Here is a 43,953-nt window from a genome sequence, read left to right on the forward strand (position 1 = left end):
TGCTGCTCGTTCCGGGCTTCGCGGCGCAGCGGGAGCTGATCGATCTATTTACAGGAGGAATCGGCGGCAAAAGCTGGACCGAGATGCTCGCGTTGGCCTGGCAACCTGTCGTCGTGATCGCGGCCGTCGCGATGCTCCGCTCGTCGTTATCCGCCCTGGACCAGATGACGGATTCCGGGTTGAAGGACCGGGCGTCGATGCTTCTGCAGGCCGAGGTGCATGCCAAGGCGGTCGGCGTTCCGCTCGAGCGGATGGAGCAGGCCGGCTACTATGACCGGTTGGACCGAGCCAATCAGGCGGCCAGGTCGGAGCTGTTCGACATTTTGCAAAACGGGATTGCGCTGCTCCGCCTGTTATTCGAGTTCGCGGGGCTGCTGGTCGTATGCTGGCTGGCCGATCCGGTCGTCGGCGTTATTCTTGCCTTCGTGTTTACGGTGTCATTCGCGATCCGTCTGGAAGCGGATATGGTGAAGCGCAGGTTGAACCGGGAGCTGACGTTCTCCGGCAGATACTCCGACTATTTGCGCAGCGCTGCGGTCCAGCCGGCGACGGTGAAGGAGCTTCGTTTATTCGGATCGATGAGCTACCTGATCGGAAAATGGCATGCGGTCACGGAGCAGGCGGTTACACTTCGCGGCGATGCGAACCGGAGAGAGATCCGTCACGGCATCGTCGTATCGGCCGTTCAGATCGCCGGCCTGTTCGCTTCGATCGTATGGCTCGTTTTGCAGATGAAGGCGGGAACGTTTACGGCGGGAACGCTGGTCGTCGTCTTCCAGGCGATGAGGCAAGCTTACGGAATATCCGGAAGAATGGCGTGGCCGGTAGGGAAGCTGTATTTGCAAAGTGCGAAAATCACCGACCTGGTCCGGTATTTGCATGAACCGCCGGAGACGGAGGCGGGAGCAGGAGAGAGGACTGGGGCAGCGGAGCGCCGGGAGCGTTATGGTCCGGACGGAGCGTCCGCCGCAGAGAGCCGGTCTTCCCAAGTGCCGGGCGAAGAGGGGTGCATCGTGTTCGATCAGGTGGAGTTTCGTTATCCCGGCGCTTCGCAGCCGGTGCTGCGTAATATCCGGCTGGAGCTGAAGCCCGGCGAGACCGTAGCGCTTGTAGGGGGAAACGGTGCGGGCAAATCGACGCTCGTCCGGCTGCTGCTCGGTCTGTACGAGCCGACATCGGGCCAAGTGACGTGGGACGGTACCGACTACCGGGAATTGGACCGGGAGCTGTTCCGAGAATCGGTATCCGCCGCGTTCCAGGACTACGTCCGCTATGAAACGACGGTTCGCGACAACGTCGGTTTTGGCCGGCCGGACCTGCTGAACGACGACGATTCGGTCCGGCTCGCGATGCGGGCGGGCGGGGCCGAGCGGATCGGGGGCGGTGATCTCGATTCGCGGGTCGGGCTTGTGACGGAAGGCGCCCGCGAGCTGAGCGGCGGACAATGGCAGCGTCTCGCGATCTCCCGCGCCGCGATCCGCCCGGCCCGCCTGCTGGTGCTCGATGAGCCGACCGCCGCGCTGGACCCGCAGCACGAACAGGAACTGTACCGTTCGTTCCGCGAATTGTCCCGAGGTCGGACCGTGCTGTTCGTCTCGCACCGGCTCGGCTGGGCGCGGTACGCCGACCGGATCGTCGTGCTTCGGGACGGTGCGATCGCCGAAGAAGGAACCCATGAAGCGCTGATGGCTGCGGATTCCTGCTATGCAGCGATGTTTCGGGCGCAAGCCTGGTGGTATTGCGACGAGAGAGGGGGGAAAGGTCAGCCTTGAACCTCGGAGGCGTCGATGAAACCGGCGACGATTCGCTCCAGTGCGGTCATAAAATCGTCCGAATCGTTCGGATATTGAACCGATACGAATTCCATGCCGAGTTCTCTGGCTTTCACGCTGCAATCGTGGCCGCAATCATAGACGACCTCGACATTTTCCGTCACGGTGAGCAGGTCGCATGCGACGACGGCGGCCGCTCCGTCTGCGGCGGCTTCTCCGATAAACGGCGGCGTATGCTTGAACGCGGTATACACCGCAATCTTCTCGCCGTAACGAAGCTCCAGCCTTCGTTCAAGCGCCCGGGCTGCCGGGCTGTGACCGCGCCGAGCGGATCGACGGTTCCCAGGCGCCGGTAACGCTTGGCCGCATCCGACATAACCGATTCCACCGGCAGGCGGCCGTGGAACAGGTGCGAGTAAAAGGCAGGCAGCTCGTCTATCGAAGCAATCGAACAGTAACCCATCAGAAAAACGGCTTTTTTCATAGTCGAATCTCCTTATTTCCTGAAAGGCCCGGGATGAAACCATTCGGCCAGTTCCCTAACCGTATCGTCGTTATAGCGGTTCGGGAAACTGTCAACGCTCCCCATCGGCAGCACAATACCGGGAATTCCCCTACTACCGTAACTTTGTTTGACGGCACTCGCCGCCTGAAACGGTATGCGATTACCTTCTCCGTGATGACCGCCGCTATAATTGCCGCCGTAATAGCCGCTTGCTCGCTGGGACCGGTATGCATACCGTTCAGCAGAACGACCGCGATTTTGGCGCATAAGCTCGGTCTGCCTGCCTGGACCGCTTTCTCCGATCGGGAGCTGCTGGTCGTTGCTCAGGTCCGTCTGCCCCGCGTACTGGCGGGCGCTATGGTCCCACGTTTGTCCTCCTGTGATGGTTTCTTCCTGCCGATCCGCTGCGCCACAGCGTTCACTGAACATTTCTTTCCCTTGGGCATATAATTTTACTTTGGTTTAAAATTTTTCCTTTAGGTAAACAAAATGCCCGAAAAAAAGACGGGCGCCGATCGGGCTTCCGGATGATTTTTATCGTACAATATGAAAGTTTTCCTTGCGACAAATATTTTCCTGAATGCAAGAATGATTCGGTATATCGAGTTAAATACAGGAATCATGAGTTACTTTGAATTATTAATCGAAATATGGGGGCTATCTGTGGCAGCCGCTCAAAAAAAAGCTTGAAATGTTTTTTAAATGCGGTATGATTATGATAATGATTATCATTCTAGTAGGTCATTACGATTTGACGAGGAGTGCCGATGATGACTTTCATGGTCCCGATCTTATTTGTCATATTGCTTGCGGTTGGCGGGATGGCCATATTTACCGGATGGGAGAACATTCGCCAGACGAAAGCTTGGAAAGCGCAGCCGGCCCGTACCGGCAGAGCGGTCCGATTGGACTGGAGCGGTTCGGAAGCCCGGGGGATGAAGTAACAGTTAATCAAGGCGTGACTCCGTTCGTCGTAATAACTTAATCGTGGCCTGAGAAAAGCGGCGTTATAATCGGCGCTTTTTTTATGTTGACGTTATTCGGTTATTTATTTATAATAAGTATAAATAAGAACCGATGCTAAATAAAAAACGAGCTTTCTTATCATGCTGTTCCCAATCGGGAGCAGCATGAGTCATTTTTAAGGTACTAACAATGGTTCTCAATCTCAAATAGAATGGAGCGATCGAACATGAACTCATCCCTTAATAACGTGGACCGCAACGTCCATTCCCCCATCGTGAAGCCGTCCATCCACAGCGTCAAATCGTGGATCGCTCAATACGGCGAAGGAGCGGCTGCGCTTCTAAGCGGCTTGCTGATTGCCGTCGCTTGGTTGCTCGGGAACGTCTCGGACACGGCTTCCGTACTCGTCTACTTGCTTGCCTTCATTGTCGGCGGCTTCGCCAAAGCGAAGGAAGGGCTGGAGACGTTAATCCAGGAGCGCGATCTCGACGTAAACCTGCTCATGATCGTCGCCGCCATCGGTGCGGCTTGTATCGGGTACTGGGCGGAAGGCGCCGTTCTCATCTTCATCTTCTCTCTGAGCGGTGCGCTCGAGAGCTACACGATGGCGCGCAGCCACCGCGATATTTCGTCGCTGATGGAGCTGAAGCCGGAGACGGCCGTTTTGTATACGGATGGCCAGGAAACTGTAGTGCCGATTGAGCAGCTTTCCGTAGGCGATACGGTGATCGTGAAGCCGGGCGAGCGCATTCCGTCCGACGGCGTGGTGAAAGGCGGCGCTTCGGCGGTGAACCAGGCTTCGATCACAGGCGAATCCGTTCCGGTGGACAAAGTGGCAGGCGACGGAGTGTACGCAGGAACATTGAACGGCCAAGGCATCTTGTTCGTCGAAGTCACGCAGACGAGCGAGTCGTCGCTGTTCGCCAAAATTATCCGTCTCGTTCAGGAAGCGCAAAGCGAGAAGCCGGCGTCGCAGCGGTTTATCGAACGGTTTGAACGAATTTACGCCCGAGTGATTATCGCCGGTACGCTGCTGCTTGTCCTAGTGCCGCCGGTATTGTCGGCGGTAAGCTGGAGCGATGCGTTTTATAAAGCGATGGTATTTCTCGTCGTCGCTTCTCCTTGCGCCCTCGTCGCTTCGATTATGCCGGCCGTGCTGTCGGCCGTCTCGAACGGTGCCCGCCAAGGACTGCTCGTCAAAGGCGGCGCCCATCTGGAGCATTTGGCGAATACCGCGGTTGTGGCGTTTGACAAAACTGGCACCTTAACCGAGGGCAAACCCGCGGTGACGGATGTAGTCGCATTCCGGTCTTACACGGAGGAGCAGGTGCTGGAGATCGCCGCTTCGATCGAAAGCTTCTCGGAGCATCCTCTGGCCAAAGCCGTCGTTCAGCACGCGGCTGAGCGCAAGCTGGAAGTAGGCCGTCCGGACCGGTTCACGTCGCTGACCGGTTTCGGAGTAGAAGCGGACTACAAGGGCGGGACATGGACGATAGGCAAGCCGGAATGGACGGATGCGGAGACGCGGGAGGCCGAGGTAACCGCTGCCGTTCATGAACTGGAGCAGCAGGGCAAGACGGTTGTCGTCCTGCGTGGCAGCGAAGGTCCGGCCGGCTTGATCGCGATGCAGGACCGCATCCGGCCGCAGGCGGCTGCCGTCGTCGCCCGTCTGAAACAGATGGGCATAAAGGTAGCGATGCTGACCGGCGACCAGGAGCGGACGGCTCAGGCGGTAGCTCGCGAAGCCGGCATCGATCTCGTCTACGCCCGGCTGCTGCCGGAGGAGAAGGTAGCGCGAATTAAAGAGCTGAGACAGACGTACGGCAAAGTCGCGATGGTCGGGGACGGCGTCAATGACGCGCCCGCGCTTGCGGCGGCTACGACGGGCATCGCCATGGGAGGAGCGGGCAGCGACTCCGCGCTCGAGACGGCGGATATCGTTCTGATGAACGACGATACAAGAAACATCGCCACCGCGATCGCGCTCGGGCAAAAAACGAAAAAGATCATTAAACAAAATCTCGTCTTCTCGATTTCGGTCATCGTTCTGCTGATCGCGGCCAACTTCCTGCAAGGGATCGCGCTTCCGCTCGGCGTAGTGGGGCATGAGGGAAGCACGATTCTCGTCATCTTAAACGGACTGCGCCTGCTCCGCGGCGTTCCGGACCGGTTCGCTTCCGGCGAATAATCGAAGAAGGCAATCGTCGCTCTTGGGAGCCGGAGACGGTTCACTGGATGGAATGTATACTTGGTTCACTGTACTAAGCGGGAAATGCGCCTGTTATGAAGTTTGAATGTAGAAGACAGCTCGTACAGCTCCTCGTAAGAGAGTACAGGAATGGGCAATGGGGCAGAAGGTTTGCATGAATTGGCAAGGGTCATGCTATAAGGATGTTGTTTGTCCCAAAAGTGTTTGCCTGATGGAGAACTAGCCCCATTTCCAAACGAAAGGACCTCGATTTCCACGGTAACAGTGGAGGTTGAGGTTCTTTTCTCAAGGAAAAACCGGGTCAAAGGGTGCCTCGCAACTCGAAAAATGAACTTGACAAGTAGTAGCCGGTTTTGGGAACAGTCCCTTTTACCAAGCCAGAAAGTGCCGCAGGCCGTTCATCGTGGCAAGTGTAACAGGGAGACGCCTCATACGTTGATCAATGTCCCGTTTATGGGGGTGAGAGACCCGAATAAGGGTGGTTTGTACCCTTTAATTTGCCCGAAAACCAGCTTGGACACGAAATAAGAGCGGTTTGAAGCTGCTAAAATCGGCGAAAAGAGCGCACACCCCATCCGGCGGCTGAAATAAGAGATGCAAACCGCTTCTATTCGTCGCTGTCACCCTAATATGGAGAAAATAGCGGGTGCCAGAGACTCTTATTTTGTGGATTGGGGCTGTCTGTCTCAACGTCTCAACCGTCCTGTTGCGATGTTCGAGCCCCGCTTACAACCGATTTTCCCCTTGCAAATAAGACCTCAATCTCCACTTTACCGTGGAAGTCGAGGTCCTTACGTTTGGAAAGTGGCCTATTTCCCTCTCATGCGAACGCCGTTGGCACAGTTCCTCTTTTATAGGCTGCCAAGCCAATTGAAACTTCACAGGAAATGGAGTCGATCCGCGCACCGTTTATCGTTTGAACGAATGACGCTCCATCCGGTTCGGCTTCCATAGCCGGGCCGCTTTTATTTTGCGGGACAGCAGGGCGATAACGTAGATCGCGGCAAGTACGCAGGGCAGCCATACCCATTTGAGCCCGGTGGTGGAGATGTAGCTCCACAAATCCTGGACCTGATCACCCGCTTGAAATCCGATGGTGAAATAAATGGAAGTCCAGACCAAGGCCGGTGCATAGGCAAAAAGGGCAAATCGCTTGAACCTCATCCGGTTCGTTCCCGCGAGGATGGGCATCAGATGGCGCACGACAGGGAAAAAACTGCTGATGCACAATGCGAAGCTGCCGTACTTCCCCATCAGCCTCTCGGTGAAACGGATATATCGGCTATATTTCTTATTCCGCAGACGGGCAAGCAGCTTGACACCGATCCACCGGCCGATCGAATAACCGACAGTTAGTGCGACGGCAAGACCCATATATATCGTGGCAAAGGCAGCGATCGGATAAAACAGCCCGCTGGAAGCGGCGGCGCCACCGGTCATCACGACAATCTCGTGCGGCAGCGGAAGCCCGAACAGACCGAGAGCGAGCTGAATGAACAACGCCCAGTACCCTGCGTCGTCGATAAGACGGTAGATGAGATCGACGTTCATCCCGGTTGCCTCCTTTATCGAATGATTCTACACGTTTAGTATAGTCCCGGACTATTTAAATTTTCTTAAAACGGTCTAATCTGCTACAATCAATTCGAACGAAATTATACGGTATCCGGATGAAAAGGATGGGGGCTTAATGAGAGTTCTGGTTGTTGAGGACGAGCCGTCTCTGCAAAAAGTGATACAGGACGTATTCGAAAGCGAGTCGTTCCAGACCGATTGCGCAGCTACCGGAGACGACGGATATTTTTTGGCGGAGCAGGCAATTTACGATTTGATCGTGCTTGACATTATGCTGCCCGGGATGAGCGGGATCGATATCGTCAAAAAGCTTCGCGAGAGGTCGATCATGACGCCGATCATACTGCTGACGGCCAAAGACAGTCTGGAGGACCGGGTAGCCGGACTGGATGCCGGGGCGGACGACTATCTCGTCAAACCTTTTGCCGTATCGGAGCTGCTGGCCCGGACGAGAGCGGTGCTTCGCAGGCAGGGAACGATTCATGCCGACGGCTTGCTCGTATGCGGTCCGATCCGGCTCGTGCCGGCGCTCCGGGACGCTTTTACGGGGGAGCAGGCATTAAAGCTGACGACCAAGGAATACGATCTGCTTGAATTTTTTATGTGCAACAAAGAGCAGATTTTGACCCGTGAGCAAATTCTGCACCGGATCTGGGGCTTCGACTCCGATACCGCTTCCAGCGCCGTCGATGTGTACGTCCACCTGCTGCGCAAAAAGCTGGCTGCCTGCGGCGTCGAATCGTTACTGCAGACGATCCGGGGCGCGGGGTATATGTTCAAGGGGGAGCAGCATGTTCCATAAAACCAGGATACGCCTGGTCCTGTTATACTCGATCGTGATCCTTCTGATTTTGACCAGCTTCAGCGCGTTATTGTATGCGTATGTCCGTTACAAGCTGTTTGAGCAGGTCGACACAGGGCTTCAGCAGACGGAACGGAAGATCGTCCGGCTCGGCTTTCAGGATATCCATCCGGAGCTGGACATCGGCACGTTTTATTTGTTCTGGAACACCCAGGGGGAGCTGCTGAATCCGCTTCCGAAACGCTTCATCCCGGTCGAGCACCAGTACGGGTTCCGCCAGGAGCTGACCGAGCGCACGATGAAAAACATGACGTATAACGGGCAAAGCTACAGGCTGCTGCAGTTCCCAAATGAAGGAAAAATCAAGCGGCCGTCCGACGATCCGTCCGTTCCCGTCATAGCGGCGGTGACGCTGCTGAAAGATTTGGGCGACGAGAAACGGATGCTGAAAGCGCTCCGGTTCGTCATTTTTATCGGAATCGCGGCAGGTATCGTGTTATCCGTCATTGCCGGCTTTTTTTTGGCGGGACGATCGCTTATTCCGATCCGGCGTTCATGGGACAAGCAGCAGCAGTTCGTGGCAGACGCTTCGCACGAGCTCAGGACGCCGACTACGGTCATTCAGGCGCAGACGGAGCTGCTGTTCCGTCATCCCGGCCATACGATCGAGCAGGAAAGCGAAAACATCGCCAATGTGCTGAAGGAGAGCAAGCGGATGGGCAAGCTGATCGACGATCTGCTGACGCTCGCGCGCTCCGATTCGGACCAGTTGCAGATTCAATCGAACACGTTTCCGCTCGGTCCGCTCCTGGAGGATATTGCCCAGCAGTTCCGGTACTTGGCCGAAACGAAAAGCATTACGATCAACACCGATATACAGGAAGGAACGGTATTCCGCGGGGACGAGGGCCGAATCCGCCAACTGATCGTCATTTTACTGGACAACTCCTTGAAGTATACGCCTGCGGACGGAACGATCGAGCTGCACTGCCGCAAAAGCTCCAGCGCCGTTCATCTGGTCGTCAAGGACAGCGGCTGCGGCATCGGCCAGGAGCACATCTCCCGGATATTCGAACGGTTCTACCGGGTCAATATTTCGCGTTCGCGGACGGAGGGCGGGACCGGGCTCGGCTTGTCGATCGCCAAGTGGATCGTAGAGGCGCATGACGGCGACATCCGCGTCCAGTCCGAGCTGACCAAGGGGACGACGTTCCATATTACCTTTCCGCAAAAAAAACAAAGAGAGTAACACAAGAAGGGCTTCCCGGGCGCATGTTACCATGACGCATTGCCGGAGAAGCCCTTTGTTTTAAAGGCCGGAATGTGTAAGTTTCCTAAGGTGTTCAAAATGGTGAAATAAAATATTTTTAACAAGGAAATCCTTCACCTACGCAAGGTCATTCATCGTGGCTAAGGCTTCGTTAAGAAGCTTTTCTTTTTATTTCTGTCCCGTTATGGCGACGGGGGACCTTTGCTGACCCAGAACGTAACTTTGCTGCCTTTCTCCACTTTCTTGCTCGGAACCGGGTCCTGCCGGATCACAGTGCCCGCTGCCTGAGTGCCGAATTCGATAAAATATTCGTATTTGAGACCGTAGGCCAGCGCCAGCTTCTCGGCGTCTTCCCTAGCCAGGCCGGTTAAGGTCGGGATGTCCACCACATCGCCGGAACCGGACCCGGGAGCGGGAGTGACCGGCGGTTTTACCGGGTCAGGCGCAGGCTGATCTTTTTTGGGCACCTCCGTAGGCCCCTGCTTCTGCTGGGCCGGCTGATCGGGCGTAGCGACGGACGGCGCTTCCTCCCCTTTATTGCCAGTAATTCCCAGCAGCAGCGTAAATACTCCGACGAAAACGGCGACCCCTACAAGCGCGAACGCCCCGCCGATCCAAAGCGACTTGCTGATCCGGAATAAGCGCCCCTTCCGGCCGTCCGAAACAGCCTCATCCGCCTCCGCTTCATCGGCTTCCGCCTGCAAGTCGTCGTTCGGATCTTCATCAGGCACCGCTTCATAACGGCGTTCATGATCGTCGGACGGGGAGCGCGGTTCTTTACGCGAAGGCAGCGGGGGAGCGAGCGGATCGCCCGACCGGTTGTCTCCGTGAACGATTTCCGGGCGCATATCCGAGACGATACGGACGAGATCGGCAGCCGTAATGTTTTCCTGCCAGCCTTCCGTTAGAGCCGTAATCGCCGTTTCCTTCACCGAGGAAGGAACGTGGCGCATCGCCTGCCGGAGCTGGGCGGAGAACGTGCCCGCTTCCGCAGGCACGACAAGCGAGCCGACAACGAGCTGGTACAAGAGCCCGCTTAAATGTTTGACGAGTCGATCCTTGAAGGAAGGCGCGTTCCACGTATCGATGACGTTGATCCGCATCTCCTCGGTAACCCATAGATTGCCGGCTTCGAGCGAGAAGTCGAGCGGTCTCTGCTCCGCTGCGTCCAGCAGGGCCGCACCGAAATCGCCCACCATCGAGGCGGCTTCCTTAAAGGACAACGGATGCTCCTGAATGAAATCGCGCAGCGGGCGGCCTTCCTTGTAATTCAGGACGGCGCGCAGTTGCTCCTCTCCGACCTCGACATCCAGAACGTGCATAAATTCCGGCTGGTGAAGGCCGTGAGAAGCTTTGCTCAGCCCGGCGATCGCTCCGGACTTGCCGGTTTCTCCCTGATACGGAATTTCGTATATGAATACGAGCCGTTTTAAGGCCGTGTCTTTGCCGATATATAAGGTGCCTTGCTGGAGCGGTGTTACGAGCCTCTCCAGAATATAACGGTTTGAAAATGGCTTCATCTGGAATCCCCCCTATATGTCTATACCCATATTGTTCGCGTACGCCGCTGCTTTTTGGGGTAAGAGAAAGCTCTGAATGCGAAGCTTTCCAATAAAATACATAGGAATGATTGCGGAGCCTTGATCGCAGCTTGGCAGAGCCGTATAGACAATTCCTATAACTTTAATACGATTTATAAATTTCCTGATGGAAATCCGGTTTTATATACTGAAATTGACAAGCACATCGTTCAACAAATACAAAATACAGGGAGGTGTCCGGATGTCCGACATTGTGAAAAACCAATTTGATAGTGCGGCGGACCGTTACGACAGCCAGAGAAAACGGTTGATTCCTTGCTTCGACGACTTTTACAGCGCGGCCGCCTCCTGGATCGAGACCAGCGAGCCGGCTCCGCGCATATTGGATCTTGGCGCAGGCACGGGCCTGTTCGCCAGATTCGCCAGACGGAAGTTTCCGGAAGCATGGCTGACCCTGGTCGATCTGAGCGATAATATGATCGGGCCGGCGCGCACCCGATTTGCAGGAGACACCCGGGTCGAATGCATTGTAGCTGATTATACTAGTTATTCGTACCGGGGACAATACGACGCTGTCATCTCTTCGCTGTCAATCCATCATTTGTCCCATGAACAGAAGAGAGCGTTGTTTCGCACCGTCTACGAACTGCTGCATGAGGGAGGCGTCTTCGTAAATGCGGATCAGACTTCGGGTTCGACGCCGTATTTGCCGCACGAAAAGCCGGCCCGTCGAAAGGGCCGGCTTAGGCTTCATGCATCCACAGCGGCGGACAAGGTCAGGAGCGGGAAAACCCTTCCTCCTGCAAATATTCGACCGCTTCCTCATACGTTTCGAACACCGAATCCAGGTTCAGCCCGGCGAATATGTACCAGAAGTCGTCCTCGAACTTCAGCGTCAGCGACTGGTTGCCGGTGCCGGTCCATCGTTCGCTGCGCGGCTGGCCGCTGGCTTGGGCCGGTTCGGCCGCCGTCGACAGCGAACGGATCGAGTCCGCGATCAGGGAACGAAGCTCATGCTCGGGCAGATCCCGGATGTTGACGAACCCTTTGTCGTCCGCAGGGCAGTCGGGAAGCAGTCCGGCGTATACGAAGCCGTTGCCGTTCGGATGGAGATGATAGACGACGTTTTTCTTATCGTGCACGCTTCCGGGATACTGGAAGTTGACGCGCCCGAGCGAGACGTCTTTGCGCTCCAGCTCGGCGAACGATTCGATGATCGCCAGTTTCTGTTCAAAGCTTAACATGCTGATTCCCCTTCGTCATTCCGCTTCGTTTTTTAGAAATTAAAGTTGTCCGGGTCCGCACCGACGCGGGTATCGAGATTGAGACCGTCGATTAATGACATATCCTCCGCGGACAGCTGGAAATCGAAAATATCGGCGTTTTCGCGAATACGCGACGGCGTAACCGATTTTGGAATCGTAACGACGCCGTTTTGCAAGTCCCAGCGAAGAATGATCTGGGCGGGAGACTTCCCGTATTTTTGGCCGAGGCCGACAAGCAGCTCATGCGAGATCAGCTCTTTGCCCTGCATCAGCGGACTCCATGCTTCCATCTGAATTCCGTTCTTTTGGCAATAGGCAAGCAGCGGGCGCTGAGAGAGCCGGGGATGATACTCGACCTGATTGACCATCGGCTTGACCACCGCATCCTGCAGCAGATCGTCGAGATGATGAACGTGGAAGTTGCTGACGCCGATGGCGCGCACGCGGCCTTGCTCATACAGATGCTCCAGCGCTTTCCATGTGTCCTTATACTTGCCTTTAACCGGCCAATGAATCAGGTACAGGTCCACGTACTCCAGACCGAGCTTGCCGAGGCTTTGCTCATAAGCGGCCAGCGTCGAGTCGTAGCCTTGATCGGCGTTCCACACTTTCGTCGTAACGAACAATTCATCGCGGGAGACGCCGCTATCGCGAATAGCCCGGCCGACGCCTTCCTCGTTGCCGTATACGGCCGCCGTGTCGATGCTGCGGTAGCCGGTTTCGATCGCAGTCCGGACCGCATGCTCGACCTCCTGGCCTTCCGTCACTTTCCATACGCCGAGCCCGAGCCAGGGCATCCGAACGCCGTTGCCAAGTACAGTCGTGTCCGTCAAATGTGAAGCCAAGTGCAGCCTCCTCCTTCTCACCTGCAGAAATGAATATCATCCTAGGATTCGCGATCCTCTTCCAAAATACCATCCCGGGACATCCGATGCAAACAGGGAAGGGCCGCTCTGCGCCATCGCCTTCGGGAGTGCGGCAAACGGCTACGGACTCACCCTCGCGATCACGGCGGCGGCTTCCGCGCGCGTAATCGGCCGGTCCGGCCGGAACGTGCCGTCATCATAACCGTCGAACAGCTCAGCTCGAACGGCCGCATAGATGAGGCCTTCCGCCCAATGACCTTCGACATCGCCAAAGGCCGCAGCCGTCCCGCCGTCTTGTCCCGACGTGTCCAGCGCTTCGCTTCGGGTCAGGATCGCCGCAATCTCCGAGCGTGTAATTTCCTGGTCCGGCCGGAACGTGGAGTCCGGGTAGCCGTCGACAATGCCGTATTCGATTGACGTTGCGATGTAGGTTTTGTAGGGGGACTTGGCGATGTCGGTGATGTCCGGACCGCTGCCGTTCGAGAGGAACAGCTGTTTGGCTTTGACCAGATACGTTATCAATTCCGCTCTCGTAATGTTCTGCTCCGGCTTATACAGCAGCTTGCCGTCTTCGATATAACCGTCGACGGCCCGTTTGCGATGAAGCGCCAAGATCGAATCCCGGGCCCAATGTGCTTCGATATCGGATAATTCCGTCGGAATGCCGTTAAGCGACAATACATAGTTGACGATCGCTTCGTAGTCTTCGTTCCGGAGCGTGGCCGGCGCGTTTTGCGGCATCTCGGTGCTGATATAGCCGTACGCCTCTTCGAAGGTGCCGTATTTTTTCTTGAAGCGTTCTGTCGTCAGCGCCGGATTCGAGCCCCGTCCTGCGCCGTCTGCGGCATGGCACGACAAGCAGTGCTGCTTGTACAGCTCTTCGCCGGAAGACAGGGTCCCGGAGGCGGAGCCGGCGTTCGTCTGAGCGGATGTGGGGGGCTGCTGAAAGGGCAGGGCGGCAGCGGCCAACGCGACGGTGCCGATCGCTGCGGCAATCAGCCATTTGCGTTGACGGTCCGTGATAAGCGGCATGGTGAACGGCCTCCTTGTTGTGGGGTTAAAAGTGTCATCCACCAGCGTATCACAAGTTTATGACATTCTTATGACGGCCTGTACGCCACTAACACCATTTCGCGGGCAGTTCCTCGGTATGGTAGCCGGGGGAGGGGAGCTGCCGAAGAAGCTCCGAACAAACGTCCAAACCGGCCCAGGGCCGGTTTGGACGTTTGTTCGGTATGGCAGCGATTAGTAGATCATGGATTCATGACTTGGAATGCCGGAATGGGACTGTATCTCTTTCCCTTTTTTGTGGTGGCGTTCCTTGTCCTTTTTCCATTCCTTCCAGTCTTTTTTGTTGACCATCGCTTTCAGGTGCTCCGGCAGCTTTTGTTTGATGCGGTCCGCTTTGTCCTGCGGCCATTTGCCGGATTGGACGGCTTCGTCGATTTTCTGGTTCCGGATGGCGATCATCCGGTTGATCAGATCCTCTTCGCCGATGCCTTTCGCCTTGGCGATATCCGCTATGCTTTTGCCGGCTTCAAGCTGCTTTTTCAGCTCTTTTTTGTCCACGCCGATGACGGCGGCGGCATCTTCGAACAAGAAGAAGCCTTTGCGCCGCTTTTTCTCATCCTGGGCGGCGGAGGGCGAGTGAAGCTCGGTATCGGGAGCCGCTTCGTTCAAGACGGCGATCTCGGGCGACGGTGCCGCGGAAGCGGGGGTGCCTCCGGGAACGACCAGCAGAGCAGCCGACAAGCCAAGGGCGATGAGGCCCAGCGGGATTTTTTTGACAGTCGGAATAACGTTCATGGTACTTCATCACCTTTCTTCTCCAAAGTTCGGGTCGGTTTTAGTTTGTTCCAAACTTTGGAGAATGATACGGGATGAATGTCAGAACGCGATCCGGTACAGCGGCATGACGCGGTCGAACGTATCTTTGATGATGTCGGTCAGCAGAGCCGGATCGGTCAATACCGGATCTTTGCGGTCGATGCGGATGCCGCACAGCGCTTCGGTTTTTTTGACCCGCTGCAGCTTGTCGATCATCCGCTCAAAGTCTTGTTTGCTCATATCCTTATGTACGGAGGACTCAGGCTGCATATGATCGGTTGACCAGCGGAAATGTCCGGGGATCGATTTGCGGATGGCGGGCAGTTTCTTCTCCAGATTGCGGGCGAAAATTTCTTTGTTGCCGCTTTCGTAAATAACGGCGAACTGCACGAATACATGTGTCGACCACAGTCCGACCTGAAAATGCGGATGGGCTTTGTACCCTTTTTTGTTATTCGCCCACGCCACCCATGTGTCGTCCGGAGGATTGATCGTCCGTCTGGCATGTCTGGCCACATGGGGGTACATCGGCTCGCCGCACAGCGCGGACAAGTAAGGAGCGAGCTCCTCGCCAAGCTTCGTCAGCTTCGGCCGGACGCGTGAGATTAAAGCTTCCATACGCGGCTCCAGCCCGGGAATTCCAAATACTTCAAAATCGGCAACGTCAAACGCGGGAACATCGAGGACAGTCATAAGTACCTCCTGAATAAATAACTTATCGATCGTCGAACGGCTCCTCTTAACAGTACAACAACCGGCCGATTGTTCGCAAACGGTCAACTCCTTCTATGCGGGGGAACGAGCCTGAGCTATAATAGAAACTGGATAAAGAAGGAACTGATACGAGAACAGTTCGGGACAGGAGTGAGATTGATGAACCATATTCGTTTCAAACGGATAGCCGGATTAACATTGGCGATGGGGCTTATGTTTACGGCTGGCGTCTACGCTAAGGACACGCTGCAGAAGGTCGAGGCTTATCTGCGTCCGGATTTCAAAGTGGAGATCGACGGCAACAAAGTCGGCGGCATGACTCCGCTCATCTATGACGGCAGCAGCTACTTGCCTTTCAAAGCGATCGGAGAGCTGCTGGGCGCCCAGGTAAGCTGGGACGAGAGTACGACGACGATCAAATTGAAGCGGCCGGCCGCGCCCCAGACAGGTTCCGGTACGAATACGGGAAGCGGTACAGGAACCGGCACAGGAACCGGGACGGGGACAGGTACAGGTACGGAAACCCCGATCGTTACGCCGGTGGTCGAAGTACCCGAAGAGATTACGCTGGACACGCTGATCCGCTACAATTTCGAGTACGAAAAAGTCAACTACCCGGCCTTGATCAATTTGTATAAAGGGACGGAGTATATCCGCTGGAAAGATATCAAGAATATTCCGATCAACGTCGGCAATCCGGAGCTGACGAAGGAGAAGCATACCGGGGAGCTTTACGTTCATATGGATTTGATCAAGCCGTACTGGAAAGATAAAGTGAAAGGCGGCCTGAGCAAATACGCGATTGTCGAAGGCGGTTATGCGATCGCGGAGGACAAGCTGAAGGCGCTGGACGAATATTTCGGCCGGTTCGAGAAAGGGTTTACGATCAAACCGCTGGAAGGAGACAACGAATATACCGTTCTCGCCCAAGGCAGCAACAAATCGTACTACCAGTACAATATCCGCTTTTCTCCCAAATACAACGGAGGCTGGCTCGTATCGAGCTTCGGCTGGAAATCGTACCCGACCGAAAATCTCGATCCCGCGCTGTGGCCCCCGCGCTGACCGAAAAAGCCGCCCGGCGAGGGCGGCTTTACCGCTCCAAATAAAAAATCGCGATCTGGGTACGGTCGCGCAGCTCCAGCTTGCTCAAAATGTCCGTAATATAATTTTTGACCGTTCCTTCGCTCAGGTGCAGCTGCCGGGCGATTTCTTTGTTGCTCAGCCCGTCGGCAATCTTCTCCACGATCTGCTGCTCGGAGACGGTCAGTCCGTATTCCACCAACGATTTTTTGGCATTCGGCGTTTTGTCGGAAGGCTTCAGGAAGACGGTTTTGATGCCGTCGATGATCCGGTCCGGGGCGACGTTTTTGAGCAAGTAGCCGCCGGCTCCGTTGCGGAGCGCCTCGATAATATACTCGTCGTCGTCGAACGTCGTCAAAATGATCACGGCGATGCCGGGATCATAAGCTTTGATTCGCCTCGTGCCTTCGACGCCGTCGCAGACCGGCATGCAAATATCCATTAGCACTACGTTTATACCGCCGTGCTTTTGTACGAATTGCAGCGCTTCCTCCCCGTTCGTGCATACCCCTTCCACCGTATTTCCGGGTCCAGCTCTAAAATCATTTTCAAGCTTTCTCGAATAAACGGATCGTCGTCGACGATCAGCAGGCGAATGTCGCTCATCGGTTGTGTTAGAGACTGTCATCGCCACCTTCTGCCGCCCGTAGCAGATCGCGATGCGAAAACAATGATGTGCGGCCTGCTCGCGCCCGATCAGGGCGAGATCCGGATCGGAGGGGAGTCGGTCCGGCGCAGTCCGCTCGAGATCAAGAGGCGGATCGGTGTCGTTCCTCAGGAGTTGGCGATCTATGAAGATTTGAGCGCCCGGGAAAATGTAACATTTTTCGCCAAGCTGTACGGATTGAAGGGGAAGGTGCTGGAGGAGCGGGTCGAGGAGGCGTATGTGATCTCCGCCCTGGCCGATTCCGGGGAATATAGGCTAGTACCCGCGCCGTCTGCCGAGGCTGCCAGGCAATCCGTATCGGAAAATAAGGCGGCTGCCGCGATTTTGATCCCGGGTACGTTCGGAGTTCGGCTGCTGCAGGGAGCGGGAGCCGAAGTCGAGATGATTCAGATGCGGGTCGACGAGCAGACGTTCGGGCTGAAGCTGGCTGTCGAGCAGACGATCCGCGGCATGAACCAGGCGGTTGCATTTGCGATGGAAGCGGGATCGGCCGGCCCGGACCTGCTGCAGACAGTCGAGCGTATCTGGATTCAGCAGCAAACCAAGCAGGTCGGCGTAACGAAGACCGATCTCGGTCTGGAAGTGAATCCGGCAGTGGATATGGCTACGGGGATTTTGCTCGTATTTATGCTTAGTCTGGTGACCAGCTCGTGGCGTCGATCGTGGAAGATAAGAGAAACCGGACGATGACCCGGATGTACACCGCTCCGGTTCGTGCTTGGGAGATTGCAGCCGGCAACTTTATCGGCAGCTTCGCGATCGGTACGATCCAGACGGTGATCGTGCTTGTGTTTTCCCGGTACGCCCTCGGGTTCGATTACGGGGTCGGATTCTGGCTTCATTTCCTGGTGATCGAGTTTTTCCTGCTCGCCGCTATGGGACTCGGCTGTACGATCTCCGGCCTGGTCCGGAATCCGAATCATCTTGGCGCGATTAATTCGCTGATCATCACGCCGACGTGCATGCTGGGCGGTTGCTTCTGGCCGGTCGAGCTGACTCCGGAGTTTATGCAGAAGCTGTCCAATATCGTGCCGCAGCGGTGGGCGATCGATGCGCTGCGTCAGCTGGCGGCCGGAGAGTCTCTGGCAGGGGTTTCTTTGCAGCTTGGCATTCTTGTGCTGTTTGCGGTTATTTTGCTCGGATTCGGCTCCGTCGTGCTGCGGCCAAACGAGAGCTGATCCCGGGAACCCTCCTCCTTGCGGTACTCAGGGGAGGGGTTTTTTTGTATTTTGAACCGTCTGCCCTGTCCGGCGGCAAGTGCAAGCGCTCCGAATTTTTTACCCGTCTGCTTTAAAAATAATCAATAATCCAAGTTGCTAAATCATATGATCCATAATAAGATAAAAGTAAGCGGCAAAGTTGTCTGAACATTCTGTCAAAAAGTGCAGCGATTGATCAACGGGGTGCAAGCCTAAAGCAGACTTTCAGCGCGACAACGATTCAATCCACAGCCCGTACGTCCGGTTCGGACGCCGAAAGACGGTTTATAGTAATGACAAGGGTGTTCATTGTGTAGGAGGGATTGCCGTGAACAAAAGTTATGAAGTAGAGTACTGCAACCTGGAGTTGCGTTTTGACCGCCGGCAAATCCGCAACTTTATCAAGTCGCTCATTCAGGAAGGCTACTCCTTGTACTGGAACGAAAACGATCAGCAGTTCGTCATCTCGATCCGTACGGGCCGCAAGCTGATCAAGCTGAAATTCCAGCGGATCGGGGACCGCTACAAAATCGTCGGCGATTATTCGTTCAAGGACGAGAAGCTGTCCGAGCTGATGGAGAAGATGATCGGAGACACACGAGGCCACGCTATCGTCAAACGGTTCCGGGAGCGGCAAATTGTAATCGAGAACATCATGTTCGGGGAAATTATCCGCATGGTGGAAATATCGGGAGTCGAGCACAAAATTCTGTTCCAGAAAGAGCCTGTCGTTACGCTGGACGAAATGGTTCAGGCGTTTAAATCGAAACGGGCGGAAGAACGGGTGGCGGTGCTGCGACTGGAGCTCGATTACGAGCTGGCGATCCTTCACGAAGCGCTGCAAGACAACGATGAAGAAAAAGCCGCCGAAAGTAAAGAACGTCTGAAGGAGATGCGCAGCGAAATGCTGCAGCTGGAGATGTAAATGAACAGTAGAGCAATGACGTAACGACCGTCTCAGCCGTGCCAGAGCACCGGGGAGATGGTCGTTTTCGCTGTCCGGCTTCTTGCGTGCGAATGCAGGGGAACGAGGGGGCCCGATTGATCGTTAGACCGGAAAAGCGGCTGCGGATTCGCTCTTGTTAACGTGTGCATTGATGTGCTAAAATCAAGGCGACAAGAGGTGGTAGGATGTCCGTAACGATCAAAGATATTGCGCGTATGGCCGGCGTGTCGCACACGACCGTGTCGCGGGCGCTGAACGACAGCCCGCTCATTCACGAGGAAACGAAGCGGAGAATCAGGGCACTGGCGGAGCGGCTCGACTACTCGCCGAATTACAGCGCCAAAAGTCTGGTGCTCGCCCGTTCTTACCACATCGGCTTGTTTTTTTCCACGTTGTCGAAAGGAACGTCGTCCAACTTCTTTCACGAGACGGTTAAGGGCGTTCATGGCGCGGTTCAATCGAAGTATCATCTGATTGTGAACTCGATCGACGATTACGACGGCAACTTTGCCGGGGTCACCCGCAAGACGTTCGACGGGGTCATCGTCATGAGCCAGAGCGACCGGGACGAAGCGTTCATATCGTATGTGGCCGAGAAGAACATTCCGCTTGTCGTTCTGAACCGGAATGCCGAGCCTGTATCCGCCGTCAACGTTCTGGCCGACGACCGGGCCGGCGTGTTCCGCGTCGTGGAGCATATGATCTTGCAAGGCCACCGAAGTATTGCGGTTATTGAAGGCAAGGTCACGTTTAAATCTTCGCATGCCCGTAAGGAAGGTTATTTGCAAGCGCTTCGGCAATACGATCTGGAACCCGATCCCCGTTACGACGTTGTAGGCGGTTATACGCTTGAGGGGGGCTACCGGGCGATGCAGGAGCTGCTTACGCGCACGCCTTTGCCTACGGCGGTATTTTGCTCCAGCGACGAGATGGCGGTAGGGGCGATGAAGGCGATCGCCGAGCACGGACTTTCGGTGCCGGGCGATATTTCCGTCGCCGGATTCGACGACGATGTGTTTTCCGCGTTTTTATCCCCCGCGCTTACGACCGTGAAGCGTCCGGTCGAGACGATCAGCCGGATCGGAGCGGAGAAGCTGCTGCGGGTTATCGAGAAGGGGTATCCGTCGAAGGAGACGCTGTATGTCGAGACGGAACTGCTCGTGCGTGAATCGGTCAGGGGGATTTGACAGATAGTAGGATGAGAGGGAGGCAGCAGGGATGAGCATTTTACGGACATTGCTGGACGATATTCCGATACCCCAGATGGTACGGATTCGTCAGAAGTTTGATGCAACCAAAGTCGACGATATTGAAGGGGCTCTGCGCGAAGAATTGAAGAAGCCGGGAGCGATCGAGACGATCAAGCCCGGACAGCGGGTCGCCGTTGCCGTAGGCAGCCGGGGCGTGGCGCATATCGCCGAATTTACGCGGATTACGATCGATGCGATCAAGGAAGCCGGCGGCTTGCCGTTCATCGTGCCCTGCATGGGCAGTCACGGCGGCGCCACTGCCCAAGGCCAGATCGAGGTGCTGCATCATCTCGGCGTTACCGAGGAATCGGCCGGCGCTCCCATCTTATCCTCGATGGAAGTGGTCAAGATCGACGAGCTGCCGAACGGCCTGCCGGTGTATATCGATAAATACGCCTACGAAGCCGACGCGATCGTCGTCATTAACCGGGTGAAGCCGCATACCGCCTTCCGCGGACGGATCGAAAGCGGGATTATGAAGATGATCGCCATCGGTCTCGGCAAGCAGAAAGGCGCCGAGGCGTGTCATCAGCTCGGGTTTAAATATATGGCGGAGAACGTTCCGGCGATGGCGAAGATTATGCTCGACAAGCTGCCGATCTTGTTCGGCGTAGCGCTTGTGGAGAATGCTTACGACGAAACTTGCCGCGTCGAGGTGCTTCCGGCCGCGGATATCGAACACCGCGAGGAGCAGCTGCTCGAGGAAGCGAAATCGCGTCTTCCGAAAATCTTGTTCGACCAGATCGATGTGCTCGTGATCGACTATATCGGCAAAAACATTAGCGGCGACGGGATGGACCCGAACATTACGGGCCGGTACCCGACCCCTTACGCCCACGGCGGGCCTGACGTATCGAAGATGGTCGTGCTTGACCTGACGCCGGAGACCAAGGGCAACGCCAACGGGGTCGGAACGGCGGACTTTACGACCCAGCGGCTAGTGGACAAAACGGATTGGCCGGCCACCTACGCCAACGGGTTAACCTCGACGGTATGTGCGCCGACGAAGCAGGCGACGACGTTCGAAAGCGATTTGTACGCGATCAAAGCGGCCGTCAAAACGTGCAATATTCTCGACTACACGACATGCAAGATGGTCCGGATTCGCGATACGCTCCATCTCGGGGAGATTGAAATATCCGTCAACCTGCTCGAGGAAGCGAGAAAACATCCGGATATCGAAATATTGACGGAGCCTTACGATTTGCAGTTCGACGATGAGGGGTATTTGCCGAAATGACTGTTAACCGCAGCTCCAAACGATACGTGGTAGCCGCCGATATCGGCACGACGAGCACCAAAACGCTCGTCATCGACCGGGACGGCCGGGTGATTGCCGGCCATTCGATCGAATATCCGCTGTATACACCGACGCCGGACCGGGCGGAGCAAGATCCGCTTGAGATTTTCGCAGCGGTTGTCCGCGGCATCCGCGAGGTGATCGCCAAGGCTGGCATACCCGGCTCGGACGTCCTGTGCGTCTCGTTCAGCTCGGCTATGCACAGCCTGATCGCGGTCGACCGCGAGCTTCAACCGCTTACGCGCTGTATTACGTGGGCGGATAACCGCAGCGCCGATCTCGTAGCGCCGCTCAAAAACGAAATGAACGGCATGGGCATCTACCGGAATACGGGGACGCCGATTCATCCGATGTCGCCTTTGCTGAAGCTGATGTGGATGAACCGTTACGAGCCGGAGCTGGTCAACCGGACTTATAAGTTTATCGGGATCAAAGAATTCGTCTTTGCCAAGCTGTTCGGCAAATTCGTGATTGACTATTCGCTGGCCAGCTGCACCGGATTGTTCAATCTGCGCCAGCTCGAATGGGATGAGGAGGCGCTGCGTGTCGCCGGCGTGACGCGGGACCAGCTGTCCGAGCCGGTATCGACGACGCATATCGAGACGGGCTTGTCTTCGGCCTGCGCGGCGGAGATGGGACTTCCCGCCGATACGCCTTTCGTGGTCGGCGCGTCCGACGGCGTTCTCGCCAATCTCGGCGTAGGCGCCTTCGAGCCGGGCGTATACGCGGTCACGATCGGGACAAGCGGGGCCGTACGCGGCACGGTTAACGAGCCGCTCACCGATCCGCAGGGCCGTCTGTTCTGTTACGCGCTGAAGGAAGACTTCTGGGTCGTAGGCGGCGCGATTAATAACGGCGGCATCATGTTCCGCTGGGTGCGCGACCAGCTCGCTACGCTTGAAGCGGAAGAAGGCCGCCGCCGGGGGATGGACCCGTACGATTATTTGACTTCGATCGCCGAACAGGTCGCTCCGGGGTCGGACGGGCTTATTTTCCTGCCGCTGCTCGCCGGGGAGCGGGCTCCTTATTGGAACGCCAACGCGCGCGGCGTCTTTTTCGGACTGTCGCTCTTCCATGAGAAGAAGCATATGATCCGATCCGTGCTGGAAGGAGTCGTCTACCGGATTCATTCGGTCGCCATGGCGCTCGAGGAAGTCGGGGGACCGACCCAAGAAATTCGCGCTTCCGGCGGTTTCGCCCGTTCCGCTTTCTGGAGACAGATGATGGCGGACGTCCTCGATACGCCGGTGACGGTTCCCGACTCGATCGAAAGCTCCGGTCTCGGGGCCGCCCAGCTCGGACTGCTCGCGCTCGGGGAAATTCGCGATTTCTCGTCAATTCACGGCTGGGTGCGCTCCAGCATCCGCCACGAGCCGAATGCGGTCAACCATGCGGTTTACCGCGAGCTGACGTCGCTCTATGCCGACGTTTACCAGCAACTGAAAGGGTCGTTCGACGCGATCACCGCTTTTCAGAAAAAGCATGTGGGCGGCGACTTGCGCTCCTAAGTACGAGTTCAAAAAATTTGATTTTCAGCACCGATCAAAAGTGGGCTTTTTGAACATCCTCTATAAATCAATTGGATCTACATATCGGGAGGGAAACGGGATGAATTTATTCGATTTAACGGGGAAAACAGCAGTCATTATCGGCGGAAACAGCACGCTTGGCGGTTCTATGGCGATTGCGCTCGGAGGTCACGGAGCGGATGTGGCGATCGTCGGCCGGAATTTGGAGAAATGCGAGCAGGTGGTAGCGCAGGTTCAAGAAACCGGTGCCAAAGCGAAAAGCTTCAGCGCCGATACGACCGATGCGGAGCAGCTTCGCGGCGTACTGGCCGAAGTGCTGGCATGGACGGGCCGGGTGGACGTGCTTATGAACTGTCCGGGCAAAAACAGCGCCACTCCGTTTTTTGAGATTACCGAAGAAGAATGGGACTCCATCATGGACGTTAACCTGAAAGGCGTTATGCTGGCGTGCCAAGTATTCGGCAAACATATGGTGGAGAGCGGCGAAGGCGGCAGCATCATCAACATCTCGTCCGTCTCCTCGGAGCCTCCGCTGTCCCGCGTATTCACCTATTCGGCGTCCAAAGCGGCCGTCAACAACCTGACCAAAAACTTGGCGCGCGAATTCGCTCCGAGCCGCGTCCGCGTAAACGCCATCATTCCGGGCTTCTTCCCGGCCGAGCAAAACCGCAAAATTTTGTCGCCGGAACGGATCGCCTCGATCATGACCCATACGCCGATGAACCGGTTCGGCGAAGCGCACGAATTGCAAGGCGCCGCCGTATATTTGGCCTCCGAAAAAGCGTCCGGATTCGTTACGGGATCGCTGCTGCGGGTCGACGGCGGATTTGGGGCTATGACAATTTGATGAAAATGGGATAGAATAATGAAGTGCCGCATCGAAAGCGGGCTTCATACATACTCTCGGATAAGGGTGATTAACGATGTCAAAACAACAAATCGGAGTCGTCGGTTTGGCCGTAATGGGCAAAAACTTGGCGCTTAATATCGAAAGCCGCGGCTTTACGGTATCTGTCTATAATCGTTCCCGTGAGAAGACGGACGATCTGATCAGCAACGAAGCGAAAGGCAAAAATCTAGTTCCGACCTATTCCGTGGAAGAGTTCGTCCAATCGCTGGAGCGCCCCCGCAAAATTTTGCTGATGGTGATGGCGGGAAAACCGACGGACGATACGATCTCCCAGCTGGTTCCGCTGCTTGAGGAAGGCGATATTTTGATCGACGGCGGCAATGCTTACTTCCCGGACACGCAGCGCCGCAACAAAGATCTCGAAGCTCAAGGCATCCGGTTTATCGGTACAGGGGTATCGGGCGGCGAAGAAGGCGCACTGAAGGGACCTGCCATTATGCCGGGCGGCCAGGAAAGTGCATACCGGCTCGTGGAGCCGATTCTGACCGCGATTTCCGCCAAAGTGAACGGCGATCCTTGCTGCACGTATATCGGACCGGACGGAGCCGGCCATTACGTCAAGATGGTTCACAACGGCATCGAGTACGGCGACATGCAGCTGATCTGCGAAGCGTACCAGCTGCTTCGGGACGTGCTTGGACTGAGCACGCAGGAGCTTCACGAAATTTTCTCGGAATGGAACAAAGGCGAGCTGGACAGCTACCTGATCGAGATTACCGCCGATATTTTCACCAAGACTGACCCGGATACGGGCAAACCGATGGTCGACGTTATATTGGACAAAGCCGGACAAAAAGGGACGGGCAAATGGACAAGCCAAAGCGCCCTCGACCTTGGCGTTCCGCTCTCGATCATTACCGAATCGGTATTCGCACGGATGCTGTCGGCGATTAAAGACGAGCGCGTACAAGCAAGCAAGCTGCTCAAAGGACCTCAGCAACTGCCGGCTGCTCCCGAGAAGGGCGCCTTCATCGAAGCGGTTCGCAAAGCGTTGTACGCCAGCAAAATTTGCTCGTACGCGCAAGGTTTCGCTCAAATGCGCGCAGCCTCCGACGAGTACGGCTGGGATTTGAACTATGGCAATATCGCGATGATATTCCGCGGCGGCTGCATTATCCGTGCCCGCTTCCTGCAAAACATCAAAGAAGCGTATGATGCCGAGCCGGGCCTCAAAAACCTGCTTCTCGACCCGTATTTCAAAGATGTCGTGGAGTCTTACCAGGATGCGTGGAGACAAGTCGTTTCCGTTGCCGTATCGCGGGGAATTCCGGCGCCTTGCTTCGCGTCCGCGCTGGCTTATTACGACAGCTACCGTTCCGAGCGGCTTCCGGCCAACTTGCTGCAGGCGCAGCGGGATTACTTTGGAGCGCACACGTACCAAAGAGTGGACAAGGAAGGTTCGTTCCACTTCCAGTGGATGAATTAATCGGAATTTGAAGCTTTGCCGGGTGCCGGTTCCGGCGTCTGCCACAGCCCGTAGGTCGCTTCCATCAGCGAAGCCCGCAGCCGTTCGGCTTCATTGACGCAGCTCGGTCTTCGCTGGAGAAGCATCGTGGCGGCATCGGCATAGTTTTGAAAGTTTTTCAGCAAGCGTGGCTGGGGGAGATCCAATAACCGGGGATCTTGCTCGGCCACCTTTTTTTTCACATATTCGAGCACCCAGATGACATCATCCTTGCATAACGAATGGCTTGGACTTAAGATTTGCTCCAGCCGGTTGCCGGGCGGCCTAGGAAACGCAGCCGATTGCATCGGTACCGTTCAGCTCCTTTGAAATGAAAAAAAGTGTATTAATAATCATTACTATTCTCCTTGGGAATTATTCACAAATCTTTTGCGTTGCGGTGCGGTTTTCTAAAGAAAGAGCAGTTTTCCGTGTCACATCCGGCCGCTTTCGCTCGTCTTGTATAGATGGGAAAAACTCGGTGAATGGTGATCCATGAAAGGGAGCTGGCGATTTTGCGGATTGAAACGGAACAATGGTACACCTCCTACAAGCCTTTATTGTTCTCGCTGGCGTATCGGATGCTGGGCAGCGCTGCGGATGCCGAAGATATCGTCCAGGATACGTTTCTGGCGGTGGCGCGGCTCGATGTGTCGCAGGTGACGAATATCAAATCGTATTTATGCAAAATGGCGACGAACCGGTGCCTGGACCGGATAAAATCGGCGGCGGCCAAAAGGGAGACGTACGTCGGCCCGTGGCTGCCGGAGCCGATCGATACGAGCAGCCGGCCGGAAGATCCTTACGATATGTATATGCTGAAGGAATCGATATCGACCGCGTACCTGCTTATGCTCGAGCAGTTGTCCGCGACGGAACGTGCCGTCTTTTTGCTCCGCGAAGTGTACCGGTACGAGTATGAGGAAATAGCCGATATCGTCGGCAAATCGGCCGCGAATTGCCGGCAAATTTTCCGGCGTGCAAAAAACAAGCTCGGCGAAACCCCCGATATCGAAGCGAGGAGCGATCCGAGCGACCGGCAGGAGCTGGTCGCAAGTTTCGTCGAAGCGATGAGCACGGGCAACGTGGCCCGGATGCTGGAGCTGCTCGCGCCTGATGCAGTATTGCTCAGCGACGGCGGAGGCAAGGTGCGCGCTGCGGTCAATCCGCTCCTCGGTCCTGACCGGATCTGGCGTTTTTTCGAAGGGCTGCGTCAAAAATACGCCGTCGAATTCCGCGGCGAATGGCGGATGGTCAATGGCGCGCCGGGGTTCGTTCAGCACCGGCAGCATGCCGTATGGATCGTCACTTTCCACATACGGGAGGGCCGGATCGAATCGATCTATATCGTAGCGAACCCGGATAAAACCGCCCGGTTTATCGGAAACGCTATAAAACAGTGAAGCGGCGTTCCAAGCCGGGGGGCCGTTTTGCCTGTAAGGGTGCGGGGAACGGAAGGGCCGGGAGTCTTCCCTTTCCGGGGTTTACCCGTTATGATAGGATAGGAAATGACAAGAAGGGGGAGCGGGATATGAACGCCCGGAACATAGTGCTGGTTGGGTTTATGGGGACGGGCAAATCGACCGTGGCGTCCTTGATCGCGGAACGGCTCGGCTGGAGCAAGGTCGATCTGGATACGTCGATCGAAACGGCGGAGCGCGCCACCATCCCGCAATTATTTGCCGGTCAGGGAGAGCCGTATTTTCGCCAGGCGGAAACCAATGCGCTGATCCGGGAACTGGAAGGCCGCGAGGGACAAGTCGTGGCGACCGGCGGAGGCGCCGTATTAGCCGAACAGAACCGCGCCATTATGCTCGGCAACGGGCTTGTGGTCGCGCTTACCGCCAGTGTGGAGACGATCCTGGAACGCGTGCAGAACGACCCGAACCGTCCTTTATTGAAAGGGAACGCTGCGGCCTCGGTGCCGGAGCTTCTGGAAAAGCGCAAGACGGCTTACGATTTCGCTCATCTACGTATTGATACGACCGGGAGAACGCCGGAAAGCATCGCGGACGAAATCGTCGGAAAGGTCCGGAAGGTGCTCGTGTAGTCGCGGTTTAAGGTCCGGGAAGCGTCCTTTTTCCAGGCAGGGAAGATACGATCAAGGGAGACGGTGTTATGATATGACGGTTCTGTTCATCGGACTTGCCGGAGTGCTTGGCGCACTGGCGCGTTACGGGGTCAGTCTGGCTGTCGATCCGTATACCGATCCGGCTCTGTTCCCGCTGGCAACGCTGCTGTGCAACTTCTCAGGCAGCTTCGCGCTGGGCTGGCTGTCCGGCGGAGGCGCGCTGCGGCTGGGCTGGTCCGAACGGAAACGTATCGCGGTGACGACCGGCTTCGTCGGCTCGTATACGACGTTTTCCACATTCGGAGCAGAGACGGTTCACTTTCTGGACAGCGGACACGGGTGGATGGCGGCGGTTTATGTCATGACCAGCCTATGGGGCGGGCTGCTGCTCGCCTGGGCGGGCGGCCGTCTTGCGGAAGCAAGGAAGAGCGGAGGCGAAGCGGTGTAATGTGGGGTAACGTTGCTCTGGTTGCGGCTGGCGGATTTTGCGGGGCCATAGCCCGCTATTACATATCCAAAAAGATGGCGGAACGATTCCAAAGCAGCGTCCCGTATGGTACACTGACAGTAAACTTGACCGGCTGTTTTCTGCTTGGACTGCTCATCGGCGGAGACTGGGGCAACCCCGTGCTGCTGCTTGCCGGAACCGGATTTATGGGGGCGCTGACCACCTTTTCCACGCTGCAGCTGGAACTTGTGGGACTAGCCAGGAAGTCGCGCTACCGCGCGCTTATCGGATACATAACGGCAAGTTACGTACTCGGAATTGGATTATCGTATATCGGCTATTGCGTCGGTCGAGCGATCTGACGCCCACATCGCAGAGGGAGAGATGACAGTAAGATGAAAGCCATAGTAAAACCTACCCCGGTATTGAACGGGGAAATCAACGCCCTTTCCTCCAAAAACTATACGACCCGGTATATGCTCGTAGCGGCTTTGGCGGAAGGGACAAGCACGATCCGTTATCCGGCGCACAGCGAGGACAGCGATGCGATGCGCCGTTGTATCCGCGATCTCGGAGCGGAGCTGATCGAAGAGGGCGATACGATGACGATCCGCGGCTTCGGCCGCCATCCGAAGCAGGTTTCCGAGCTGAATGTCGGCAATGCGGGTGCGGTACTGCGATTCCTCATGTCGGTCGCGGCGTTTTGCCCGGAGCTTACGTTCGTGAATACCTATCCCGATTCGCTTGGCAAACGTCCGCACGACGATCTGATCACCGCTTTGGAGCAGATGAACGTTCGTGTCGAGCACAGCAACGGCAAGCTGCCGATTACGATCCGCGGAGGCCAGCCGAAGGGCGGACGGATTCAAGTATCGGGCAACGTCAGCTCGCAATTTTTGAGCTCTCTGCTGTTCATGACGCCGCTGCTTGACGAGGACAGCGAAATTGAGGTGCTTCACGATCTGAAATCGAAAGTCGTCGTCGGCCAGACGCTTGAGGTGATCCGGCAAGCCGGCATCCGGATCGAGGCGAGCGACGATCTGATGCATTATCGCATACCCGGAAGGCAACGCTATGAAGCGAAGGAATACGTCGTGCAGGGCGATTATCCCGGTTCGGCGGCGATTCTTGCGGCTGCTGCGGTTACGCAGTCCGATGTCCGCGTACTTCGTCTCGAAGAAGAGAGCAAGCAGGGAGAGCGCGCGGTGGTCGATGTGCTGCGGGCGATGAACGTACCGCTTACGCATGAGAATGGCGTAGTTCACATTAAAGGCGACGGCAGCTTGCAGGCGGTGGAATTCGACGGGGACCATTTTACCGATGCGGTGCTTGCGATGGTAGCGACAGCCGTATTTGCGAAAGGAACGTCGCGTTTCTATAATGTGGAAAATTTGCGTTACAAAGAATGCGACCGCATTACCGATTACTTGAACGAGCTTCGCAAAGCCGGAGCGGACGTTGAGGAGCGCCAAAGCGAGATCATCGTCCACGGCAAGCCGGAAGGCGTGGAAGGCGGAGTCGAGATCGACGCCCATTACGACCATCGGGTCATTATGGCGCTTACCGTCGTCGGACTTCGTTCCAAAGGCGGCTTGACGATTAAGGAAGCTCACCATGTAGCCAAATCGTATCCGCATTACTTCGAGCATCTGAAATCGATCGGCGCCGACGTCCAATTGATCGACTGAGTCGGGCCCGCTACGGCCGGCTCGCTGTTCCAATTAACGAATCACCTACAACGAAGCGAATGAGATGGTAGCGAATGATGATCATCATGAATATGGTCAAAGTTTTGTTCACGACATTTCTCATCGTGGGGCTGCTGTTTTCAAGCGGTGTTTTCAGCGTGCTACTTTATGCGAAAATGACCGGAAAAGATTTTTTCACGGAAGCGCAGCCGATCGCGGCGGTATTGGCGGAGGGCGCCGCCCCGGCCCCTCCTGTCAGCGAAGCGAAGCCCGACCCGGTAAAGCCGAAGCCCGCTTCCGCCATGCTGGACGCTCCGCTCGTCAGGCAGCTCCCCGAGCTGCCCGCCGGCTGCGAGATCGTCAGCCTCACGATGCTGCTCAACTACTATGGCGTCGACAAAGATAAGATGGAGCTGTACCGCGAGATGATTAAAGATCCGACTCCGATTCGCTGGGAGAAAGGAGCTATCGCTTTTTGGGGCAACCCGAACACCGGGTATGTCGGCGATGCTACCGGCAAATCGCGCGGGTTCGGGATTTATCACGGAGCGCTGCTTCCCACCTTGAAGGAGTACGTGCCGACAGCGATCGATATGACCGGAATGGAGTTCGATGCCATCGAGCGTCAGATCGCGGAAGGGCTGCCGGTCGTCCTATGGACGACGATCAATTTTCAAGAAACCCAGAGATGGGTGGAATGGGATACGCCGATCGGACCGATCAAGACGACGTTTATGGAGCATGCCGTCCTGCTCGTCGGTTATGACGAAGAGAACGTATACGTCAACGATCCTTACAGTGGCAAAAAGTCGTTGAAGCTGAACAAAGAACAGTTTTTGGGAACATGGAATGCATTAGGCAAGCAAGCATTGTCTTATACGAACGAATAGTCTCAAGCTGAATTGGAGGGAATTAGAGATGGCATTTGAAAATCCTTCGCGCGACCGGATCAAGGAATTGCTGCAGCAGACGAAAACGATCGCCGTCGTCGGATTGTCGGACAAGCCTGACCGTACTTCGTATATGGTGTCTCAGGCGATGCAGGCGAAAGGCTACCGGATCATTCCGGTTAATCCGAACGCCGATACTGTGCTTGGCGAGAAAAGTTATGCTTCGCTGACCGATATTGAGGAACCGGTCGATATCGTGAATGTGTTCCGCCGCAGCGAAGATACGGTTTCCGTAGCGAAGGATGCGCTTGCGATGAAGATTAAGCCTGCGGTATTCTGGCTTCAGCTCGGCATCGCGAACGACGAGGCTGCGGCTCTTGCCGCCGGAGCGGGCATCGAAGTGATTATGGACCGCTGCATCAAAGTCGAGGATTCGATACTGCTTCCTAAGAAGTAAACGACTTCCATCAATAAAAAAACGCAAACCGAAGAAACTAGTAAAGGCTTCAGCGAAAGGATGCCGCCCAGTTCCATACGCGACATTCGTTTGTCTGAAGACTTTCTATTTTCCGAGGAGGATTCCCGTCCGTGTATAAACAACAATCGAGCTCGTTGTATGGTTCGTCCGCAGGCAGCATGGGTAACCAGTCGTCTACGTCCCAGTACCGCGGAAGCCAGAACCAGAAGCCGTTCCAGCCGATCGGAATGGTTCAATCCCAGTATGGGCAGCGTGCATCCCAGTACGGTAGCGGCCAGACTCCATCGGCGGCAGCCGGAGGCATGCAATCTTCCGCAGGCGGCTTCCAGAGTACGAGCTCGTTCCATACGGCGAACTACCGCGGCAACCAGCCGGGCCACGACAGCTATTTGCGCTCGGATTCCCGCACCCCGTCGCAGAGCGGAGCGATCGGGATCGGGTCCGGTTATGGCAGCGGAACGATGAGCCAATCGAACCAAGCGTTCGGGATGGGACAAAGCGGCTCGGGACAAGCGGCAGGTGCAGCTTTCCAAAGTACGAGCTCGTTCCACACGGCCGGCTATCGCGGCAACCAGCCGGGGCATGACAGCTACCTGCGTTCGGATTCGCAGCATCCGAGCCAGGCACAGACCGGCTATGCATCCTTCGGAATGGCTCAAAGCCAATTCCAGCCGCAGCAAAGCAGCTACCAGCAGCACCAAAACCAGTATCAGCCGCAAAATCAATTCCATTTCCAAAATCAAATGCAGAACCAGCAGCAGAACCAAATGCAGAACCAAAATCAATCGTTCGCTTCCACGCAGTCGTTCCATACGGCCGGTTACCGGGGCAATCAGCCGGGACATGACGCCTACCTGCGTTCGGACTCGAATCAGCCGGCCTCTTCGTATTCGAGCATTGGCGGCACGAGCTCTTTCCGATTTTAATTCGAGATGAAGTCAAGCGGACCGGGAGGTCCGCTTCTTTAGTTTGTCCCATGGAAATACGGCGGTCGATTGCTTTTGACAAAACGGGGTCGAAGCTTTACGATGGTACAGAAGGGGGGACAGGGCTTGAACTGGATGGGCAATTTGCAGCAATTCGGGCGTTCGCTCATGATTCCGATGATAGCGCTGCCTGCGGCGGCGATTTTGCTGTTCCTCGGCAATTTGCCTTGGGAATGGATCGGAATCGAAAGATTCGGAGAATTGCTCAGCTTCACCGGAAATTCGATCTTTGCGTATTTGCCTTTCCTCTTCTCCATCGGAGTAGCGCTTGGGCTTACGCAAAATGCCGGTATTGCGGGAATCGCCGCATTGCTAGGCTATTTTATTTTTTTCGCGTTAACCAAATATTATATGGGGACGTTTTTTGAGCTGGGGGTTGCCGGCGGGGTGATGATCGGCTTGCTAGCCGCCTTGTCGTATCACCGGTTCAAATCGATTAAGCTGCCCGAATACATACAGTTTTTTGGCGGTCCCAGATTTGTTCCGCTTTTTATGAGCTTCGCTTCGATCGTATTCTCCGCTGTCGTCATTCAGCTGGGGCCGACCGTCAAGCTGATTCTGGACCGCCTGGGCGAATGGATATTGACGCACGGGGCGGCTGGGACGTTCGTCTACGGAGTCGCATACCGGCTGCTCGTACCGTCGGGGCTTCACCATATTTTGAATAACGTTGTCTGGTTCCAGATCGGACCGTATATGCGGGACGACGGTCATGTCGTGTACGGGGATTTGCCCCGTTTTTTTGCCGGAGATCCGGAAGCGGGCATTTTTATGGCAGGGCTGTACCCGATTATGATGTTCGCGCTTCCTGCGGTTGCGTTCGCCATCATTCACGAAGCCCGGGAAGACTTGAAGCCCAAAGTGAAGGCGACGTTTTTGACGGCCGCGCTCACTTCGTTTTTGACCGGCGTGACGGAGCCGATCGAGTTCGCTTTTTTATTTGTGGCGCCGTATTTGTTCGTCGTGCACGCCTTGCTGTCCGGAGCGGCGATGTGGCTGGCGTACGAGCTGGATATTCATCACGGCTTCTCGTTCTCCGCCGGAGCGATCGATTTCGTCATCAATGAGCATCTGGCTACGAACGGGCTGTTGTTGATCCCGATCGGGCTGCTGTTCGCCGGCATTTATTACTTTCTGTTCCGCTGGGCGATCCGGAAGTTCCAGCTCCCTACACCCGGGAGGGAGGAAGGTTCCTCCCTCGAGGAATGGGCCGGGGATGTGCGCTACAGGGCGCCGCTTATCCTGCAGGCGCTCGGCGGCAAAAATAACGTCAACGAGATCGAAGCGTGCATTACCCGTCTGCGTCTGACGCTCGGCAACGACAAGCTGCTGGATATTAACGCTTTGAAGCATCTGGGGGCGGCCGGAGTGATCCATCTCGGGGGAGGCAACGTGCAGGTCGTATTCGGCACATTCTCCGAGCTGATCCGCGAAGAGATCGTGAAGGTGCTGCATAAGGAGATCCGGCAAGTGCATTTCCATGCGCCGGTTCAGGGCAATATGATTCCGATCGAGGAAGTGCCGGACGCGATATTCGCCCAGAAGCTTGTAGGCAACGGGGTGGCGTTTTACCCGGAACGCGGGGAGCTGCTTTCGCCCGTTACGGGCAAGGTGGTGCACATTTACCCGACGATGCATGCCATCGGGTTGAGGACCGAGGAGGGGCTCGAGGTGCTGCTTCATATCGGTATCGATACGTCCCACTTGCAGGGCAAGTTATTCCAGGCGGTAGTGAAAGAAGGGGACGACGTGACGGTCGGTCAATTGCTGATCCGGTTTGATTTGCAAAAAATTAAAAAACATGCCAAATCGCTTGCTACGCCCATGGTCATCACGAATCCGAACATCGTAAAATCGTGGGCGTTCGCCCCGTTCAAACACGTCAAAAAAGGTCAGGCGTCGGTTATGTCTGTCGTGATGAAGGACGCCGGCGATCCGCAAGACGCCAAGCTTTCTGGAGGTGACGCATCGAATGGTTAAAGGCAGCGGGGGGGCCGTCGGCATCGCCATCGGCAAGGCATTTGTCCTGCCGGATTGGGAATGGGAGCTGACGGAGCAGCCGATCGACGTCAACGACATGGCTTTCGAGTTCGAAAGACTGTACGAGGGCGTCCGAATTTCGAAGTCGGAGCTTCAGCAGATTAAGACCGACATCGCAGAAGTGCTTGGAGTCGAGGAATCGAATATTTTTGACGCTCACCTGGCGATTCTGGAAGATCCGGTGTTCATGAATGAAGTTGCAGGGATTATCCAGCGTCAGTACAAGGCGGCGGAAGTGGCGGTAAAGGAAGTCGTAGACAAGTTCGTCAACATGTTCGACCTGCTCGACGACGAATATATGAAGGAGCGGGCGCTCGATATTAAAGATGTGGGAACGAGGTTGCTCAAGCATCTGCTCGGTTCGTTCGAGGAAACGAAACCGCCGGTCGATCAGCCGTTTATTATCGTAGCCCGCGAGCTGACGCCCTCCCAACTGGCGCATCTGGACCCGAACCAGTTGCTCGGCATCGTAACCGCTTCGGGCGGCAAGACGTCGCATACGGCCATTATGGCGCGCGCTATGGGCATCCCGTTCATATTCAACGTCGAAGGCGGAGCCCAGACCGGCGACTTGCTTATTCTCGACGGGGAGACCGGAGAAGTTCACGTCAACCCGGAACAGTCGGTAGTCGAAGCGTATACGCAGCGCCGCCTCCAGCTCGATCAGGAGCGGGAACGGCTGCGTGCCGTCGTTAACGTCCCTTCCGAGACGCGGGACGGCAGAGAGGTGAACCTGTACGCGAACATTACGTCGCTGGCCGAGCTGGAGCAGGCATTAAAGCACGGGGTGAAGGGCGTAGGTTTGTTCCGGACCGAGATGTTGTATATGGACCGGCATACGTGGCCCAAAGAGGATGAGCAGTTCGAGGTGTATAAGGCGGCCGCACAGAAGCTGGACGGCCAACCGCTCGTGATCCGGACTCTCGATATCGGCGGCGACAAGCTGCTGGACTACATATCGCTGCCCGAAGAAGACAATCCGGTGCTCGGCTACCGGGGCATCCGCATCTCCATCGACCGGAGGGACTTATTCAAGACCCAACTGAAGGCGATTTTGCGGGCGAGTTCGTTCGGCAATGTGAAAATATTGTTCCCGATGATTTGCTCAATCGAGGAAGTGCGCCGCGCGCGCGAGGTGCTGGACCTTGCCATGCAGGAGCTGCAGAGGGCCGGGCAGCCTTATAACACGAACATCGAGATCGGCATTATGATCGAGGTGCCTGCGGCGGTCGCGATCGCCGATCTGCTCGCCCAGGAAGTACAATTTTTCAGCATCGGCACGAACGATCTCGTTCAATACGTCCTTGCGGTCGACCGGATGAACGAACGAATTTCGCATTTGTATGAGCCTTACCACCCGGCTGTGCTGCGGATGCTCAGGGCGACGGTCGAAGCGGCCCGGCGCAACGGCATCTCGGTCAGCGTATGCGGCGAATTGGCCGGGGACGCCGATGCGCTGCCGATGTGGCTAGGTCTGGGCGTGCACGATCTGAGCATGTCCTCCCACTCGGTGCTGGATGTGAAGCGGAGATTGATCGACAGTTCGGAGAAGGAAGGCGCGGAGCTGCTGGACAAATTGCTCGCCTGCCGGACCTGTACGGAGATGAAGTCGCTTATTCACGAGACGAAGGCGGAGGACGGCGAACCGCCAACTGCGGTATAGAGAGCCGCAGTCCGTCCGCGGCAGTCCGGCACAGTTAACGTGATGCAGACCGTGTCAGAAATCAGAACACCTCCCTGGTGCCCGGGGAGGTGTTTTGTGCTTATGGGCATGAACGCTGTAAACAAATTGATGCAAGTTATTTACAAGTTATTTACCTCTTTATCCATTCGTGCTAGTATGAAGATGAGGTCGCCGTCCTACCTGTGAAAACTGCCGACGATCGGGGACTTATTCCGTATAAGAGGAGTGCGATAACGATGAAGTTTTGCTGCGTGAGCGAGGTTATGACACCGGATCGGCCGGTCTTTATGCACGGATTCGGGGCCAGAACGAGTAAAAGCGAGGGCGTACACGACCAGCTCTACGTGAAGGCCGTGATGCTGGAGGCGAACAAGACGCTGCTTCTGTTGACGATCGACGCTTTGGGCGCAGACCGGAGCTTTGTGCTTGGCGTTAAGGAGGCGTTAAAGGAAACGTTCGGCCTGGAGCATGACGAGGTGCTGATCAATTTCTCGCATACGCATCACTCGGTCTTTTTGACCGGACTGGATACGGAACACCGCCGGGGCGCGTACAGCATTGCCCAGGAAGGCTGGACCGACAACGACGAGGAGCTTGACTACACGGAGGACGAGGCTTTGTTCCGCTTTATGCGGGATACGATCTTGCGGATGACGGAGTATTGCCGGAACCATCTTGTCCCGGGAGAGCTCAGCATCGGGCGCGGCTTGTCCGATTTCGCGGTCAGCCGGCGCAAGCCGGACGGGAAGGGCGGCGTCACGTGGAGCCCGTATGTGGACGGGCCGATCGACAAGGAGCTGCTGGTGATGAAGCTGACGGATGCGGCGGGGGCGGTGAAGGGCATTCTGTACAATTACGGCTGTCATACGACCTCGATGGGCCCCGACAACATGCTGCTGTCCAACGACTTCGCCGGCCGGACGTCCCGCGTGCTGGAAGAAGCGTATCCGGGAGCCGCCGTTTTGTTTTTGCAAGGCTGCGCGGGAGAGCTGAAGCCGCGAAAAGGTGCGGACGGCACCCGATTCAAAAGCATGACGATCGCCGAGATGGAGGAGGCGGGCACGGACTTAGCCCAGGATGTGATCCGGATTATGGAACAGGCGCCTTTCGAGACGGTTCATTGCTCGTTCCGTACGGCGCTGGCCGATCCGCTGCTGTATACGGAGCAGACCCCGGCCGCTTTTTATGAGCCGATTGCAAGCAATCCGGACTACAACTCCTTTTACCGGAATGCGGCCATCCGCACGATACAAGCGATCAAGGACGGGACGATCAAGGACCGGATCCCGCACTATATCTCGGTCTGGAAGCTGGACGATCGTCATCGCATCGTATCGATGGAGGGCGAAGTGTCGACCGAATATTCGCTGCTGATCAAGAAGCTGTTCGCAGGCGATACGACGCTGGCGCTAGGTTATACGAACGGGGTATACTGCTATATTCCGACGCGGAAAATGATCGGAGAGGGCGGGTACGAATCGGATTGCAATTTCTTCTTCGACATGCGAGGCCCGTTCGTACCAGAGATCGAAGAAATTATCGTCGGCCAGCTGGTGAAGCTGGACTTGACGTTGGCCGCCCGCGACTGAATCGGGACGGCAAATAAAGCCCCCGACTGACAACGGTTGCCGGTTGTCGGTCCGGGGGCCTTTTCGCTACACGCGAGCGTACCGGTATATGTCGTCTGACGTCTACGGGGGGCGTTTATCCTCTACCCTTTCGCCAATACGTCGCAGAACGCTTTCGCATACGGGGGCAAGTCGGGCGGGCGGCGCGAGGACACGATGTTGTTGTCGACGACGACAGCTTCGTCGATCCATTCCGCACCCGCATTTTCCATATCGTCGCGAATGCCTGGAGTCGAGGTCACTTTGCGGCCTTGCAATATTTTGGCCGAGATCAGCACCCAGCCCGCATGGCAGATTTGTCCGATCGGCTTGCCGGCTTCATCCATCTGACGGACGAGCTGCAGCACCTTCGGATAACGGCGCAGCTTGTCCGGAGCCCATCCGCCAGGCACAAGCAGGCCGTCGCAGGCGATAGCGTCCATCTCGTCGAAGGAGATGTCGCTCACCGCGGGCACTCCGTATTTGCCGTAATACGTTTTCCCTTTCTCCGGACCGGCCAGCACGACGACCGCGCCCTCTTCGCGAGCCCGGTAGATCGGGTACCAAAGCTCCAGATCTTCGAATTCCTCGTCAACCAAGCAGATGACCTGCTTACCGTCTAATCTCATCTCAACATCCCTCCTTGCGACATTGTACCATAAAAGGATTGCATTTTTGAAACGATCCGTCATAATGAGAGAAGCTCTGTCTGCGAGATTTGCCAGCGCCGGTAGAGTTATTTGATGAGACAGGAGAGACGCGCTTGAACCGGATAATCCGATGGCTCCCGGCCGTGGTGTGGATGGCCCTCATTTTTTATATGTCGCATCAGACGGGGGACGATCTCGGAACGCTGCTGCCTTTTTTTCAGAACTGGTTTCCTTGGATGGCCAGCTTTGACTGGGGACATTTTATCGCTTACTTCGTGCTTGCGCTTACTTACTACGGAGCGATGTTTCCGCGCTGGGCCGGCTGGGGCGGGAAAGCTCTGGTCGTCGTCCTCTGTCTGCTGTACGGCGTGACGGACGAATTTCACCAGAGGTTCGTCGAAGACCGGACTCCCGACCTGATGGATCTGCGCAACGATACGATCGGAGCCGCTATCGCCATGGCAGTCGTATCGCTGCCTCCTGTAGACCGGCTGCTGCGCAAGCTGATCCGCCGCTAGCAAAAAATACTATACGGCTGCGGGAAGGAGTTTAGCCGGGAAAAGCGAATAAAAGTTGTATCGCATATACCGGAAGGAGTGCTTTTGTTCGTGCAAAAGCAATGCAGCTGCGGCGAGACGATGAGTATTCGTTTGCGCACCGTCATATTTCAAAACAAAGTGGAAATCGAAAACGTGCCGATTTATTCGTGCGACGATTGCCAGCGATCGGAGCTGTTCCCTCCGATCAAGCAGGAGTTAACCGGTTACATCCGTACGTTAGGCTCGAAGCCGGAAGCCGCGACGGTTTTATTCGACGAGATGTCTGAGCTGGCCGGCCTGATGCACAAGGTGACTCATAAGAACAATCAGATGTATACCGTAGAATCCATTATCCAAGAACGCGTCAACGAGCTGCTGGATACGCTTCTGCTTGCCAAGTCGCTCGGCGACGACGCCTGGGTGGAAGACGTGCGCCACCGGCTGAAGCAGATTACGAGCCATTTGACGACTACATATCGTCTCTCCTGAACGTATGGGGATGAGAGGGGCAGCGCGCTCCCGCTATTGAGGGCGGACGCCCGTCAGCGGCATCATTCTCGCGATAATAGACGCTGAGCCAACGCAAGTTGGCTTTTTTGCCTTGTTTTTGGTAGTATTTAATAAGTAGGCACGATTCGGATGCGAGAGGGTGGAATAGATGGACATCATCGAACTGGAATCGGAGAGGCAATGGCTGAACTTGCTCGAGTCCAGCTCAGAGACTCCGGTGCTCGTATTCAAGCACAGCACGCGTTGTCCGATTAGCAGCGAAGCTTATGAGCAGTGGCAGTCTTATCTGAGCAAGGAGCCGAATCCGGACTGCGAATATGCGCAGGTGCTGGTTGTCGAATCGCGCGACGTATCGAACCGGATCGCCGAGACGATTAACGTGAAGCACGAATCTCCGCAAGTGCTGCTTGTAAAAGGGCGTAAGGCAGTATGGCATACGTCCCATGGGAGAATTACCGAATCGGCTCTGCGCGAAGCGCTGAATAATAACCTGTAACTGAAATGTAACCGTGTTTTCATTGCGAAGTCAGACGTTTTGTCGTATGATGAATGCAAATGACGAGAAAACGTTTCCTTTCGTTTTTCACACTGAATAACTGGAGTAGATACTAGTGACCGTAACGATTTATGACGTAGCCCGCGAAGCAGGCGTATCGATGGCGACCGTATCGCGTGTCGTCAACAACAATCCGAACGTAAAACCGCAAACGCGTAAAAAAGTATTTGAAGCGATTGAAAGACTCGGCTATCGCCCCAACGCGGTAGCAAGAGGACTGGCGAGCAAAAAAACGACGACCGTCGGCGTCGTCATTCCGGATATTTCGAATTCGATTTTTTCCGAAGTGGCTCGCGGCATCGAAGATATTGCGAATATGTACCATTACAATATCATTCTGTGTAACGCCGACAAGAGGAAAGAGAAGGAGATCCGGGTCATTAACACACTGCTGGAGAAGCAGGTGGACGGACTTCTGTTCATGGGAGGTACAGTCACCGAGGAACATGTCCAGGCATTCCGGACTTCGACCGTTCCGATCGTGTTGTGCGGAACAAGAGACGATAAGGATCAGTTCCCTTCGGTTGATATCGATCACGAGGCGGCCGCTTTTGACGCTGTCAATTTGCTGATCGGACAAGGACACAGCAAGATCGGGATGATCAGCGGAACGCTGCAGGACCCGGCCAACGGCTACTCCCGGTACCAAGGGTACAAAAAAGCGTTGGAGCAAGCCGGTCTGAGCGTATCCGAGGATCTGGTTCGCATCGGCAACTACCGGTACGAATCGGGTTACGATGTGATGAAGTATTTCCTTCAGCTGTCCGACCGGCCGACAGCCATCTTCGCAGCGACCGACGAGATGGCGATCGGCGCCATCCATGCGATCCAGGACGAAGGGCTGCGCGTTCCGGAAGATATATCGGTTATCAGCGTAGACAACATCCGTATGGCGTCGATGGTCCGGCCGTTGCTCACTACCGTAGCGCAACCGATGTACGACATCGGAGCGGTATCGATGCGTCTTCTGACCAAGCTGATGAACAAAGAAAATGTAGAAATGTCCAAAGTGCTGCTTTCGCACGAAATTATTCAGCGCAAATCGGTGGCTCATGTATAATGAGCCCCTTTTCTTTTTGTTGTGCCTAACTAAAGGAACCGGGAGGGGCGGCAGCTCGTGACATGGAATAAGATCGGATTAATCGGCGCGATGGCCGAAGAGATTGAACGGATCGAAGAACGTCTGACGAACGAGAAGGTGATCGACAAGGCGGGAATCCGCTTTATGGAAGGGACGTTTTGCGGGAAAAGCGTTGTGCTTTGCCGGTCGGGGGTAGGCAAAGTGAATGCGGCCGTATGTACGCAACTGCTGATCGATCAATTCGGCGTCGACGCGATCATTTTTACGGGCGTTGCAGGAGCTTTGGACCCGGCGCTGGATATCGGCGATATCGTCATCTCGAGCGATTGCATGCAGCACGATATGGACGCGTCCGCGCTTGGCTTCCCGAGAGGAACGATCCCGTTCGCGGACACATCGGTTTTCCCGGCGGATCAGGCTCTTGTTAAGCTGGCCGTACAAGCCGGAGAGCGCCAGGAGAGCGGCAGGATCGTCTGCGGCCGGGTGCTGTCGGGCGACCAGTTTATCGCGGACCGGGACACGGTCAAGCTGCTTCACGAGCAGTTAGGCGGAACGTGTACGGAGATGGAAGGTTCGGCGGTTGCGCAAGTATGCGCGATGAACGGAATTCCGTACGTCGTCATTCGTTCGATGTCGGACAAGGCCGACGGCTCGGCTCATGTCAACTTTGCAGAGTTTACCGTCAAGGCGGCCGATCGTTCCTACTCGATCGTGGAGCGGATGGTCAGCTCTTTATAAGCGCTACAGCCCAAAAAGCTCAGTTCCCTTAGGCGGAACTGAGCTTTTTGCCGGTCTTGCGAAGACGCTCGCGCGTGGCAGCGGCCGATGAGGCGCTTCCTGCGGTCTGTCTGCCAGCGTTTTCAATATGCGTTTGTGTTCATTCCGGCACATACATCAAAGCGATCTCCCGGGTGCGCCGGTTATTGTCGGTAATCTCCTTGCGGCGGGGAATCGGCGTCCACGTATGGACCGGATCGAGCCACGTATCCGGCAGTTCGAGCGGACTTTTGTCCGCCCATCGCTTTACCCATGCTTCCGGCAGCGGAGTATCCGGTTTGCGGGCCAGCTCGTCCAGCAGCGGATGATCGGTCATGACGAGCCACAGAAGGCTCCATGCGCGCGGCACGATGCGCCAGATGTCGTACCCGCCGCCGCCCAGGGCGACCCAGCGTCCGCCGCAGTATTGATGGGCAAGCCGGTGGATCGTCTGCGGCATCTCGGCGAAGATCCGCATGCTGCAATGAACGTGGGCGAGAGGGTCCAGGGCGTGAGCGTCGCAGCCGTGCTGGCTGACGATCAGATCCGGCTTGAACGAACGGACGACCCGGTCCATCGCCTCGTTGAATCCTTCCAGCCAGGAGTCGTCCTCCGTATAGGGCTCCACCGGGATATTGATGCTCATCCCGTAGCCTTCGCCTTCGCCGCGCTCGTTCGCCGCTCCGGTGCCCGGAAACAAATATTTGCCGGTCTCGTGAAACGAAAGCGTGCACACATTCGGGTCGTGGTAAAACGACCACTGCACCCCGTCGCCGTGATGAACGTCCGTATCTACATACAGCACTCTGGCATTATACTTTTGACGGATGTAAGCGATTGCGATCGAGGCGTCGTTATACACGCAAAAACCGGCGCCTTTATTCGGCATAGCATGATGCAGCCCGCCGCCCAAATGAAGAGCGTGCGCCGTCCGTCCCGACATGACCGCGTCGGCTGCTTCGATGGAGCCGCCGACGATTTGCCGGGTAACGTCGTGCATATTTTCGAAATAGGGCGTATCTTCGGTACTCAGGCCGAAACGGTCCGCTTCTTGGATTGCCTGCTCGGCCGGATGTGGACAGCTTAACTGTTGGACGGCTTCGATGTATTCCGGCGTATGCGTGAACAGCAGCTCGTCTTCCTCGGCGATGCGCGGCGTCACGATGTCCGAAGGATCGAGGGCTCCTAGCTCGTCCAGCAAATCCCGGGTGAGCAGGAGACGTTCCTGATCGAACGGATGGGTATCGTTAAAGCGGTACTTCGTTTCGTCTTGATGATAAACGTACACCGCGTTTGAGCTTTTCATACTTTTCCTCCGATTGTCAATACATGAACCGTTGACGAAACCGAATCGTATCGAATTTTTCCACTGAGGATAGCGGAACTTCTTTGCCGATACGCACCATGAGGCAGTTAGCCGGGTGAGAGCATATTTCCGGATCGTCAGTCGCGAACCAGACCATGTCCACCGATTTCATCAGCTTTTCCATCATATTGCGGTAGTCCCAGACGTTCGATAAGCTGCCTTTCAAATCCCAATGCCAGTAATATTCAGTCGTGAATACGATCATATTCTCCAGCTGATCTTCCATAAAGGCGAGCTTGATCATTTTTTTGCCGAGACCGATCGAACGATAGTCGTCCGCGACCTCGATCGCCCCAAGCTCGACCAGGTCGATCATATTGCCTTCGGACCAGCGCTCCATCTCATCCGGGTAGTGAAAGGTTACGTAACCTACGACCATCTGTCCGTCGCGGGTTAGGATGATTCGGCCTTCGGGCAGCTCGGTTATTTCCACAAGCGCTTCATGCTGCTCGTTAGGTCGCCGGAATGCGTCCAGATCCGGATGCATGGTTAAGCCGCGCAAATGATCGGTAGGTACGGGACCTTCGACAATAAGCTTTCTGCCCTGAAAGTCGACCTCGAATGAATGATAGATTTTGCGGTGCTCCACGTATGGAATCACTCCTTTCGTGCTGCGGTTGTATCACGACATTGTTCCCCATATGCTACTTATAGCAGATTATAGAGTGATTGAAAAGGAATAGGCTATTAATTCCGACTATGATATAATAAGATCGTCACAAAACTTACACACTCCCTTCACAACTCAGACAGGCTATATGGACGTTTTGTCCGCATACTTAATGAAAACGGTTAAATGCCAGCCGCTATAGGAGGAGAATTATGGGTAACATGCAGACGGAAATTTTAAAAGCTATCGCTACCGACGGGAATCTGAAAAACTACGAGGAAGCCCGTGTGTCGTTCGATTGGGCCGACGTAGAAAAGCAGTTCTCCTGGTATACGACCGGCAAAGTTAATATG

44 protein-coding genes and 2 pseudogenes (1 of these 46 cut by a window edge) are annotated in these 43,953 nt (G+C 55.9%); 31 read left to right on the forward strand and 15 right to left on the reverse strand.

Annotated elements, in window-relative coordinates:
• Nucleotides 1-1,772 carry the 3' portion of an ABC transporter ATP-binding protein gene (locus tag IDH45_RS08200; protein ID WP_190926400.1) on the forward strand. Its footprint begins 118 nt before the window's first position, so 1,772 of the gene's 1,890 nt are visible here — the last part of the coding sequence; the start codon falls outside the window, past its left edge; its stop codon occupies nt 1,770-1,772.
• Here the strand turns inward: IDH45_RS08200 and IDH45_RS08205 are convergent.
• From IDH45_RS08205 to IDH45_RS08215, 3 genes are read right to left on the reverse strand one after another with little or no spacing between them, the layout of a single operon-like run.
• Nucleotides 1,763-1,936 carry a ferrochelatase gene (locus IDH45_RS08205; RefSeq protein WP_317891171.1) on the reverse strand — a complete coding sequence of 58 codons (174 nt, stop codon included), beginning with the start codon at nt 1,934-1,936 and terminating at the stop codon, nt 1,763-1,765. The two genes, IDH45_RS08200 and IDH45_RS08205, sit on opposite strands and share 10 nt — an antisense overlap.
• Nucleotides 1,933-2,256, reverse strand: coding sequence for a hypothetical protein (locus IDH45_RS08210; protein WP_190926521.1), 324 nt, complete (start codon nt 2,254-2,256; stop codon nt 1,933-1,935). The genes IDH45_RS08205 and IDH45_RS08210 overlap by 4 nt, the downstream gene beginning before the upstream one ends.
• 12 nt (nt 2,257-2,268) lie before the next feature.
• Nucleotides 2,269-2,706 carry a hypothetical protein gene (locus IDH45_RS08215; protein ID WP_190926404.1) on the reverse strand — a complete coding sequence of 146 codons (438 nt, stop codon included), beginning with the start codon at nt 2,704-2,706 and terminating at the stop codon, nt 2,269-2,271.
• Between the two features lie 341 nt (nt 2,707-3,047).
• Between IDH45_RS08215 and IDH45_RS08220 the strand changes: the two genes are divergently transcribed.
• Nucleotides 3,048-3,221 (forward strand): hypothetical protein, encoded by a 174-nt coding sequence (locus IDH45_RS08220; protein ID WP_190926406.1) that lies wholly within the window; start codon nt 3,048-3,050, stop codon nt 3,219-3,221.
• Nucleotides 3,222-3,469: 248 nt separating this feature from the next.
• Nucleotides 3,470-5,431: a heavy metal translocating P-type ATPase gene (locus IDH45_RS08225; protein ID WP_190926408.1), complete on the forward strand. Its 1,962-nt coding sequence runs from the start codon at nt 3,470-3,472 to the stop codon at nt 5,429-5,431.
• 930 nt (nt 5,432-6,361) lie between these two features.
• Here the strand turns inward: IDH45_RS08225 and IDH45_RS08230 are convergent.
• Entirely contained in the window at nt 6,362-7,003 is a 642-nt protein-coding gene (locus tag IDH45_RS08230; RefSeq protein WP_190926410.1) for a DedA family protein, read from the reverse strand.
• A 139-nt stretch (nt 7,004-7,142) separates the two neighbouring features.
• On the opposite strand from IDH45_RS08230, the gene IDH45_RS08235 reads away from it, so the two are divergent.
• A complete protein-coding gene (locus IDH45_RS08235) occupies nt 7,143-7,829 on the forward strand; it encodes a response regulator transcription factor (RefSeq protein WP_190926412.1) in 687 nt (228 codons plus the stop codon).
• On the forward strand, nt 7,819-9,078 hold the full coding sequence (locus IDH45_RS08240) for a sensor histidine kinase (protein ID WP_190926414.1): 1,260 nt from the start codon (nt 7,819-7,821) through the stop codon (nt 9,076-9,078). The genes IDH45_RS08235 and IDH45_RS08240 overlap by 11 nt, the downstream gene beginning before the upstream one ends.
• Nucleotides 9,079-9,281: 203 nt before the next feature.
• Here IDH45_RS08240 and IDH45_RS08245 read toward each other — a convergent pair whose 3' ends face one another.
• On the reverse strand, nt 9,282-10,619 hold the full coding sequence (locus tag IDH45_RS08245; RefSeq protein ID WP_190926416.1) for a PASTA domain-containing protein: 1,338 nt from the start codon (nt 10,617-10,619) through the stop codon (nt 9,282-9,284).
• 262 nt (nt 10,620-10,881) lie between these two features.
• Between IDH45_RS08245 and IDH45_RS35195 the strand changes: the two are divergent.
• Nucleotides 10,882-11,325: pseudogene (locus IDH45_RS35195) on the forward strand (class I SAM-dependent methyltransferase); the annotation flags it as partial.
• A gap of 91 nt (nt 11,326-11,416) precedes the next feature.
• On the opposite strand, the gene IDH45_RS08250 reads toward IDH45_RS35195, so the two are convergent.
• From IDH45_RS08250 to IDH45_RS08270, 5 genes are all read right to left on the reverse strand, one after another.
• Nucleotides 11,417-11,884 carry a hypothetical protein gene (locus IDH45_RS08250; RefSeq protein WP_190926418.1) on the reverse strand — a complete coding sequence of 156 codons (468 nt, stop codon included), beginning with the start codon at nt 11,882-11,884 and terminating at the stop codon, nt 11,417-11,419.
• 32 nt (nt 11,885-11,916) lie between these two features.
• Nucleotides 11,917-12,702, reverse strand: coding sequence for an aldo/keto reductase (locus IDH45_RS08255; RefSeq protein WP_317891173.1), 786 nt, complete (start codon nt 12,700-12,702; stop codon nt 11,917-11,919).
• Between the two features lie 189 nt (nt 12,703-12,891).
• Nucleotides 12,892-13,803 (reverse strand): S-layer homology domain-containing protein, encoded by a 912-nt coding sequence (locus IDH45_RS08260; protein ID WP_190926422.1) that lies wholly within the window; start codon nt 13,801-13,803, stop codon nt 12,892-12,894.
• Between the two features lie 213 nt (nt 13,804-14,016).
• The gene (locus tag IDH45_RS08265; protein WP_190926424.1) at nt 14,017-14,577 is read right to left on the reverse strand and encodes a hypothetical protein; all 561 of its coding nucleotides are present in this window, start codon (nt 14,575-14,577) and stop codon (nt 14,017-14,019) included.
• A gap of 81 nt (nt 14,578-14,658) precedes the next feature.
• Nucleotides 14,659-15,291: a DUF1054 domain-containing protein gene (locus IDH45_RS08270; RefSeq protein ID WP_190926426.1), complete on the reverse strand. Its 633-nt coding sequence runs from the start codon at nt 15,289-15,291 to the stop codon at nt 14,659-14,661.
• Between the two features lie 180 nt (nt 15,292-15,471).
• Between IDH45_RS08270 and IDH45_RS08275 the strand changes: the two genes are divergently transcribed.
• Nucleotides 15,472-16,377 carry a stalk domain-containing protein gene (locus IDH45_RS08275; protein WP_190926428.1) on the forward strand — a complete coding sequence of 302 codons (906 nt, stop codon included), beginning with the start codon at nt 15,472-15,474 and terminating at the stop codon, nt 16,375-16,377.
• A gap of 28 nt (nt 16,378-16,405) precedes the next feature.
• Here the strand turns inward: IDH45_RS08275 and IDH45_RS08280 are convergent.
• Nucleotides 16,406-17,001: pseudogene (locus IDH45_RS08280) on the reverse strand (response regulator transcription factor).
• Nucleotides 17,002-17,065: 64 nt separating this feature from the next.
• Here IDH45_RS08280 and IDH45_RS34930 point away from each other — a divergent pair.
• The 8 genes from IDH45_RS34930 to gndA all read left to right on the forward strand — a co-directional run bounded on the left by IDH45_RS34930 (nt 17,066) and on the right by gndA (nt 25,622).
• Nucleotides 17,066-17,752, forward strand: coding sequence for a hypothetical protein (locus tag IDH45_RS34930; protein WP_190926429.1), 687 nt, complete (start codon nt 17,066-17,068; stop codon nt 17,750-17,752).
• Nucleotides 17,749-18,240 carry an ABC transporter permease gene (locus IDH45_RS08290; protein ID WP_190926431.1) on the forward strand — a complete coding sequence of 164 codons (492 nt, stop codon included), beginning with the start codon at nt 17,749-17,751 and terminating at the stop codon, nt 18,238-18,240. The genes IDH45_RS34930 and IDH45_RS08290 overlap by 4 nt, the downstream gene beginning before the upstream one ends.
• A gap of 349 nt (nt 18,241-18,589) precedes the next feature.
• Nucleotides 18,590-19,186, forward strand: a complete 597-nt coding sequence (locus IDH45_RS08295) for a hypothetical protein (RefSeq protein WP_190926433.1) — start codon at nt 18,590-18,592, stop codon at nt 19,184-19,186.
• Nucleotides 19,187-19,392: 206 nt separating this feature from the next.
• Nucleotides 19,393-20,394, forward strand: coding sequence for a LacI family DNA-binding transcriptional regulator (locus tag IDH45_RS08300; protein WP_190926435.1), 1,002 nt, complete (start codon nt 19,393-19,395; stop codon nt 20,392-20,394).
• 31 nt (nt 20,395-20,425) lie between these two features.
• The gene (locus IDH45_RS08305; protein ID WP_190926437.1) at nt 20,426-21,697 is read left to right on the forward strand and encodes a lactate racemase domain-containing protein; all 1,272 of its coding nucleotides are present in this window, start codon (nt 20,426-20,428) and stop codon (nt 21,695-21,697) included.
• Nucleotides 21,694-23,265 carry a gluconokinase gene (gntK, locus tag IDH45_RS08310; protein WP_190926439.1) on the forward strand — a complete coding sequence of 524 codons (1,572 nt, stop codon included), beginning with the start codon at nt 21,694-21,696 and terminating at the stop codon, nt 23,263-23,265. The genes IDH45_RS08305 and gntK overlap by 4 nt, the downstream gene beginning before the upstream one ends.
• Before the next feature lie 100 nt (nt 23,266-23,365).
• Nucleotides 23,366-24,133, forward strand: a complete 768-nt coding sequence (locus tag IDH45_RS08315) for an SDR family oxidoreductase (RefSeq protein ID WP_190926441.1) — start codon at nt 23,366-23,368, stop codon at nt 24,131-24,133.
• 76 nt (nt 24,134-24,209) lie between these two features.
• On the forward strand, nt 24,210-25,622 hold the full coding sequence (gene gndA, locus IDH45_RS08320) for an NADP-dependent phosphogluconate dehydrogenase (protein WP_190926443.1): 1,413 nt from the start codon (nt 24,210-24,212) through the stop codon (nt 25,620-25,622).
• On the opposite strand, the gene IDH45_RS08325 is transcribed toward gndA, so the two are convergent.
• Complete coding sequence (locus tag IDH45_RS08325) at nt 25,619-25,948, reverse strand: hypothetical protein (RefSeq protein ID WP_190926444.1); 330 nt, start codon at nt 25,946-25,948, stop codon at nt 25,619-25,621. The two genes, gndA and IDH45_RS08325, sit on opposite strands and share 4 nt — an antisense overlap.
• A gap of 177 nt (nt 25,949-26,125) precedes the next feature.
• On the opposite strand from IDH45_RS08325, the gene IDH45_RS08330 reads away from it, so the two are divergent.
• From IDH45_RS08330 to IDH45_RS08380, 11 genes are all read left to right on the forward strand, one after another.
• On the forward strand, nt 26,126-27,043 hold the full coding sequence (locus tag IDH45_RS08330) for an RNA polymerase sigma-70 factor (protein WP_190926446.1): 918 nt from the start codon (nt 26,126-26,128) through the stop codon (nt 27,041-27,043).
• A gap of 128 nt (nt 27,044-27,171) precedes the next feature.
• Entirely contained in the window at nt 27,172-27,690 is a 519-nt protein-coding gene (locus IDH45_RS08335; protein WP_190926448.1) for a shikimate kinase, read from the forward strand.
• 73 nt (nt 27,691-27,763) lie between these two features.
• Complete coding sequence (locus IDH45_RS08340; protein WP_190926450.1) at nt 27,764-28,159, forward strand: fluoride efflux transporter FluC; 396 nt, start codon at nt 27,764-27,766, stop codon at nt 28,157-28,159.
• Nucleotides 28,159-28,521 (forward strand): fluoride efflux transporter CrcB, encoded by a 363-nt coding sequence (gene crcB / locus IDH45_RS08345; protein WP_190926452.1) that lies wholly within the window; start codon nt 28,159-28,161, stop codon nt 28,519-28,521. The genes IDH45_RS08340 and crcB overlap by 1 nt, the downstream gene beginning before the upstream one ends.
• 33 nt (nt 28,522-28,554) lie before the next feature.
• The gene (gene aroA / locus IDH45_RS08350) at nt 28,555-29,847 is read left to right on the forward strand and encodes a 3-phosphoshikimate 1-carboxyvinyltransferase (protein WP_190926454.1); all 1,293 of its coding nucleotides are present in this window, start codon (nt 28,555-28,557) and stop codon (nt 29,845-29,847) included.
• Nucleotides 29,848-29,921: 74 nt separating this feature from the next.
• Nucleotides 29,922-30,737 carry a C39 family peptidase gene (locus IDH45_RS08355; protein ID WP_190926456.1) on the forward strand — a complete coding sequence of 272 codons (816 nt, stop codon included), beginning with the start codon at nt 29,922-29,924 and terminating at the stop codon, nt 30,735-30,737.
• Nucleotides 30,738-30,765: 28 nt separating this feature from the next.
• The gene (locus tag IDH45_RS08360) at nt 30,766-31,194 is read left to right on the forward strand and encodes a CoA-binding protein (RefSeq protein WP_190926458.1); all 429 of its coding nucleotides are present in this window, start codon (nt 30,766-30,768) and stop codon (nt 31,192-31,194) included.
• A 131-nt stretch (nt 31,195-31,325) separates the two neighbouring features.
• Entirely contained in the window at nt 31,326-32,141 is an 816-nt protein-coding gene (locus IDH45_RS08365) for a hypothetical protein (protein ID WP_317891172.1), read from the forward strand.
• Between the two features lie 126 nt (nt 32,142-32,267).
• Entirely contained in the window at nt 32,268-34,181 is a 1,914-nt protein-coding gene (locus IDH45_RS08370; RefSeq protein WP_190926460.1) for a glucose PTS transporter subunit IIA, read from the forward strand.
• Complete coding sequence (ptsP, locus tag IDH45_RS08375) at nt 34,174-35,904, forward strand: phosphoenolpyruvate--protein phosphotransferase (RefSeq protein ID WP_190926462.1); 1,731 nt, start codon at nt 34,174-34,176, stop codon at nt 35,902-35,904. The genes IDH45_RS08370 and ptsP overlap by 8 nt, the downstream gene beginning before the upstream one ends.
• A gap of 257 nt (nt 35,905-36,161) precedes the next feature.
• A complete protein-coding gene (locus IDH45_RS08380; RefSeq protein ID WP_190926464.1) occupies nt 36,162-37,514 on the forward strand; it encodes a neutral/alkaline non-lysosomal ceramidase N-terminal domain-containing protein in 1,353 nt (450 codons plus the stop codon).
• A gap of 122 nt (nt 37,515-37,636) precedes the next feature.
• On the opposite strand, the gene IDH45_RS08385 is transcribed toward IDH45_RS08380, so the two are convergent.
• Nucleotides 37,637-38,161, reverse strand: coding sequence for a type 1 glutamine amidotransferase domain-containing protein (locus IDH45_RS08385; RefSeq protein ID WP_190926466.1), 525 nt, complete (start codon nt 38,159-38,161; stop codon nt 37,637-37,639).
• Nucleotides 38,162-38,295: 134 nt separating this feature from the next.
• Here IDH45_RS08385 and IDH45_RS08390 point away from each other — a divergent pair, with 134 nt between their 5' ends.
• The 5 genes from IDH45_RS08390 to IDH45_RS08410 all read left to right on the forward strand — a co-directional run bounded on the left by IDH45_RS08390 (nt 38,296) and on the right by IDH45_RS08410 (nt 41,606).
• Nucleotides 38,296-38,700: a VanZ family protein gene (locus tag IDH45_RS08390; RefSeq protein ID WP_190926468.1), complete on the forward strand. Its 405-nt coding sequence runs from the start codon at nt 38,296-38,298 to the stop codon at nt 38,698-38,700.
• 90 nt (nt 38,701-38,790) lie between these two features.
• A complete protein-coding gene (locus IDH45_RS08395; RefSeq protein WP_190926469.1) occupies nt 38,791-39,210 on the forward strand; it encodes a hypothetical protein in 420 nt (139 codons plus the stop codon).
• Nucleotides 39,211-39,379: 169 nt separating this feature from the next.
• Nucleotides 39,380-39,727 carry a bacillithiol system redox-active protein YtxJ gene (ytxJ, locus tag IDH45_RS08400; protein WP_190926471.1) on the forward strand — a complete coding sequence of 116 codons (348 nt, stop codon included), beginning with the start codon at nt 39,380-39,382 and terminating at the stop codon, nt 39,725-39,727.
• Between the two features lie 115 nt (nt 39,728-39,842).
• Nucleotides 39,843-40,847: a catabolite control protein A gene (gene ccpA / locus IDH45_RS08405; RefSeq protein WP_190926473.1), complete on the forward strand. Its 1,005-nt coding sequence runs from the start codon at nt 39,843-39,845 to the stop codon at nt 40,845-40,847.
• A gap of 57 nt (nt 40,848-40,904) precedes the next feature.
• The gene (locus IDH45_RS08410) at nt 40,905-41,606 is read left to right on the forward strand and encodes a 5'-methylthioadenosine/adenosylhomocysteine nucleosidase (RefSeq protein ID WP_190926475.1); all 702 of its coding nucleotides are present in this window, start codon (nt 40,905-40,907) and stop codon (nt 41,604-41,606) included.
• 139 nt (nt 41,607-41,745) lie between these two features.
• Here IDH45_RS08410 and IDH45_RS08415 read toward each other — a convergent pair whose 3' ends face one another.
• Together IDH45_RS08415 and IDH45_RS08420 are read right to left on the reverse strand one after the other, a co-directional pair.
• On the reverse strand, nt 41,746-42,930 hold the full coding sequence (locus tag IDH45_RS08415; RefSeq protein ID WP_190926477.1) for an acetoin utilization protein AcuC: 1,185 nt from the start codon (nt 42,928-42,930) through the stop codon (nt 41,746-41,748).
• Between the two features lie 16 nt (nt 42,931-42,946).
• Entirely contained in the window at nt 42,947-43,579 is a 633-nt protein-coding gene (locus IDH45_RS08420; protein WP_190926479.1) for a GNAT family N-acetyltransferase, read from the reverse strand.
• Nucleotides 43,580-43,953 lie beyond the last annotated feature (374 nt).

This window comes from Paenibacillus oceani, from assembly GCF_014705615.1.
GTDB lineage: Bacteria > Bacillota > Bacilli > Paenibacillales > NBRC-103111 > Paenibacillus_AB > Paenibacillus_AB oceani.

What these genes read in the sequence shown, in the direction of transcription:
- IDH45_RS08210 (WP_190926521.1), bottom strand. Translation starts at nt 2,256, where the DNA reads ATGAAAAAAGCCGTTTTTCTGATGGGTTACTGTTCGATTGCTTCGATA.
- IDH45_RS08215 (WP_190926404.1), bottom strand. Translation starts at nt 2,706, where the DNA reads ATGTTCAGTGAACGCTGTGGCGCAGCGGATCGGCAGGAAGAAACCATC.
- IDH45_RS08220 (WP_190926406.1), top strand. Translation starts at nt 3,048, where the DNA reads ATGACTTTCATGGTCCCGATCTTATTTGTCATATTGCTTGCGGTTGGC.
- IDH45_RS08225 (WP_190926408.1), top strand. Translation starts at nt 3,470, where the DNA reads ATGAACTCATCCCTTAATAACGTGGACCGCAACGTCCATTCCCCCATC.
- IDH45_RS08230 (WP_190926410.1), bottom strand. Translation starts at nt 7,003, where the DNA reads ATGAACGTCGATCTCATCTACCGTCTTATCGACGACGCAGGGTACTGG.
- IDH45_RS08235 (WP_190926412.1), top strand. Translation starts at nt 7,143, where the DNA reads ATGAGAGTTCTGGTTGTTGAGGACGAGCCGTCTCTGCAAAAAGTGATA.
- IDH45_RS08240 (WP_190926414.1), top strand. Translation starts at nt 7,819, where the DNA reads ATGTTCCATAAAACCAGGATACGCCTGGTCCTGTTATACTCGATCGTG.
- IDH45_RS08245 (WP_190926416.1), bottom strand. Translation starts at nt 10,619, where the DNA reads ATGAAGCCATTTTCAAACCGTTATATTCTGGAGAGGCTCGTAACACCG.
- IDH45_RS08250 (WP_190926418.1), bottom strand. Translation starts at nt 11,884, where the DNA reads ATGTTAAGCTTTGAACAGAAACTGGCGATCATCGAATCGTTCGCCGAG.
- IDH45_RS08255 (WP_317891173.1), bottom strand. Translation starts at nt 12,702, where the DNA reads ATGCCCTGGCTCGGGCTCGGCGTATGGAAAGTGACGGAAGGCCAGGAG.
- IDH45_RS08260 (WP_190926422.1), bottom strand. Translation starts at nt 13,803, where the DNA reads ATGCCGCTTATCACGGACCGTCAACGCAAATGGCTGATTGCCGCAGCG.
- IDH45_RS08265 (WP_190926424.1), bottom strand. Translation starts at nt 14,577, where the DNA reads ATGAACGTTATTCCGACTGTCAAAAAAATCCCGCTGGGCCTCATCGCC.
- IDH45_RS08270 (WP_190926426.1), bottom strand. Translation starts at nt 15,291, where the DNA reads ATGACTGTCCTCGATGTTCCCGCGTTTGACGTTGCCGATTTTGAAGTA.
- IDH45_RS08275 (WP_190926428.1), top strand. Translation starts at nt 15,472, where the DNA reads ATGAACCATATTCGTTTCAAACGGATAGCCGGATTAACATTGGCGATG.
- IDH45_RS34930 (WP_190926429.1), top strand. Translation starts at nt 17,066, where the DNA reads ATGATGTGCGGCCTGCTCGCGCCCGATCAGGGCGAGATCCGGATCGGA.
- IDH45_RS08290 (WP_190926431.1), top strand. Translation starts at nt 17,749, where the DNA reads ATGACCCGGATGTACACCGCTCCGGTTCGTGCTTGGGAGATTGCAGCC.
- IDH45_RS08300 (WP_190926435.1), top strand. Translation starts at nt 19,393, where the DNA reads ATGTCCGTAACGATCAAAGATATTGCGCGTATGGCCGGCGTGTCGCAC.
- IDH45_RS08305 (WP_190926437.1), top strand. Translation starts at nt 20,426, where the DNA reads ATGAGCATTTTACGGACATTGCTGGACGATATTCCGATACCCCAGATG.
- gntK (WP_190926439.1), top strand. Translation starts at nt 21,694, where the DNA reads ATGACTGTTAACCGCAGCTCCAAACGATACGTGGTAGCCGCCGATATC.
- IDH45_RS08315 (WP_190926441.1), top strand. Translation starts at nt 23,366, where the DNA reads ATGAATTTATTCGATTTAACGGGGAAAACAGCAGTCATTATCGGCGGA.
- gndA (WP_190926443.1), top strand. Translation starts at nt 24,210, where the DNA reads ATGTCAAAACAACAAATCGGAGTCGTCGGTTTGGCCGTAATGGGCAAA.
- IDH45_RS08325 (WP_190926444.1), bottom strand. Translation starts at nt 25,948, where the DNA reads ATGCAATCGGCTGCGTTTCCTAGGCCGCCCGGCAACCGGCTGGAGCAA.
- IDH45_RS08330 (WP_190926446.1), top strand. Translation starts at nt 26,126, where the DNA reads ATGGTGATCCATGAAAGGGAGCTGGCGATTTTGCGGATTGAAACGGAA.
- IDH45_RS08335 (WP_190926448.1), top strand. Translation starts at nt 27,172, where the DNA reads ATGAACGCCCGGAACATAGTGCTGGTTGGGTTTATGGGGACGGGCAAA.
- IDH45_RS08340 (WP_190926450.1), top strand. Translation starts at nt 27,764, where the DNA reads ATGACGGTTCTGTTCATCGGACTTGCCGGAGTGCTTGGCGCACTGGCG.
- crcB (WP_190926452.1), top strand. Translation starts at nt 28,159, where the DNA reads ATGTGGGGTAACGTTGCTCTGGTTGCGGCTGGCGGATTTTGCGGGGCC.
- aroA (WP_190926454.1), top strand. Translation starts at nt 28,555, where the DNA reads ATGAAAGCCATAGTAAAACCTACCCCGGTATTGAACGGGGAAATCAAC.
- IDH45_RS08355 (WP_190926456.1), top strand. Translation starts at nt 29,922, where the DNA reads ATGATGATCATCATGAATATGGTCAAAGTTTTGTTCACGACATTTCTC.
- IDH45_RS08360 (WP_190926458.1), top strand. Translation starts at nt 30,766, where the DNA reads ATGGCATTTGAAAATCCTTCGCGCGACCGGATCAAGGAATTGCTGCAG.
- ptsP (WP_190926462.1), top strand. Translation starts at nt 34,174, where the DNA reads ATGGTTAAAGGCAGCGGGGGGGCCGTCGGCATCGCCATCGGCAAGGCA.
- IDH45_RS08380 (WP_190926464.1), top strand. Translation starts at nt 36,162, where the DNA reads ATGAAGTTTTGCTGCGTGAGCGAGGTTATGACACCGGATCGGCCGGTC.
- IDH45_RS08385 (WP_190926466.1), bottom strand. Translation starts at nt 38,161, where the DNA reads ATGAGATTAGACGGTAAGCAGGTCATCTGCTTGGTTGACGAGGAATTC.
- ytxJ (WP_190926471.1), top strand. Translation starts at nt 39,380, where the DNA reads ATGGACATCATCGAACTGGAATCGGAGAGGCAATGGCTGAACTTGCTC.
- IDH45_RS08415 (WP_190926477.1), bottom strand. Translation starts at nt 42,930, where the DNA reads ATGAAAAGCTCAAACGCGGTGTACGTTTATCATCAAGACGAAACGAAG.